Source organism: Streptomyces sp. NPDC006384, assembly GCF_042870695.1.
GTDB lineage: Bacteria > Actinomycetota > Actinomycetes > Streptomycetales > Streptomycetaceae > Streptomyces.
Genome location: NZ_JBIAHR010000002.1, coordinates 234,433 through 289,425, shown reverse-complemented (window position 1 = coordinate 289,425; position 54,993 = coordinate 234,433). Strand labels below are relative to the sequence as shown.

General features: G+C 73.1%; 55 protein-coding genes (1 of these 55 only partly in view). 32 read left to right on the top strand and 23 right to left on the bottom strand.

All coding sequences use genetic code 11. The features are described 5' to 3' along the window. The 7 genes from ACFYOJ_RS03375 to ACFYOJ_RS03345 form a co-directional block, all read left to right on the top strand. Positions 1-242 carry the final stretch of an ABC transporter ATP-binding protein gene (locus ACFYOJ_RS03375; protein ID WP_356550564.1) on the top strand. It extends 805 nt beyond the left edge of the window, so only the last 242 of its 1,047 coding nucleotides appear in the window; its start codon lies beyond the left edge, outside the window; its stop codon occupies positions 240-242. Next, positions 235-1,383, top strand: coding sequence for a dipeptide ABC transporter ATP-binding protein (locus ACFYOJ_RS03370; RefSeq protein ID WP_356550563.1), 1,149 nt, complete (start codon positions 235-237; stop codon positions 1,381-1,383). Before ACFYOJ_RS03375 ends, ACFYOJ_RS03370 begins: the two co-directional genes overlap by 8 nt. Positions 1,384-1,564: 181 nt before the next feature. Then, positions 1,565-3,190 carry an ABC transporter substrate-binding protein gene (locus tag ACFYOJ_RS03365; RefSeq protein WP_356550562.1) on the top strand — a complete coding sequence of 542 codons (1,626 nt, stop codon included), beginning with the start codon at positions 1,565-1,567 and terminating at the stop codon, positions 3,188-3,190. A gap of 9 nt (positions 3,191-3,199) precedes the next feature. Beyond that, positions 3,200-4,123, top strand: coding sequence for an ABC transporter permease (locus ACFYOJ_RS03360; RefSeq protein ID WP_356550560.1), 924 nt, complete (start codon positions 3,200-3,202; stop codon positions 4,121-4,123). Further along, the gene (locus ACFYOJ_RS03355) at positions 4,116-5,099 is read left to right on the top strand and encodes an ABC transporter permease (RefSeq protein ID WP_356550558.1); all 984 of its coding nucleotides are present in this window, start codon (positions 4,116-4,118) and stop codon (positions 5,097-5,099) included. The genes ACFYOJ_RS03360 and ACFYOJ_RS03355 overlap by 8 nt, the downstream gene beginning before the upstream one ends. 8 nt (positions 5,100-5,107) lie before the next feature. Then, entirely contained in the window at positions 5,108-6,091 is a 984-nt protein-coding gene (locus ACFYOJ_RS03350) for an ABC transporter ATP-binding protein (protein WP_356550557.1), read from the top strand. Then, positions 6,084-7,190, top strand: a complete 1,107-nt coding sequence (locus ACFYOJ_RS03345) for a dipeptide ABC transporter ATP-binding protein (RefSeq protein WP_356550555.1) — start codon at positions 6,084-6,086, stop codon at positions 7,188-7,190. The genes ACFYOJ_RS03350 and ACFYOJ_RS03345 overlap by 8 nt, the downstream gene beginning before the upstream one ends. Before the next feature lie 128 nt (positions 7,191-7,318). On the opposite strand, the gene ACFYOJ_RS03340 is transcribed toward ACFYOJ_RS03345, so the two are convergent. Then, positions 7,319-9,433: a prolyl oligopeptidase family serine peptidase gene (locus ACFYOJ_RS03340; RefSeq protein ID WP_356550553.1), complete on the bottom strand. Its 2,115-nt coding sequence runs from the start codon at positions 9,431-9,433 to the stop codon at positions 7,319-7,321. A gap of 207 nt (positions 9,434-9,640) precedes the next feature. Between ACFYOJ_RS03340 and ACFYOJ_RS03335 the strand changes: the two genes are divergently transcribed. Beyond that, on the top strand, positions 9,641-9,835 hold the full coding sequence (locus ACFYOJ_RS03335) for a hypothetical protein (protein ID WP_356550551.1): 195 nt from the start codon (positions 9,641-9,643) through the stop codon (positions 9,833-9,835). A gap of 48 nt (positions 9,836-9,883) precedes the next feature. On the opposite strand, the gene ACFYOJ_RS03330 is transcribed toward ACFYOJ_RS03335, so the two are convergent. From ACFYOJ_RS03330 to ACFYOJ_RS03320, 3 genes are all read right to left on the bottom strand, one after another. Next, positions 9,884-10,324, bottom strand: coding sequence for a TIGR03618 family F420-dependent PPOX class oxidoreductase (locus ACFYOJ_RS03330; RefSeq protein ID WP_356550549.1), 441 nt, complete (start codon positions 10,322-10,324; stop codon positions 9,884-9,886). 43 nt (positions 10,325-10,367) lie between these two features. Beyond that, the gene (locus ACFYOJ_RS03325) at positions 10,368-11,846 is read right to left on the bottom strand and encodes a DHA2 family efflux MFS transporter permease subunit (RefSeq protein WP_356550547.1); all 1,479 of its coding nucleotides are present in this window, start codon (positions 11,844-11,846) and stop codon (positions 10,368-10,370) included. Positions 11,847-11,918: 72 nt separating this feature from the next. Continuing rightward, complete coding sequence (locus ACFYOJ_RS03320; protein ID WP_356550546.1) at positions 11,919-12,404, bottom strand: MarR family winged helix-turn-helix transcriptional regulator; 486 nt, start codon at positions 12,402-12,404, stop codon at positions 11,919-11,921. 207 nt (positions 12,405-12,611) lie between these two features. Between ACFYOJ_RS03320 and mshB the strand changes: the two genes are divergently transcribed. From mshB to ACFYOJ_RS03305, 3 genes are all read left to right on the top strand, one after another. Continuing rightward, complete coding sequence (gene mshB / locus ACFYOJ_RS03315) at positions 12,612-13,478, top strand: N-acetyl-1-D-myo-inositol-2-amino-2-deoxy-alpha-D-glucopyranoside deacetylase (RefSeq protein ID WP_356550544.1); 867 nt, start codon at positions 12,612-12,614, stop codon at positions 13,476-13,478. Then, positions 13,475-13,912, top strand: coding sequence for a DUF6113 family protein (locus ACFYOJ_RS03310; RefSeq protein ID WP_356550542.1), 438 nt, complete (start codon positions 13,475-13,477; stop codon positions 13,910-13,912). Before mshB ends, ACFYOJ_RS03310 begins: the two co-directional genes overlap by 4 nt. 156 nt (positions 13,913-14,068) lie before the next feature. After that, a complete protein-coding gene (locus tag ACFYOJ_RS03305) occupies positions 14,069-16,369 on the top strand; it encodes a hypothetical protein (protein WP_356550541.1) in 2,301 nt (766 codons plus the stop codon). 189 nt (positions 16,370-16,558) lie between these two features. On the opposite strand, the gene ACFYOJ_RS03300 is transcribed toward ACFYOJ_RS03305, so the two are convergent. Both ACFYOJ_RS03300 and ACFYOJ_RS03295 read right to left on the bottom strand, forming a co-directional pair. Continuing rightward, the gene (locus ACFYOJ_RS03300) at positions 16,559-17,419 is read right to left on the bottom strand and encodes a transglutaminase-like domain-containing protein (protein WP_356550539.1); all 861 of its coding nucleotides are present in this window, start codon (positions 17,417-17,419) and stop codon (positions 16,559-16,561) included. Between the two features lie 183 nt (positions 17,420-17,602). Next, on the bottom strand, positions 17,603-18,622 hold the full coding sequence (locus ACFYOJ_RS03295) for a GNAT family N-acetyltransferase (RefSeq protein ID WP_356550537.1): 1,020 nt from the start codon (positions 18,620-18,622) through the stop codon (positions 17,603-17,605). Between the two features lie 140 nt (positions 18,623-18,762). Between ACFYOJ_RS03295 and fdxA the strand changes: the two genes are divergently transcribed. Beyond that, positions 18,763-19,083: a ferredoxin gene (fdxA, locus tag ACFYOJ_RS03290; RefSeq protein WP_003973842.1), complete on the top strand. Its 321-nt coding sequence runs from the start codon at positions 18,763-18,765 to the stop codon at positions 19,081-19,083. A 116-nt stretch (positions 19,084-19,199) separates the two neighbouring features. Then, positions 19,200-20,294, top strand: a complete 1,095-nt coding sequence (locus ACFYOJ_RS03285) for a bifunctional succinyldiaminopimelate transaminase/glutamate-prephenate aminotransferase (protein ID WP_356550535.1) — start codon at positions 19,200-19,202, stop codon at positions 20,292-20,294. A gap of 82 nt (positions 20,295-20,376) precedes the next feature. On the opposite strand, the gene ACFYOJ_RS03280 is transcribed toward ACFYOJ_RS03285, so the two are convergent. Both ACFYOJ_RS03280 and ACFYOJ_RS03275 read right to left on the bottom strand, forming a co-directional pair. Next, positions 20,377-20,808 carry an ATP-binding protein gene (locus ACFYOJ_RS03280; protein WP_356550533.1) on the bottom strand — a complete coding sequence of 144 codons (432 nt, stop codon included), beginning with the start codon at positions 20,806-20,808 and terminating at the stop codon, positions 20,377-20,379. 315 nt (positions 20,809-21,123) lie between these two features. Further along, positions 21,124-22,134, bottom strand: a complete 1,011-nt coding sequence (locus tag ACFYOJ_RS03275) for a heavy metal transporter (RefSeq protein WP_356550532.1) — start codon at positions 22,132-22,134, stop codon at positions 21,124-21,126. 93 nt (positions 22,135-22,227) lie between these two features. Here ACFYOJ_RS03275 and dapE point away from each other — a divergent pair, with 93 nt between their 5' ends. Next, on the top strand, positions 22,228-23,307 hold the full coding sequence (gene dapE, locus ACFYOJ_RS03270) for a succinyl-diaminopimelate desuccinylase (RefSeq protein ID WP_356550530.1): 1,080 nt from the start codon (positions 22,228-22,230) through the stop codon (positions 23,305-23,307). Positions 23,308-23,415: 108 nt separating this feature from the next. Beyond that, complete coding sequence (locus ACFYOJ_RS03265; RefSeq protein ID WP_356550528.1) at positions 23,416-24,174, top strand: TIGR00730 family Rossman fold protein; 759 nt, start codon at positions 23,416-23,418, stop codon at positions 24,172-24,174. A 168-nt stretch (positions 24,175-24,342) separates the two neighbouring features. Here the strand turns inward: ACFYOJ_RS03265 and folP are convergent, their stop codons facing one another. Next, positions 24,343-25,203 (bottom strand): dihydropteroate synthase, encoded by an 861-nt coding sequence (gene folP / locus ACFYOJ_RS03260; RefSeq protein ID WP_356550526.1) that lies wholly within the window; start codon positions 25,201-25,203, stop codon positions 24,343-24,345. A gap of 260 nt (positions 25,204-25,463) precedes the next feature. Between folP and ACFYOJ_RS03255 the strand changes: the two genes are divergently transcribed. Continuing rightward, a complete protein-coding gene (locus tag ACFYOJ_RS03255; protein ID WP_356550524.1) occupies positions 25,464-25,817 on the top strand; it encodes a DivIVA domain-containing protein in 354 nt (117 codons plus the stop codon). Then, a complete protein-coding gene (locus ACFYOJ_RS03250) occupies positions 25,814-26,398 on the top strand; it encodes a DNA-3-methyladenine glycosylase I (protein WP_356550522.1) in 585 nt (194 codons plus the stop codon). The genes ACFYOJ_RS03255 and ACFYOJ_RS03250 overlap by 4 nt, the downstream gene beginning before the upstream one ends. A 41-nt stretch (positions 26,399-26,439) precedes the next feature. Here ACFYOJ_RS03250 and ACFYOJ_RS03245 read toward each other — a convergent pair whose 3' ends face one another. After that, positions 26,440-27,243, bottom strand: coding sequence for an enoyl-CoA hydratase-related protein (locus ACFYOJ_RS03245; RefSeq protein ID WP_356550520.1), 804 nt, complete (start codon positions 27,241-27,243; stop codon positions 26,440-26,442). Between the two features lie 351 nt (positions 27,244-27,594). Here ACFYOJ_RS03245 and ACFYOJ_RS03240 point away from each other — a divergent pair, with 351 nt between their 5' ends. Beyond that, complete coding sequence (locus tag ACFYOJ_RS03240; RefSeq protein ID WP_003966491.1) at positions 27,595-27,762, top strand: DUF3117 domain-containing protein; 168 nt, start codon at positions 27,595-27,597, stop codon at positions 27,760-27,762. Between the two features lie 136 nt (positions 27,763-27,898). Here ACFYOJ_RS03240 and ACFYOJ_RS03235 read toward each other — a convergent pair whose 3' ends face one another. Beyond that, positions 27,899-28,597 carry an O-methyltransferase gene (locus ACFYOJ_RS03235; RefSeq protein ID WP_356550814.1) on the bottom strand — a complete coding sequence of 233 codons (699 nt, stop codon included), beginning with the start codon at positions 28,595-28,597 and terminating at the stop codon, positions 27,899-27,901. Positions 28,598-28,884: 287 nt separating this feature from the next. On the opposite strand from ACFYOJ_RS03235, the gene sigE reads away from it, so the two are divergent. The 5 genes from sigE to ACFYOJ_RS03210 all read left to right on the top strand — a co-directional run bounded on the left by sigE (position 28,885) and on the right by ACFYOJ_RS03210 (position 34,135). Continuing rightward, on the top strand, positions 28,885-29,556 hold the full coding sequence (gene sigE / locus ACFYOJ_RS03230; RefSeq protein ID WP_356550518.1) for an RNA polymerase sigma factor SigE: 672 nt from the start codon (positions 28,885-28,887) through the stop codon (positions 29,554-29,556). Then, positions 29,553-30,539 (top strand): zf-HC2 domain-containing protein, encoded by a 987-nt coding sequence (locus ACFYOJ_RS03225; RefSeq protein WP_356550516.1) that lies wholly within the window; start codon positions 29,553-29,555, stop codon positions 30,537-30,539. The genes sigE and ACFYOJ_RS03225 overlap by 4 nt, the downstream gene beginning before the upstream one ends. Positions 30,540-30,632: 93 nt before the next feature. Then, the gene (locus tag ACFYOJ_RS03220; protein ID WP_356550514.1) at positions 30,633-32,591 is read left to right on the top strand and encodes a trypsin-like peptidase domain-containing protein; all 1,959 of its coding nucleotides are present in this window, start codon (positions 30,633-30,635) and stop codon (positions 32,589-32,591) included. 160 nt (positions 32,592-32,751) lie between these two features. Continuing rightward, positions 32,752-33,219 (top strand): sec-independent translocase, encoded by a 468-nt coding sequence (locus ACFYOJ_RS03215; protein ID WP_356550512.1) that lies wholly within the window; start codon positions 32,752-32,754, stop codon positions 33,217-33,219. Between the two features lie 235 nt (positions 33,220-33,454). After that, on the top strand, positions 33,455-34,135 hold the full coding sequence (locus ACFYOJ_RS03210) for a hypothetical protein (RefSeq protein ID WP_356550510.1): 681 nt from the start codon (positions 33,455-33,457) through the stop codon (positions 34,133-34,135). Between the two features lie 102 nt (positions 34,136-34,237). Here the strand turns inward: ACFYOJ_RS03210 and ACFYOJ_RS03205 are convergent, their stop codons facing one another. From ACFYOJ_RS03205 to ACFYOJ_RS03195, 3 genes are read right to left on the bottom strand one after another with little or no spacing between them, the layout of a single operon-like run. Then, complete coding sequence (locus tag ACFYOJ_RS03205; RefSeq protein WP_356550508.1) at positions 34,238-35,371, bottom strand: Mrp/NBP35 family ATP-binding protein; 1,134 nt, start codon at positions 35,369-35,371, stop codon at positions 34,238-34,240. 44 nt (positions 35,372-35,415) lie between these two features. Beyond that, entirely contained in the window at positions 35,416-36,018 is a 603-nt protein-coding gene (locus ACFYOJ_RS03200; RefSeq protein WP_356550506.1) for a DUF1003 domain-containing protein, read from the bottom strand. Then, positions 36,008-37,333: a magnesium transporter MgtE N-terminal domain-containing protein gene (locus ACFYOJ_RS03195; protein WP_356550504.1), complete on the bottom strand. Its 1,326-nt coding sequence runs from the start codon at positions 37,331-37,333 to the stop codon at positions 36,008-36,010. Before ACFYOJ_RS03195 ends, ACFYOJ_RS03200 begins: the two co-directional genes overlap by 11 nt. Positions 37,334-37,546: 213 nt before the next feature. Between ACFYOJ_RS03195 and ACFYOJ_RS03190 the strand changes: the two genes are divergently transcribed. Beyond that, positions 37,547-38,284 (top strand): hypothetical protein, encoded by a 738-nt coding sequence (locus ACFYOJ_RS03190; RefSeq protein WP_356550502.1) that lies wholly within the window; start codon positions 37,547-37,549, stop codon positions 38,282-38,284. 10 nt (positions 38,285-38,294) lie between these two features. Here the strand turns inward: ACFYOJ_RS03190 and ACFYOJ_RS03185 are convergent, their stop codons facing one another. Both ACFYOJ_RS03185 and ACFYOJ_RS03180 read right to left on the bottom strand, forming a co-directional pair. Then, positions 38,295-38,807 (bottom strand): hypothetical protein, encoded by a 513-nt coding sequence (locus tag ACFYOJ_RS03185; RefSeq protein WP_356550500.1) that lies wholly within the window; start codon positions 38,805-38,807, stop codon positions 38,295-38,297. A gap of 33 nt (positions 38,808-38,840) precedes the next feature. Beyond that, complete coding sequence (locus ACFYOJ_RS03180) at positions 38,841-39,956, bottom strand: magnesium and cobalt transport protein CorA (protein ID WP_356550498.1); 1,116 nt, start codon at positions 39,954-39,956, stop codon at positions 38,841-38,843. 509 nt (positions 39,957-40,465) lie between these two features. Here ACFYOJ_RS03180 and ACFYOJ_RS03175 point away from each other — a divergent pair. From ACFYOJ_RS03175 to ACFYOJ_RS03160, 4 genes are all read left to right on the top strand, one after another. After that, positions 40,466-41,062 carry a suppressor of fused domain protein gene (locus tag ACFYOJ_RS03175; protein ID WP_356550496.1) on the top strand — a complete coding sequence of 199 codons (597 nt, stop codon included), beginning with the start codon at positions 40,466-40,468 and terminating at the stop codon, positions 41,060-41,062. A gap of 130 nt (positions 41,063-41,192) precedes the next feature. Then, positions 41,193-41,834 carry a DUF6758 family protein gene (locus ACFYOJ_RS03170; RefSeq protein WP_356550494.1) on the top strand — a complete coding sequence of 214 codons (642 nt, stop codon included), beginning with the start codon at positions 41,193-41,195 and terminating at the stop codon, positions 41,832-41,834. 114 nt (positions 41,835-41,948) lie between these two features. Next, positions 41,949-42,806, top strand: a complete 858-nt coding sequence (locus ACFYOJ_RS03165) for a PHP domain-containing protein (RefSeq protein ID WP_356550492.1) — start codon at positions 41,949-41,951, stop codon at positions 42,804-42,806. 71 nt (positions 42,807-42,877) lie between these two features. Then, entirely contained in the window at positions 42,878-43,483 is a 606-nt protein-coding gene (locus ACFYOJ_RS03160) for a MarC family protein (RefSeq protein WP_356550490.1), read from the top strand. Positions 43,484-43,563: 80 nt separating this feature from the next. Here the strand turns inward: ACFYOJ_RS03160 and ACFYOJ_RS03155 are convergent, their stop codons facing one another. Then, complete coding sequence (locus ACFYOJ_RS03155) at positions 43,564-43,716, bottom strand: hypothetical protein (RefSeq protein ID WP_356550488.1); 153 nt, start codon at positions 43,714-43,716, stop codon at positions 43,564-43,566. 247 nt (positions 43,717-43,963) lie between these two features. On the opposite strand from ACFYOJ_RS03155, the gene ACFYOJ_RS03150 reads away from it, so the two are divergent. Beyond that, positions 43,964-44,860 carry an NYN domain-containing protein gene (locus ACFYOJ_RS03150; RefSeq protein WP_356550486.1) on the top strand — a complete coding sequence of 299 codons (897 nt, stop codon included), beginning with the start codon at positions 43,964-43,966 and terminating at the stop codon, positions 44,858-44,860. A 35-nt stretch (positions 44,861-44,895) separates the two neighbouring features. Here the strand turns inward: ACFYOJ_RS03150 and ACFYOJ_RS03145 are convergent, their stop codons facing one another. Continuing rightward, positions 44,896-45,774: an alpha/beta hydrolase gene (locus ACFYOJ_RS03145; RefSeq protein WP_356550484.1), complete on the bottom strand. Its 879-nt coding sequence runs from the start codon at positions 45,772-45,774 to the stop codon at positions 44,896-44,898. 137 nt (positions 45,775-45,911) lie between these two features. After that, complete coding sequence (locus tag ACFYOJ_RS03140) at positions 45,912-48,446, bottom strand: DEAD/DEAH box helicase (protein ID WP_356550482.1); 2,535 nt, start codon at positions 48,444-48,446, stop codon at positions 45,912-45,914. Positions 48,447-48,936: 490 nt separating this feature from the next. Here ACFYOJ_RS03140 and ACFYOJ_RS03135 point away from each other — a divergent pair, with 490 nt between their 5' ends. Next, positions 48,937-49,683 (top strand): ferritin-like fold-containing protein, encoded by a 747-nt coding sequence (locus tag ACFYOJ_RS03135; protein WP_356550481.1) that lies wholly within the window; start codon positions 48,937-48,939, stop codon positions 49,681-49,683. Between the two features lie 87 nt (positions 49,684-49,770). Here ACFYOJ_RS03135 and ACFYOJ_RS03130 read toward each other — a convergent pair whose 3' ends face one another. The 4 genes from ACFYOJ_RS03130 to ACFYOJ_RS03115 all read right to left on the bottom strand — a co-directional run bounded on the left by ACFYOJ_RS03130 (position 49,771) and on the right by ACFYOJ_RS03115 (position 51,694). After that, the gene (locus ACFYOJ_RS03130) at positions 49,771-50,040 is read right to left on the bottom strand and encodes a hypothetical protein (RefSeq protein WP_356550479.1); all 270 of its coding nucleotides are present in this window, start codon (positions 50,038-50,040) and stop codon (positions 49,771-49,773) included. A gap of 169 nt (positions 50,041-50,209) precedes the next feature. Further along, complete coding sequence (locus tag ACFYOJ_RS03125) at positions 50,210-50,437, bottom strand: DUF3107 domain-containing protein (protein WP_356550477.1); 228 nt, start codon at positions 50,435-50,437, stop codon at positions 50,210-50,212. Positions 50,438-50,643: 206 nt separating this feature from the next. Continuing rightward, positions 50,644-51,285 (bottom strand): TetR/AcrR family transcriptional regulator, encoded by a 642-nt coding sequence (locus ACFYOJ_RS03120; RefSeq protein ID WP_356550475.1) that lies wholly within the window; start codon positions 51,283-51,285, stop codon positions 50,644-50,646. Positions 51,286-51,472: 187 nt separating this feature from the next. Then, positions 51,473-51,694, bottom strand: coding sequence for a hypothetical protein (locus ACFYOJ_RS03115; protein ID WP_356550474.1), 222 nt, complete (start codon positions 51,692-51,694; stop codon positions 51,473-51,475). Positions 51,695-51,893: 199 nt separating this feature from the next. On the opposite strand from ACFYOJ_RS03115, the gene ACFYOJ_RS03110 reads away from it, so the two are divergent. After that, a complete protein-coding gene (locus ACFYOJ_RS03110; protein ID WP_356550472.1) occupies positions 51,894-52,916 on the top strand; it encodes an alpha/beta hydrolase in 1,023 nt (340 codons plus the stop codon). A gap of 8 nt (positions 52,917-52,924) precedes the next feature. After that, positions 52,925-54,697 carry a DUF3152 domain-containing protein gene (locus ACFYOJ_RS03105; RefSeq protein ID WP_356550470.1) on the top strand — a complete coding sequence of 591 codons (1,773 nt, stop codon included), beginning with the start codon at positions 52,925-52,927 and terminating at the stop codon, positions 54,695-54,697. Positions 54,698-54,993 lie beyond the last annotated feature (296 nt).

Below are 54,993 nucleotides of genomic sequence, written 5' to 3'. Positions count from 1 at the left end.
GTCTGCTCGACTCGATCCCGCGTCTGGACCAGAAGGGCCAGGAGCTGTACGCGATCAAGGGACTGCCGCCCAACCTGACGCGCATCCCGTCCGGCTGCGCCTTCAACCCGCGGTGTCCGCAGGCGCAGGACATCTGCCGTACGGACGTCCCGCCGCTGTTCCCCGTCACCGAGCGGGACGGCGGCGAGCTGGCCGGCCGCGGCAGCGCGTGCCACTTCTGGAAGGAGACGATCCATGGCTGAGCTGAGGAAGACGGACGAGCCCATGGACGCCACCCCCAACGTCGCCGAGGTCGAGACGGTCGACGCCGCGACCGAGGAGGAGGCGGTGTCCGCGATCGAGGCGCCCGTCGACCGGGGCGAGCCGATCCTCCAGGTGCGCAACCTGGTGAAGCACTTCCCGCTGACCCAGGGCATCCTGTTCAAGCGCCAGGTCGGTGCGGTCAAGGCCGTGGACGGCATCTCCTTCGACCTCTACCAGGGCGAGACGCTCGGCATCGTGGGCGAGTCCGGCTGTGGCAAGTCCACGGTCGCCAAGCTCCTGATGATGCTGGAGAAGGCGACCGCGGGCGAGATCTTCTACAAGGGCCAGGACATCACCAAGCTGTCCGGGCGTGCGCTGAAGGCGGTCCGGCGGAACATCCAGATGGTGTTCCAGGACCCGTACACCTCGCTGAACCCCCGTATGACGGTGGGCGACATCATCGGGGAGACCTTCGAGATCCACCCGGAGGTGGCGCCGAAGGGCGACCGGCGCAAGCGGGTCCAGGACCTGCTGGACGTGGTCGGTCTCAACCCGGAGTACATCAACCGCTACCCGCACCAGTTCTCCGGCGGTCAGCGCCAGCGCATCGGCATCGCCCGCGGCCTGGCCCTCAACCCCGAGATCATCATCTGCGACGAGCCGGTCTCCGCGCTGGACGTGTCCGTCCAGGCACAGGTCATCAACCTGATGGAGAAGCTGCAGGACGAGTTCAACCTGTCCTACCTCTTCATCGCGCACGACCTGTCGATCGTCCGGCACATCTCGGACCGCGTGGGCGTGATGTACCTCGGCAAGATGGCCGAGATCGGCACGGACACGCAGATCTACGACCACCCGACGCACCCCTACACCCAGGCGCTGCTGTCGGCGGTCCCGGTCCCCGACCCGGAGACCCGCGAGGGCCGGGAGCGGATCATCCTCACCGGCGACGTGCCGTCCCCGGCCAACCCGCCCTCGGGCTGCCGCTTCCGCACCCGGTGCTGGAAGGCGCAGGACAAGTGCGCCGAGGAGGTCCCGCTGCTGGCGGTCCCGGAGCGCTTCAAGGCGTCGGACTCCCCGGCGGCCCACGAGTCGGCGTGCCACTTCGCCGAGGAGAAGGACGTCGTCCACGCGGCCTGATCCCGATCGCCCCGTCGACCGGTTCCCGTCACCTGCCCAGGTGACGGGAACCGGTCGTTTCCGTTCCGGGGGAGGGGGCGGATCTCCCCGGACGGCGGGAGCAGACGTGCGGGGCACCGGCCCTGTGCCGATATTGGCTGGAGCAGGCCGGAGAACGCGACGAGGCACCGGGAGGCACTCCATGCGCGGAGCCACACACGCCAGACGGGCCGCATGCGCGGTGGCGGCAGCCCTCGCGGCGACGGCCTGCGGGGGCGGCGGCAGCGGGAGCGGCGGCGACGCGGTCCTCAGCTCCTCCTGGGGCGACCCGCAGAACCCGCTGGAGCCGGCCAACACCAACGAGGTGCAGGGCGGCAAGGTCATGGACATGATCTTCCGAGGGCTGAAGAAGTACGACCCGAAGACCGGCGAGGCGAAGGACATGCTCGCCGAGAAGATCGAGACGTCGGACTCGCAGAACTACACCATCACCGTCAAGGACGGCTGGACCTTCAGCAACGGCGAGAAGGTGACCGCCCGGTCCTTCGTCGACGCCTGGAACTACGGCGCGAGCCTGAAGAACAACCAGCGCAACGCCTACTTCTTCGCCTACATCGACGGCTACGACAAGGTGCACCCCGAGGACGGGGGCAAGCAGAGCGCCGACACGCTCTCCGGGCTGAAGGTCACCGGCCCGCGCACCTTCACCGTCAGGCTCAGCCAGAAGTTCTCCGGCTTCCCCGACACCCTCGGCTACGCCGCCTTCGCCCCCCTGCCCAGGGCGTTCTTCGACGACCACGCCGGCTGGCTGAAGAAGCCGGTCGGCAACGGCCCGTACCAGGTCGACACCTACGCCCGCGGCTCCCAGATGTCCCTGCGCAAGTGGGAGCAGTACCCCGGTCCCGACAAGGCGCGGAACGGCGGCGTCGACCTGAAGGTCTACACCGACAACAACACCGCCTACACCGACCTGATGGCCGGCAACCTCGACCTCGTCGACGACGTCCCCGCCGCCCAGCTCAAGAACGTCAGGAGCGACCTCGGCGACCGGTACATCAACACCCCGGCCGGCATCCTCCAGACCCTCGCCTTCCCCTACTACGACAAGAACTGGAACAAGCCCGGCGCGGAGAAGGTCCGCAAGGGCCTGTCCATGGCGATCGACCGCAGGCAGATCACCGAGACGATCTTCCACAACACCCGCACCCCGGCCACCGACTGGACCTCGCCCGTGCTCGGCGAGGACGGCGGCTACAAGGCCGGCCTGTGCGGCGAGGCCTGCGAGTACAAGCCCGACGAGGCCAAGAAGCTGATCAGGGAGGGCGGCGGACTGCCCGGCGGCCAGGTCAGGATCACCTACAACGCCGACACCGGCTCCCACCAGCAGTGGGTCGACGCGGTCTGCAACTCCATCAACAACGCCCTGGACAACGACCGCGCCTGCGTCGGCAACCCCGTCGGCACCTTCGCGGACTTCCGCAACCAGATCACCGACCGGAAGATGAGCGGCCCCTTCCGCGCCGGCTGGCAGATGGACTACCCGCTCATCCAGAACTTCCTCCAGCCGCTCTACTACACGGGCGCCTCCTCCAACGACGGCAAGTGGTCCGACAAGAAGTTCGACGACCTCGTCGACAAGGCCAACGGCGAGACCGACACCGCCAAGGCCGTCCAGGCCTTCCAGCAGGCCGAGGAGGTCGTCCGGGACAACATGGCCGCCATTCCGCTCTGGTACCAGAACGGCAGCGCCGGCTACTCGCAGCGGCTGTCCGGCGTCGAGCTCAACCCCTTCAGCGTCCCCGTCTACAACGAGATCAAGGTCGGCTGAGGAGGCGCCATGGGACGGTACGTCGTCCGGCGGCTGCTCCAGATGATCCCGGTCTTCATCGGGGCCACGCTGCTGATCTTCCTGATGGTCAACGTGATGGGCGACCCCGTCGCCGGCCTGTGCGGCGACCGGGAGTGCGACCCGGCGACCGCGGCCCGGCTGCGGCACGAGTTCGGCCTCGACCAGCCCGTGTGGCGGCAGTACGCCACCTACATGGGCAACGTCTTCACCGGCGACTTCGGCACCGCCTTCAACGGCCGGCCGGTCACCGAGCTGATGGGCACGGCGTTCCCGGTCACCGTCCGGCTGACCGTCGTCGCGGTCGTCTTCGAGATCGTCATCGGCATCGCGCTCGGCGTCGTCACCGGCCTGCGCCGCGGACGCCCCGTCGACACCGGGGTGCTGCTGCTCACCCTCGTCGTCATCTCCGTCCCCACCTTCGTCACCGGCCTGCTGCTCCAGCTCCTGCTCGGCGTCAAGTGGGGCTGGATCGGCCCGGCCGTCTCCCCCGAGGCCCCCTTCGGCGAGCTGATCGTCCCGGGCCTGGTCCTCGCCTCCGTCTCCCTCGCCTACGTGACCCGGCTGACCCGCACCTCCATCGCCGAGAACCGGCGCTCCGACTACGTCCGCACGGCCGTCGCCAAGGGACTGCCCCGCCGCCGGGTCGTCGTACGGCACCTGCTGCGCAACTCCCTCATCCCCGTGGTCACCTTCATCGGCACCGACATCGGCGCCCTGATGGGCGGCGCCATCGTCACCGAGCGGATCTTCAACATCCACGGCGTCGGCTACCAGCTCTACCAGGGCATCCTGCGCCAGAACACGCAGACGGTGGTCGGCTTCGTCACCGTCCTGGTCCTGGTCTTCCTGGTCGCCAACCTCGTCGTCGACCTCCTGTACGCCGTACTCGACCCGAGGATCCGCTATGCCTGAACAGGAGCCCTACGAACCCGAACGCGCCATCGCCGGTACCGGCATGGGCGGCACGATGGACCTCGGCGCCAGCGAGGCCGTCAGCCTGGAGAAGCCTCCGGAGGGCCCCGACGGCACCGGCCCCCGGGACAGGCCCCGCAGCCTGTGGTCCGACGCCTGGCACGACCTGCGCCGCAACCCGGTCTTCATCGTCTCGGCCCTGGTCATCCTCTTCCTGATCGTCATCTCCCTCTGGCCGTCCCTGATCGCCTCCGGCAGCCCCCTCAAGTGCGACCTCGCCAAGGCCCAGGAGGGCTCCCAGGCCGGCCACCCCTTCGGCTTCAACGGCCAGGGCTGCGACGTCTACACCCGCACCGTCTACGGCGCCCGCACCTCGGTCGCCGTCGGCGTCCTCGCCACGCTCGGGGTCGCCGTCCTCGGCAGCGTCCTCGGCGGCCTGGCCGGCTTCTTCGGCGGGGCGGGCGACGCGGTCCTGTCCCGCATCACCGACGTCTTCTTCGCCATCCCCGTCGTGCTGGGCGGCCTCGTCCTGCTCTCCGTCATCACCAGCAACACCGTCTGGCCGGTCATCGGCTTCATCGTGCTGCTCGGCTGGCCGCAGATCTCCCGCATCGCCCGCGGCTCCGTCATCACCGCCAAGCAGAACGACTACGTCCAGGCCGCCCGCGCCCTCGGCGCCTCCAACTCCCGCCTCCTGCTGCGCCACATCGCGCCCAACGCCGTCGCCCCCGTCATCGTCGTGGCCACCATCGCGCTCGGCACCTACATCTCCCTGGAGGCGACGCTGTCCTTCCTCGGCGTCGGCCTCAAACCGCCCAGCGTCTCCTGGGGAATCGACATCTCCGCCGCCGCCCCCTACGTACGCAACGCCCCGCACGCCCTGCTGTGGCCCTCCGGGGCGCTGGCCGTCACCGTCCTCGCGTTCATCATGCTCGGCGACGCGGTGCGCGACGCCCTCGACCCGAAGCTGAGGTGAGCCGCCGCATGCTGCTCGAAGTACGCGACCTGCACGTGGAGTTCCGCACCCGCGACGGGATCGCCAAGGCCGTCAACGGCGTCAGCTACGGCGTGGACGCCGGCGAGACCCTGGCCGTCCTCGGCGAGTCCGGCTCCGGCAAGTCCGTCACCGCCCAGGCCGTCATGGGCATCCTCGACACGCCGCCCGGCCGGATCACCGGCGGGGAGGTCCTCTTCGAGGGCCGGGACCTGCTGAAGCTGAAGGAGGAGGAGCGCCGCAAGGTCCGGGGCGCCGAGATGGCGATGATCTTCCAGGACGCGCTGTCCTCGCTGAACCCGGTCCTCACCGTCGGCGACCAGCTCGGCGAGATGTTCACCGTGCACCGGGGCATGTCCCGCAAGGACGCCCGCGCCAAGGCCGTCGAACTCATGGACCGGGTCCGCATCCCGGCCGCGAAGGAGCGGGTGCGGCAGTACCCGCACCAGTTCTCCGGCGGCATGCGCCAGCGCATCATGATCGCGATGGCGATGGCCCTCGAACCCAAGCTGATCATCGCCGACGAGCCGACCACCGCCCTCGACGTCACCGTCCAGGCCCAGGTCATGGACCTCCTCGCGGAACTCCGGCGCGAACTGGGCATGGGCCTGATCCTCATCACCCACGACCTCGGCGTGGTCGCCGACGTCGCCGACCGGATCGCCGTCATGTACGCGGGCCGGATCGTGGAGACCGCCCCCGTCCACGACATCTACAAGGCCCCCGCCCACCCCTACACCCGCGGCCTGCTGGAGTCGATCCCGCGTCTGGACCAGAAGGGGCAGGAGCTCTACGCCATCAAGGGCCTGCCGCCCAACCTCACCCGCATCCCGCCCGGCTGCGCCTTCCACCCCCGCTGCCCGATGGCCCGGGACGTCTGCCGCACCGACGTGCCGCCCCTGTACGAGGTGACGGAGTCCGGCGCGGAGCGGGGCAGCGCCTGCCACTTCTGGAGGGAGTGCCTGCATGGCTGAGCCGATCCTTCAGGTCAGAGGGCTGGTCAAGCACTACCCGCTGACCTCCGGCATCCTCTTCAGGAAGCAGGTCGGCGCCGTCAAGGCGGTCGACGGCGTCGACTTCGACCTGGCCCGCGGCGAGACCCTCGGCATCGTCGGCGAGTCCGGCTGCGGCAAGTCCACGGTCGCCAGGATGCTGGTCAACCTGGAGCGGCCGACGGCCGGCGAGATCCGTTACAAGGGCGAGGACATCACCCGCCTGTCGGGCCGGGCCCTGAAAGCCGTACGCCGCAACATCCAGATGGTCTTCCAGGACCCCTACACCTCCCTCAACCCCCGCATGACGGTCGGCGACATCATCGGGGAGGCCTACGACATCCACCCCGAGGTGGCCCCCAAGGGGGACCGGCGCAGAAGGGTCCAGCACCTGCTGGACGTGGTCGGCCTCAACCCGGAGTACATCAACCGCTACCCCCACCAGTTCTCCGGCGGCCAGCGCCAGCGCATCGGCATCGCCCGCGGACTCGCCCTGCGCCCGGAGATCATCGTCGCCGACGAGCCGGTCTCCGCCCTCGACGTGTCCGTCCAGGCCCAGGTCATCAACCTGATGGGCCGCCTCCAGGACGAGTTCGACCTCTCCTACGTCTTCATCGCCCACGACCTGTCCATCGTCCGCCACATCTCGGACCGGATCGGGGTGATGTACCTCGGCCGCATCGTGGAGACGGGCCGCGACACCGAGATCTACGACCACCCCACGCACCCCTACACCCAGGCGCTGCTGTCCGCCGTCCCCGTGCCCGACCCGGAGGCCCGGGAACACCGCGAGCGGATCATCCTGACCGGTGACGTGCCCTCCCCGGCCGACATCCCCTCGGGCTGCCGCTTCCGCACCCGCTGCTGGAAGGCGCGGGAGCGGTGCGCGCTGGAGGTGCCGGCGCTGGCGGTGCCGGCCGGGTTCCGGGACACCTCCGGCCCCGCCGCGCACGACTCGGCGTGCCACTTCGCGGAGGAGAAACAGGTGGTGCCGCACGAGGAACCCGGCCCGCGGCACCCGCGCGGCGCGCACCGGGAGGACAGCGGGAGCGCGGGCGGACAGGGGGACGGGCCGGGGTGACATGGCGCACCCCGGCCCGCTCACGGCACCCGCACGGCCGTACGTCGTCCAGCATCGGGCGTTTGCGTGTCCGGGCCGCTTCCGCGGAGTTGCCCGCGTGTTAAGGCTGTTGACCCGTACGGCAGGCCTCAGGACAGCGACCGCTTCAGGAAGTCCACCTGGAGCCGCAGCAGGTTCTCGGCGACCGACTCCTGCGGCGTCATGTGCGTGACGCCGGACAGGGGCAGCACCTCGTGCGGGCGGCCGGCCGCCAGCAGGGCCGAGGACAGGCGCAGGGAGTGGGCGACCACCACGTTGTCGTCCGCCAGCCCATGGATGATCATCATCGGGCGGTGCGGCTCGGCCGCGTCCACCAGGCCCGCGTCGTCGATCAGCGAGTTGCGGCGGTAGACCTCCGGCTGCTCGTCGGGCCGGCCCAGGTACCGCTCCTGATAGTGCGTGTCGTAGAGCCGCAGGTCGGTGACCGGGGCGCCGACGACCGCCGCGTGGAAGACGTCCGGCCGGCGCAGCACCGCCAGCGCCGCCAGATAGCCGCCGAAGGACCAGCCCCGGACGGCCACCCGGCCCAGGTCGAGCGGGAAGTCCCCGGCGAGGGCCTGGAGGGCGTCGACCTGGTCCTGGAGCACGACGGCGGCCAGGTCGTCCTTGACGGCCTTCTCCCAGGCGGGCGAGTGCCCAGGGGTGCCGCGGCCGTCGGCGACGATCACGGCGAAACCCTGGTCGGCGAACCACTGGGAGGTGAGGTGCGCGTTGTGGGCGGCCACCACGCGCTGGCCGTGCGGACCGCCATAGGGGTCGAGCAGCACCGGGAGCGAGGTGTCACCGTGGTAGTCCGTCGGCATAAGCACGGCGCACGGGATACGGCGTGCGCCCCCTCGGGTGAGGGTCACGCGCGGGGACAGACCGGGACGTTCCGCATGCGACGCGACGGTCGCCACCAGCTTCCCGTCCCGCAGGACCCGCACCCGTGCCCCCGGCCGGTCGAGCGTCGCGGAGACCAGAACGGTCACGCCCCCGGCGCGCACCGCCGAGTGCACGCCGGGCTCCTGCGAGACGCGTTCCACACCGAGTTCGTTCACCCGGTAGACGTGGATCTCACCGGTCTCCGCGTCGGCCGCCTCCTCGCCCGCCGACGCGGAGACCAGCACGTCGTCGGCGGAGACGTCCAGCACCGCGCGCAGGTGCAGCTGCGCTCCGGTCAGCGCCCGGTCACCGACCGCCAGCACCCGTGCCCCGCCCTCGTCGGCGATCCGCACGAGCTGTCCGGAGGGACTCCAGCAGGGCACACCGGGGAAGAGTTCCAGCCAATCCGGATCCTCGTCCGCGTGCACCATCCGGGTCGCCCCCGACTCGGTGTCCACCGCCAGGAACAACTGGCTGCGCTGGTCGCGCGCCTGTACGAGGAGCAGCGGCGCACCCGCCCCTGACCAGTGCACCCGCGCCAGGTACGGATACCGCGCCCGGTCCCAGAGGACCTCCGTGCGCCCCCCGTCCAGGCCGACCGCGAACAGCCGTACGTCCGCGTTGGCGGTGCCCGCCGCCGGGTACGGAACGTGGCGTGGGTCACGTCCGGGGTGGGCGGGGTCGGCGATCCACCAGCGCTGCACCGGCGTGTCGTCCACCCGCGCCACCAGCAGCCGGTCGGACTCCGGACCCCACCAGAAACCCCGCGTCCGCCCCATCTCCTCGGCGGCGACGAACTCGGCCAGCCCGTACGTGACGCCCTCGGCGTCCGGCTCGGCCAGCGCCCTGTCCCCGTCGCCCTCGGCGCCCACGACCCGCAGGGCACCCCGGGCGACGTAGGCGATGTGCCGGCCGTCGGGGGAGGGGCGCGGGTCGATCACCGGCCCGGGGACGGGCAGTTCACGGGCTGTCCCGGCCCGCAGCTCGGCCGTGAACAGCCGCCCCGACAGGGCGAAGGCGGCCAGTTCGACGGCCGCGTCGGTGGCGTGGCCGACGATGCCGGCCCCGCCCTCGCGGCTGCGTTCGCGCCGTGCCCGCTCCTCGGGCGACAGGCGTTCCTCGGCGCCGCCCAGGAGGGCGCGCGGGTCGGCCGCGAGGCGCTCCTCGCCGTCCGCGACGTCGAGGACCCAGAGCGCGTTGGCCCGGTCCGTACCGGAGCCGGAGCGCAGGAAGGCGACCCGTGAACCGTCGGGCGCCACGGTGAACGAACGCGGCGCGCCGAGCGTGAAACGCTGGGTGCGGGCGTGCCGTTGGGGGAAGGAGTCGGGCTCGGTCGTCATGCCCTGACCATATTGGCCATGCGCCCCCTTGTGCGGCTGTGCGCCGATCGATGCGCGCGTGTGGATAGTTATGATCACTGGCGCATGGTGGGTAACAACTGGGTGCCCGCTGCGCGGATTTATCTGCTCCTGTGTTCCCGAAGCGTTCCGATAGTCCGACCGCGTCCGACCTTCCCGTGTCCCTGGGTTCTTTGGAGGTGAGCCGCCGTGGCACTCTCGATCTCGGCGGTGGTGCTGCTGGCGATCATCGTCTTCCTGCTGGTCAGGAAGTCAGGTCTGAAAGCGGGGCACGCGGTCGTCTGCGTGCTGCTCGGCTTCTACCTGGCCTCCTCGACCATCGCGCCCACGATCAGCGAGGTGACGACGAACATCGCGGGGATGATCGGAAGCATCAAGTTCTGACACCGCGTCCGTCGGAGGGCCGGCGGGCGGCGGTCGTTCTTCCTCGGCTCAGTCCTGGGCGGCGACGTCCAGGGCGGTCCCGTACAGCCGGGAGACCCTGAGGAGGATCACCACGCGGCGGTCGGGCAGCGGCTGCTCGCCGGGGGCCGCCCCGTCGGCCGGGTCCACGATCTCCGCCTCGCCCTCCGCCACGGCGAACGACCAGACGTCCGGACCGCTGACGTGCAGTGAGGCGTGCGGGTCACGGCGCAGCCGACGGACCTTGAGACGGTCGGCGGTGGAGGAGATGCGCAGGACGCGCTCCTCGGCGTCCCAGTCGTAGAGGACGGTCGACAGATGCGGGTGCCCGCTGCTCCTGACGCTCGCGAGTACGCCGAACCGCTGCCGGGCCAGCAGCTCGGAGAGTTCCCGGTCGGTGAGCGCCCGGGGGGCCGGGCCGTCGTTCCTGGTGGTGCCCGCGGGGGTTCCGGTGGAGGTGTTCTCGCTCATGGGGATCGGCCTTTCTGCGGTCGGTGCGGAACGGGAGGACGGGTCACACGGCAGCGGAGCGGCCGCGCAGCGTGGTGAAGGCGACGGCGAACGCGGTGATCAGAAGACCCGCGCCGACCGCGAAGGCGAGGTGGTAGCCGCCGGTCAGCGCCTCGGCGGCCGTCCGGCCGTCCGCCGTCAGCCTCTCGGTGCGGGAGGCGGCCAGAGTGGACAGGACCGCGACGCCCAGGGCCATGCCGATCTGCTGGGTGGTGTTGAACAGGCCGGACACGAGACCGGCGTCCTCCTCGCTCGCGCCGGACATGCCGAGCGCGGTCAGCGCCGGCAGCGCGAGGCCGAAACCCGCGGCGAGCAGCATGACCGGGAGGAGGTCGACGGCGTAATCGGCCCGGACGGGGAGCCGGGTGAGGAGGCCGAGGACGCCGACGAGGAGCACGATGCCCGCCAGCAGGACGTTGCGCTCACCGAAGCGGGCGTTGAGGCGGGCCGAGACTCCCAGGGAGACCGCGCCGATCACGACGGCTGCCGGGAGCATCGCGAGACCCGTCCCGGTGGCACCGTATCCGAGCACCTTCTGGAGGTAGAGGGCGACGAGGATCTGGAAGGAGAAGAGCGCGGCGACCATCAGGAACTGGACAAGGTTGGCGCCGGAGACGCTGCGTGAGCGGAAGACCCTCAGCGGCATGAGCGGGTTCCTCGCGGTGGCCTGACGCCCGAGGAACGCGGCGATCAGTACGGCGGCCAGGGCGCCGAGTCCGAGGGTGTGCCCCGATGCCCAGCCGTGTTCCTCGGCCTCGACGACGGTGTAGATGCCGAGCATCAGGCCGGCGGTGACCAGGAGCGCGCCGAGGACGTCCGCGCCCGCCCCGAGGCCGAGGCCGCGGTCGCGGGGCAGGACGCGGACGGCGACCACGAGGGCCGCGATGCCGATCGGCAGGTTGATGAGGAAGATCCAGTGCCAGGTGAGCACGTCGGTGAGGACCCCGCCGAGGACCTGTCCGAGGGACGCGCCCGCCGCGCCGGTGAAGCTGAACACGGCGATGGCCCTGGCGCGCTCCCGGGGTTCGGTGAACAGCGTCACGAGAATGCCCAGGCTGACGGCGGAGGCCAGCGCGCTGCCGACGCCCTGGAGAAAGCGGGCGGCGATCAGCGCGGCGGGTGAGGCGGCCGCGCCGGCCAGCAGCGAGGCGGCGGTGAAGACGGCGACGCCGGCCAGGAACACGCGCCTGCGGCCGATCAGATCGCCGAGCCGGCCGGCCAGCAGGAGCAGGCTGCCGAACGCGATGAGGTAGGCGTTGACGACCCAGCTGAGGCCGGCGGGGGTGAAGTCCAGGTCGTTCTGGATGGCCGGCATCGCCACGGTCACGATGGATCCGTCCAGGACGGTCATCAGCATCCCGGTGGCGATGACTCCGAGAGCGAGCCGGCGCCTGCGCGGGCCGACGGGGCCGGCGGGGCCGGTGGGGCCGGCGGGGTCGGTGGAAAGAGCGGGCGACGGCGCGGAGCCGGATACGGCAGACATGCGCTCTCCTGTCAGTCGGGCGACAGGAGAGACCGTAGCAGATTGTTCCGTTGCAGACTATCTTTGTCGGGCCTACTTCGGCTGGCGTGCCCGGCGGGCCGTGCGCGGGGCTTCGGCGGGGGTCGCCAGGCCGTCCTCGGCCAGGCGGCCGAGGATCCGCAGGAGGGCTTCCGCGTCCCCTTCGGGGAGCGTGGCCAGGGCTTCGCGGTGGACACGGTCGACGATCTCCTGGCTCCGGCCGGCGACGCGGGCGCCCTCCTCGGTGACGGCGATGATCCGGGCCCGCCGGTCGGTGCGGGAGGGGCGGCGCTCGGCCAGGCCCGCCTTCTCCAGGGCGTCCACCGTCACCACCATCGTGGTCTTGTCCATGTCGCCGATCTCGGCGAGCTGGATCTGGGTGCGCTCCTCCTCCAGGGCGTGCACGAGCACGCAGTGCATGCGGGTGGTCAGGCCGATCTCGGCGAGGGCGGCGGCCATCCTGCTCCGCAGGACATGGCTGGTGTGGTCGAGGAGGAACGACAGGTCCGGCGCGGTGCGCGAGGGGGTCATGGCTGTCATGTCCGCCAGCGTAGGGCAAGTCGATCCGTGACGGATTATCCCGTGGAGACCTTGATGGGGCTGCGGAGCGGCCCTGCGCGGGGCGGACGCCGTCCGGGAGAGGCCCACGCCCTCCGGCACCGGAACGGGCCGGGTCCCGGCCCCGGCGGCGACACGGAGGGTCTCCCGCGTGACAGGGGCGAGCGCGCGGCCTCATAGGGTGGACCCATGACGGAACTGCCCTCCCGGCGTCTGCTGCTGGTGCACGCGCACCCGGACGACGAGTCGATCAACAACGGCGCCACCATGGCCAGGTACGCGGCCGAGGGCGCCCATGTGACGCTGGTGACCTGCACCCTCGGCGAGCGGGGCGAGGTCATCCCGCCCGGACTCGCCCACCTGACCGGCCCCGCCCTGGGCGGGCACCGCAGGGGCGAGCTGGCGGAGGCGATGCGCGCACTCGGCGTGACGGACTTCCGGCTGCTCGGCGGCCCCGGCAGGTACGCCGACTCAGGGATGATGGGCCTCGCCGACAACGACGACCCCGGCTGCCTCTGGCAGGCCGACGTGGACCGGGCCGCCGCCCTCCTCGTCGAGGTGATCCGCGAGGTGCGCCCCCAGGTCCTCGTCACCTACGACCCCGACGGCGGCTACGGCCACCCCGACCACATCCAGGCCCACCGCATCGCCATGCGCGCCGTCGAGCTCGCGGACGAGGCGGGCTGCCCCGTCGCCAAGGTCTACTGGAACCGCGTGCCGCGCACCGTCGCCGAGGACGCCTTCGCCCGGCTCCGCGCCGAGCTGCCCGGCCTGGCGTTCGAGAAGGCGGCCGGCGTCGAGGACGTGCCGGGGATCGTGGACGACGAGCGGATCACCACCGAGATCCGCGCCGAGGGCACCCCGTACGCCGCCGCCAAGGCCGCCGCGATGCGCGCCCACGCCACCCAGATCGAGGTGGCCGAGCCGTACTTCGCGCTCTCCAACGAGCTGGCGCAGCCCCTGTTCACCACCGAGTACTACGAACTGGTGCGCGGCGAGCGGAGCGGCGACGGACGCGAGAGCGATCTCTTCGCCGGGATCGGGGAGGCGCCGTGACCGACCGCGCCGCGGGCACCGGCGGCACCGGTGGCACCTCCCTGCTCGCCCAGCCGCTGCGCCCGCCCTCCGCCGGGCGGGCCGCCCTCTACCTGGGGCTCTTCGTCCTCGGCGCGGTCGTCGGCGTCGCCGGGGCGCTCGTCCAGCCGGCCTGGTTCCCCGGCGGACTGCTCCTCGCGCTGGCCGCAGAGGCGGGGCTGTGCCTGGGCGCCGGACGGGCCGCGGGCCGCCGCGGCGGGGCCGTCGCTCCCGCCGTCGGCTGGGCGGTCGCCGTGCTGCTGCTCACCGCCAGCCGGCCGGAGGGGGACTTCGTCTTCGCGGCGGGCACCGGTTCCTATCTCTTCCTGCTCGGCGGCATCGGCGTGGCTGTGATCTGTGCCACCCTCGGGCCGGTGCGGCAACCGGACGGCGGCCCCGTCCGACTTGGGAAGTGACGTCCCACTTCGCCATAGCACGGACGTGCGGGTCCGGTGCGGGTTTCCCCTGCGGTCGTGGAATGCGCGCGAGAAGTGGCCAGTATGGTGGTGCGCGCCGCCGAGCCGCCCGTTTTCTGGTGTGCCGGGCGGCGGAGCCAACCGGGAGAACCTGCCTTGAGTCGTGAAACTGACAGTCCGTCCTCCGGGCCCCACGGGCGCGGTGGAGCCGCGTATCCGTCGGGCACCCCGCCCTACGGGACCCCCGTGGCTTCCGGCGCCGGTGCGGACGCGGACCGTTCGGCCGCGCGGCCGGAGGAGCGCAAGACCGAGACGACGCTGACGACCCGGATCCGGATCAACATCCCCGGATCGCGGCCCATCCCGCCGGTCGTCGTGCGCAAGACCGTCGCGGACGGCGAGAGCGACGCCGCCGCCCCGGAGGCGGCCGAGCACCCCGCCCCGGACGCGACCGCCTCCACGGACACCGCCGAGGCCCCCGCCGTGTCCGCCGGCCCGGCCGAGGAGAAGCCGACCAGCGACTGGTTCGCGCCCCGCAAGCCGGCGTCGGGCAAGGGCGGTCAGGGCAGTGGTTCCACCAACGGCGCGGGTCTGCCGACCGGTTCGGGAGCGGCGGCCGGCGGCTCGGGCACGCCCGGTGCCGGTCCGGCGGGTCCGGGCGCGGGTCCGGCCCGGGGAGCGGCACCGTCCGGTGCCGGTGCGGCCGGCGGGGCGCGGCCGGGCGGCGGAAGCGGCCGGCCCAGTGGCGTGGCCGGTGCCATGAACGCCCTGGGAGGTTCCCGGCCCGGCTCCGCCAAAGGCGCCGGCCTGCCCGGCGCGACCGGCGGCCCCGTGGCGCCCGGACACGGCGGCGGCACCGGTTCCTTCGACGTCACCGAGGCACTGGCGGCGGGCCCGCTGGGCGGCAGCGGCAAGCGCCCGGGCGCCGACGGCACCGCCGAGCAGGGCCGCGACGGCCTGCCGTACGCCCCGGACCACGGGCACGGCGCGACCGCGGACGAGCGCGACGGCCACGCCGGGCACCCCGACCTGAGCGGCCGGGCCGCCCACGGCGTTCCCCGGGCGCCCGCCGGACCGACGACCGGACCGGTCACCGGCGACGGCCCCCCGGTGCCGTCCTCCGGCGGACCGGCCACCGCCGGACGGCCCGGCGGCCCCGGCACGCCCGGCGGACAGCGCGGCCCCGTACCCGCCGCCCCGCGCGAATCCGGCGGCCCCGGCGGCCTCACCGGCCCGCACACCCCCGGCACCGACACCGCACGGCTCGGCCCCGGTGGCGGGATGAGCGACGACACCGCGATCCTCACCCCGCAGAAGCCGGCCCCACGGCCGCCCGGCGGCACCCCCCGCCGCGGCACCCCGGACAACGTCTCCGGGAACACCGTCACCAGCGGCATCCCCGTCGTGCCCGGCGACCGCGGCACGCCCCCCGGCGGACCGCGCCCCCACACGCCCCCGAAGGCGCCCGCCCCCGCCCCCGCGCCTCCGGCGGGCTCCGCCGGGCCGGCGAAGAAGAAGGGGCGCGGGAAGCTCCCCCTGGTCGTCGGCGGTCTGATCGTCGTCGCCGGCGGCGCCTACGGTGCCGGCCTGCTGATGAACCACTCCGACGTGCCCAAGGGCACCACCGTGCTCGGCGTCGACATCGGCGGCGGCACCCGCGACGACGCCGTCGAGAAGCTGGACGACGCCCTCGGCGCCCGCGCGGGCGAACCGCTCAAGCTCTCGGTGGACGGCGAGACCGTCTCCCTCAGGCCGGACCAGGCGGGACTGCAGCTCGACACGCAGGCCACGGCCAGCGCGGCGGCGACGAGCGACTACAACCCGGTCTCCGTGATCGGCTCCCTCTTCGGACAGCACCGCGTCGTCGACCCGGTGATGCCCGTCGACGAGGAGAAGCTGCACGCCGCCCTGCGGAGCGCGGCCAAAGGCGCCGGCTCGGTGACCGAGGGCACGATCAGGTTCGAGTCCGGCAAGGCCGTCCCGGTGTACGGCAAGCCGGGCAAGGGCATCGACGTCGCCAGGTCGACCGAGGCGGTGCGGAAGGCGTACCGCACCCAGGTGGAGACCGGAACCGCCGCTCCGGTGAACGTCCCGACCACCACCCGGCAGCCGACGGTGTCCGATGCCGAGGTCGACCGGATGATGAAGGAGTTCGCCGAACCGGCCATGTCGGGCAAGGTGACCGTGCAGACCGACCCGGCGCACTCGGTCCCGATGAGCCCGGAGAAGTCGCTGTGGAAGTTCCTGCGCGTGACGGCCGTGAACGGCAAGCTCGTCGACAAGCCCGACCTGAAGGCCCTGGAGGACCTGTACGGCCAGGCCTTCGACGGAGTCCTCATCACCCGTGCCAGCGGTGAGAAGACCGCCGTCACCCCCCAGGACGTCTACGGCGCTCTCCGCCAGGCGCTGATGAGCCGGACGGACCGGGTCGCGGTCATCGAGACCGACCCCAGCTGACCCGTACGCCCGAAGGGGCGCCCGGCACACCGGGCGCCCCTTCGCCGTGGGGAACCGGAAGGCCACGCTGAAGGCGTGAGCGGCGTCGGCATCGGGCAACGCCCGAAGAACCGCAGGCGGAAGACCGTCAAGTCGCCGTGGCCGGCATCCGGTCGGCCCGCCCGAGCGCCCCCGTCGCCGACCCGGCGTTCAGTTGAGCAGCGCCCGGGCCGCCCGCGCCTCCCCCCGCACCCGCTCCGCCGCCCCCTCGTCCACCGCACCGACCACCTCGGCGTACGCCTCCAGCTCCGCCGCCCCCGCCGTGAACTCCCCCCGCTGCACCAGCAGCTGCGCCCGCTCGTACCGCAGCCGTGCCGCGTGCGACGGCAGCAGCAGCGCCAGGTCGATCGCCCACAGGCCCACGTCCGTCCGCTCCGGGCGGGCCGCCGCCCACACCCGGATGTTGTTCAGGATCCGCGTCACCACGTCCAGCGGCGCCGCGGGCTCCAGCATCGACGGGTGCAGGGGCGCACCGGTCGCCCCGGCGACCAGCATCTCGGCGTCGTTCCCGCCGAGTACCCGGCCCCCGTCGAACGGATCGGCCAGCACTCGCTCCTCCTCCGGCCCGAAGCCGACCACGAAGTGCCCCGGCAGTCCGACCCCGTACACCGGGGCCCCCGCCCGCCGGGCCACCTCCAGCCAGACCACCGAGAGCAGGATCGGCAGCCCGCGCCGCCGCCGCAGCACCTCGTGCAGCAGGGACGACTCCAGGCGCTGGTAGTCCGCAGCGGCCCCCTCGAAGCCGTACCGCCCGCCGAGCAGGTCCCGCAGCGCGTCTGCCCAGGCCCGTGGCGTACCGGGCCGGAACGGCAGCTGTCCGGCCAGCCGGTCGAGCTCCATCTGCGCGGCGTCCAGGCCGGCCTCGTCCAGCGCCCCGTCCGCCTCGGCACCGACCAGGAGGCACAGCAGCGACAGGTCGGGCCGTTCGGACCGTGCCTCTTCGGCGAATCTCCGCCGGATCTCGGCGGAACGGTCGGGCGGCGGGGGATGGGGGAGGTGACGGTGACGCATGGCGGACAGGTGCCCTCTCACGGCGATCGGCGAACGAAGACCGGCGGACGAAAAACCGGCGGACGGAAAACCGGCGGACGGAAAACCGGCGGACGGAAAACCGGCGGACGGACCGGGCGGACGGAAACCCGGCGAGCGGAAACCCCGGCGGACGTGCGGACGCGGTGCCCCGCCGCCCGGCGGTCAGTCCCGTCCCGCCCCGCCGGCGTCCCCGGTCTGCGGCGCACGGTAGTGGTGGTACGCATGGTGCACCGCGAACCCCATCCCGGCGTACAGCGTCCGCGCCCCCGCGTTGTCCGTCTCGACCTGCAGGCACGCCGCCGACGCGCCCTCGTCGAGCGCCCGCCGGGCCAGCGCGGCCATGACGGCGGTTGCCAGCCCCCGCCGCCGCCGCGCCGGATCGACCTCGACGGCCGCGAAGGAGGCCCACCGCCCGTCCACGACACACCGCCCGATCGCGGCCGGCACCTCCCCGCCGGGCACCGACGCGAACCACACCGACGCCCCGCCGTGGAGCACCCGCAGCGCCACGTCGCTCACGCCCCTGCGCTGATACCGCGCCAGCCACGCCCCGTCGGCCTCCCGGGACAGCTCGACCCCGGCCCCCTCGGCCCGGTCGGCGACCGGCGCCAGTCCACCGGTCCACACCTCGGCCGTCACCTCCCGTTCCCAGCCCCGCCGCTCCAGCTCCGCGCACAGCTGCTCCTGCGTGCCCTCGGCCCCGGTGGCGGTCTGGACGTACGCGGGCAGCCCGCGCTCGCCGTACCAGCGGCGCACGGCGCTCAGCGTGTCGTCGAGCGGCATCCCCGGACCGCCCAGCGGCAGCACGGAGTTGGCCCGCCGTGTGAACCCGGCGGCGGCCCGCAGCTCCCATGCGCCGAGCCACTCGCTCTCCACCGGCGGCCAGGCCCGCGCGAGAACCCGCGCCAGCTCCTCGTACGACGCGGCGGGGCCACGCCGGCGCGCCGGGGCCGACGGTACGACCTTGCCCGCGACCAGCGCGGATTCCGCGATCCGCACCGACTCGCCGCTCCTGCGTGTGATCACCAGCACACCGTTGTCCCACGATGCGAGAACGCCGACCGCGTCGGTGAACCTCCCGCTCGTGGCGCCAGGTCCGAGCAAGTGGCGTACGGAGACTCGTTTGCCCACGTCAGCAGGGGTGATGCGGACCTCGAGACGGCCGGCGGCAGAGATTTCCACGGGTCGGTACACCCCTCCTGTTCGGATCATGCCCAAGAACGGAGATACTAGGGGCGGGCATCGACGACGCCGCGCTCCCGCGCGCCAGGCGGCGGAGCCTGAGGAGGCCCGCCAGCGCCCTATCGAGGAGGAACGACAGCGTGACCTACGTCATCGCGCAGCCTTGTGTCGACGTGAAGGACAAGGCGTGCATCGAGGAGTGCCCGGTCGACTGCATCTACGAGGGCCAGCGGTCCTTGTACATCCACCCGGACGAATGCGTCGACTGTGGTGCCTGTGAGCCGGTCTGCCCGGTCGAGGCGATCTTCTACGAGGACGACACTCCCGAGGAGTGGAAGGACTACTACAAGGCGAACGTCGAGTTCTTCGACGAGCTCGGTTCGCCCGGCGGCGCCAGCAAGCTGGGTCTGATCGAGCGCGACCACCCCTTCGTCGCCGCGCTGCCGCCGCAGAACCAGTAAGAGCGGCCCGCACGCGCGCCGCCTCGGTCCCGTACGGCCCGGTCACCCCGACCGGCGCCGTACGGGACCGAGGCGTTTGCCGTACCGGGCGCCCACGACGAAAGTGAGCCAGTAACGTGTCCGCAGTCTCCGACAGGCTTCCCACCTTCCCCTGGGACAAGCTGGAGCCGTACAAGAAGACGGCCGCCGCGCACCCCGACGGCATCGTCGACCTCTCCGTCGGCACCCCGGTCGACCCGGTCCCCGAACCGATCCAGAAGGCTCTGGTCGACGCGGCGGACTCCCCGGGCTATCCGACCGTCTGGGGCACCCCGGCACTGCGCGACGCGATCACCGGCTGGGTCGGGCGCCGCCTCGGCGCCCGCGACGTCACCCACCGCCACGTCCTGCCGATCGTCGGCTCCAAGGAACTCGTCGCCTGGCTCCCCACCCAGCTGGGCCTCGGCCCCGGCGACCGGGTGGCCTTCCCGCGCCTGGCCTACCCGACGTACGAGGTCGGCGCGCGCCTGGCCCGCGCGGAGTACGAGGCCTACGACGACCCCACGGACCTGGACCCGGCGGGCCTGAAGCTGCTGTGGCTCAACTCCCCGTCGAACCCGACCGGCAAGGTGCTGTCCCGGGCCGACCTGACCCGGATCGTCGCCTGGGCCCGCGAGCACGGTGTCCTGGTCGTCTCCGACGAGTGCTACCTGGAGCTGGGCTGGGAGGCCGACCCGGTCTCGGTCCTGCACCCGGACGTCAACGGCGGCTCCTACGACGGCCTGGTCGCCGTGCACTCCCTCTCCAAGCGGTCCAACCTCGCGGGCTACCGCGCGGCCTTCCTGGCCGGTGACCCGGCCGTGCTCGGCCCGCTCCTGGAGATCCGCAAGCACGGCGGCATGATGACCTCGGCCCCCACACAGGCGGCCGTGGTGGCGGCCCTCGGCGACGACGAGCACGTCCGCGTCCAGCGCGAGCGTTACGCGGCCCGCCGTACCGCCCTGCGGGAGGCGCTGCTCGGCCACGGCTTCCGCATCGAGCACAGCGAGGCCAGCCTCTACCTGTGGGCCACCCGCGACGAGTCCTGCTGGGACACGGTCGCCCACCTGGCCGAACGTGGCATCCTCGTCGCCCCCGGCGACTTCTACGGCCCCGCCGGCGAGCGCTTCGTCCGGGTCGCCTTCACGGCGACGGACGAACGCGTGGCGGCGGCGGTGGCCCGCCTGGCCTGACACCGCCGCCTCGCCGCTCCGCCGCATGACGGCGGGGCCCGGGAGAACCCGGGCCCCGCCGTCGTACGGCCGCTGCCGGCCGTCAGCCGAGCGGCAGGCCCTGGACCGGCAGCCCGCCCTTGCCCAGGGCGTCCGTCGGCAGACCGCCCTCCGTGGCGGTCGCCGCCGTGTCGCCGATGATGTCCCCGGCGGAGCCCGCCGCGTCACCGGCGGCCTTCTGCGCCACCGGCGTGGTCTTCTTGACGACCGAGCCACCGGTCCGGCCCGCGGCGGGCACGGCCTTCTCGACGGCCTTGCCGCCGGTCTCGCCCGCGGTCTCGGTGACGTTCCGGGCGGCGCTGTCGACGGTGTTGGCGACGTTCGCCCCGTCCAGCGCGGTCAGCCCGCCGAGGTCCGGGGCGGCGGGCAGCTGGGGAGCCGCACCGGCGGAGCCGGCCGCACCGACCCCGGCGGCCGCTCCCGCAGCGACGAGCAGCGCGGCACGGGCGATCCGGCGGGTCAGGGGGAGGGACATGATGCTCCTTCGACGGAAGTCAACGATGAGGATTTCCGTCCGTGTTCCGGCGGATGTAGGCCGGACACGGACGCAGTGACTACCGCTCGAAGGCCACGAAGGTTGCGGCGCCCCCAGGTAAAGAATTGGCAATGCGTCGCATTATCTGCTGCACGGAAAAGCGGGCGAACGGGCCCCGGCCGGAGAGCCTGCCGAATCCTTACAGCACCTTGTTCTCCAGGGCTTCCGCCGTTTCGGGGAGGGCGACGCGGCACCCCGCGACCTGCCGGTTCCGCGCCCGCGGAACTCCCTCCCGCGGGGGACGGTTCGTACGTACTACCGTGCGGACGTGATCCGGACCGTTCCCGTCGAGCGTTCCGCCCCGTGGGTGCCGCTGTCGCTCGCCGCGGTCCACGAGCTGTCGGTGTGTCCGGCGGTCCACTGCAGGCCGGCGTAGGTGACCCGCTCGATGTGCAGGGCCGACGCGTTGGCCACCGCCCAGTGCGCCAGCTGCCAGCCGCGCCGCTCCGGGGCGCCGCCCGTGCCCGGACCGCTTCCCCCGCCCACCGGCAGCGTCACGGTCCGCCCGCCGGAACCGCCGGAACCGTCCGGTCCCTCGGCGCCGTCCGCGGGGCTCGCGGACGGCGCGGGGCCGGACTTCGCCGACGTGCCCGCCTCCGCGCCGGCCGGCTGGAGCACATCGCGCCCGAAGTCCCGCACGAGCGCCGCGCGCACCGCGTCCGGCCCCTTGGTCCGCGCGGTGCCGGGGCGCCCGTCGCAGGTCAGCGTCGCCGCCGACCGTCCGGTCAGGGCCGCGGCCAGCAGCGCGGCGTCCGGCTCGTGCTTGGCGTAGGCGTCGGGGAAGGCGCTGCGCTGCACGCGCTGCGCGGCGTCGGTCAGGGGGAGGCGCGTGTAGCCGGGCACCTCGACCAGGTGGTCGTAGAACCTGCCCGCGGAGTACGACGGGTCCATGATCTCCTCGACCGTGCCCCAGCCCTGCGAGGGCCGCTGTTGGAAGAGGCCGACCGAGTCGCGGTCGCCGTAGTCGATGTTGCGCAGCGAGGACTCCTGCAACGCGGTGGCCAGCGCGATCGTCACCGCCCGGTCGGGCAGGCCGCGCGCGGTGCCCACGGCGGTGATCGTCGCCGCGTTCACCGCCTGCTCCGGCGTCAGCTCGTAGGTCTTGTCCTCGTCCTCGCTCGACACGACCCTGCACCCCGGCGCACCGGTGCCCCCGGTGACGTACTGGACGGCGAGGTAGCCGGCGACCGCGAGCAGGACCACGAGGGCCGCCCCGGCGCGCAGGAGGCGGCCGCGGCGTTTGCGGGTGGAAGACGGCTCAAGCACGCCTACAAGGTACTGGAGGGTAGGACTTCGGTGGCGCCGGGTGCGGGGGCCGAGGACGGCCCGCCCGCGGACCCGGCGGGTAGGGTCGACGGCATGGCCGATACCCCGCTTGACCTCACGCTGGACGCCGCGGAGCTCACCGCGCGGCTCGTCGACATCCCCTCCGAGAGCGGCACCGAGAAGCCGCTGGCGGACGCGATCGAGAGCGCCCTGCGCGCCCTGCCGCACCTGAGGGTCGACCGCTACGGCAACAACGTCGTGGCCCGCACGAGCCTGGGCCGGGCGGAACGCGTGATCCTGGCCGGCCACATCGACACCGTCCCGATCGCCGGCAACGTCCCCTCCCGGCTGGACGAGGACGGCGTGCTGTGGGGCTGCGGCACCTGCGACATGAAGGCGGGCGTCGCCGTGCAGCTGCGCATCGCCGCCACCGTCCCGGCCCCCAATCGCGACCTGACCTTCGTCTTCTACGACAACGAGGAGGTCGCCGCCGAGCTGAACGGGCTGAAGCACGTCGCCGAGGCACACCCCGAGTGGCTGGAGGGAGACTTCGCGGTGCTCCTCGAACCCTCCGACGGCCAGGTGGAGGGCGGCTGCCAGGGCACACTCCGGGTGCTGCTGAGGACGACGGGGGAGCGCGCGCACTCGGCCCGCTCCTGGATGGGCTCCAACGCCGTCCACGCCGCCGCCCCGGTCCTCGCCCGCCTCGCGGAGTACCAGCCCCGCCACCCGGTGATCGACGGCCTGGAGTACCGCGAGGGCCTGAACGCGGTCGGCATCACGGGCGGCGTCGCGGGCAACGTCATCCCCGACGAGTGCGTGGTCACCGTCAACTTCCGCTACGCCCCCGACCGCAGCCCCGAGGAGGCCCTCGCCCACGTCCGCGAGGTCTTCGCGGACTGCGGGGTGGCGGAGTTCGTGGTCGACGACCACAGCGGCGCGGCCCTGCCGGGCCTGTCCCACCCCGCCGCGGCGGCCTTCATCGAGGCGGTCGGCGGCATCCCGCAGCCCAAGTACGGCTGGACGGACGTCTCGCGCTTCTCCGCGCTCGGCGTCCCGGCGGTCAACTACGGCCCGGGCAACCCGCACTTGGCGCACAAGCGGGACGAGCGGGTGGAGACGGCGAAGATCCTCGCGGGGGAGGAGCGGCTGCGCTCCTGGCTGACGGCATGATCCGAACCGGGTTTACGCCGCTGTGTGCCGGACATGCTGAGGTCCCCCGCACGTAACCCGCACGGATCTACGCTGAGGTGGAATCACCCGCAGACGGAGGGAGCGCACATGGCCACTGGCAACCCCGAGGGCAGGAAGCGGCCACCGGAGGAGCAGCGCCTGGGCCCGGTCCTCCGGCGGCGGGGCCAGGTCCAGGAGAGCACCACCGACCAGCGCCTGCTGGACGAGCGTGCCCCGACCGACTGGGTCCACACCGACCCCTGGCGCGTCCTGCGCATCCAGTCGGAGTTCATCGAGGGCTTCGGCACGCTCGCCGAGCTGCCGCCCGCGATCAGCGTCTTCGGCTCCGCCCGCACCCCGGCCGACTCCCCGGAGTACGACGCCGGCGTCCGGCTGGGCCGCGGCCTGGTGGAGGCGGGCTTCGCGGTCATCACCGGCGGCGGGCCGGGGGCGATGGAGGCGGCCAACAAGGGTGCGCTGGAGGCCAAGGGCATCTCCGTCGGCCTCGGCATCGAGCTGCCCTTCGAGCAGGGGCTCAACCCGTACGTCGACATCGGCCTGAACTTCCGCTACTTCTTCGTCCGCAAGATGATGTTCGTGAAGTACGCCCAGGGCTTCGTGGTCCTGCCCGGCGGTCTCGGCACCCTCGACGAGCTCTTCGAGGCCCTCACCCTGGTGCAGACCCAGAAGGTCACGCGCTTCCCGATCGTCCTGTTCGGCTCCGAGTACTGGGGCGGACTCGTCGACTGGCTCCGGGGCACCCTGGTCGCCCAGGGCAAGGCCTCCGAGAAGGACCTGCTCCTGTTCCACGTCACGGACGACGTCGACGAGGCGGTCGCCCTGGTCTCCAAGGAAGCGGGCCGCTAGCCCGGACACCCCGACCCGGCAGGGGCGCGGGGGACGAGGTCCCCGCCGGGGGCCAGGGGCGGAGCTCCCCGGCGGGGCCGAAGGGGCGGAGCCCCTGGGGACGGGAACGGGCAGGGGCGGCGGGGGCGAAACACCCCACGCCCCCGCGCCCCACACCAACCCCGCCCCCTACGCCAACCCCCGCCGAGCCACCGCAGGCGCCCGGTGCCCGGCGATCGCCGCCACCATGTCCAGCACCTGCCGCGTCTCCGCCACCTCGTGCACCCGGTACACCCGCGCCCCCAGCCACGCCGACACCGCCGTCGTCGCCAGCGTCCCCAGCACCCGCTCCTTCACCGGCCGGTCCAGCGTCTCCCCGACGAAGTCCTTGTTGGACAGGGACACCAGCACCGGCCACCCCGTCTCCACCATCTCCCCGAGCCGCCGCGTCGCCTCCAGGCTGTGCCGCGTGTTCTTCCCGAAGTCGTGCCCGGGGTCGATCAGCACCGACTCCCGCGGCACCCCCAGCGCCACCGCCCGCTCGGCCAGCCCCACCGTCACGTCGAGGATGTCGGCCATGACGTCGTCGTACGCCACCCGGTGCGGCCGCGTCCGCGGCTCGGCGCCCCCGGCGTGCGTGCACACCAGCCCCACCCCGTACCGCCCCGCGACCTGAGCGAGCTTCGGGTCGACGCCGCCCCACGCGTCGTTCAGCAGATCCGCCCCCGCCTCGCACACGGCCTCGCCGACCTCGTGCCGCCAGGTGTCCACGCTGATCACGACGTCCGGGAACCGGCGCCGGACCTCCGCGACGAAACCCACGGTCCGCCGCGCCTCCTCCTCGGCCGACACCTCGTCACCGGGCCCCGCCTTCACCCCGCCGATGTCGATGATCGCGGCCCCCTCGGCCACGGCCTGCTCCACGCGCGCGAGCGCCGGCTCGTCGCGGAAGGTGGCGCCCCGGTCGTAGAAGGAGTCCGGGGTCCGGTTCACGATCGCCATGATCACCGGCTCGTGCGGTGCGAACTCGCGCCTGCCCAGCCTGAGCATCCCCTGTGACCTCTCCTCGCCCATACCGTCCCGTCCCTCATGTCCGCTCCGGGACCGACGTCCCGCTCTTCGGTGACCGCCGGTGTCCGCCGGTGCCCTTCGGCCGCCTGCGGCCCCGGCTGTCAGACTCGCATGGCACGATCGGACCCGACACAACCGACTCCGATCCAACCAGCCGACGCGATCCGCCGGACGACCCACCGGGCGAACCGGAGGGACCGGGAGATCGCGGCGCTCGTTCCGGCCATGGGGGCCCAGCGATGGTCATGTTCCTCTTCCTCGTCGTCGCGCTCGCCGTCGTGGTCGCCGCGGTGACGCTCGCCGTGGTGAGCGGCGGCGACAGCGGACCGCTGCCCGAGGCCGCTCCCGACCGGCTGCGGGACTCGCTGCCCCCGGACCGTCCGGTGGCCCGCGCGGACGTGGAGCGGCTCCGCTTCCCCCTCGTCCTGCGCGGCTACCGCATGGCGGACGTCGACGACGCCCTCGGCCGGCTCGGCGCCGAGCTCTCCGAACGCGACGCCCGCATCGCCGGCCTGGAGTCCGAGCTGGCGGCCGCCCGCGCGGCGGCCCGCCCCGTCTCCGTGGAGAAGCCCGCCGAGGAGGAGCAGCGGTGAGCGCCGGCGAGGCCGTCACCGGCCCGGACGGCGCCCCGCGCTGCCCCTGGGCCCTGTCCGCCACGGACTACGTGACCTACCACGACGAGGAGTGGGGCCGCCCGGTCCACGGCGACGACGCTCTGTTCGAGCGGCTCAGCCTGGAGGCCTTCCAGTCCGGGCTGTCCTGGATCACCGTCCTGCGCCGCCGCCCCGGCTTCCGCGCCGCTTTCGCCGGCTTCAGGATCGCCGAGGTGGCGGCCTTCACCGACGAGGACCGCGACCGCCTGCTCGCCGACACCGGCATCATCCGCAACCGCGCCAAGATCGACGCGACCCTGTCCAACGCCCGTGTCCTGGCCGGATGGAGCCCGGGCGAGCTGGACGAGCTGATCTGGTCCCACGCCCCCGACCCGGACGGCCGCCCGGTGCCGAAGACCCTCGCCGACGTCCCGGCCGTCACACCGGAGTCCACGGCACTGTCCAAGGCCCTGAAGAAACGCGGCCTGCGCTTCGTCGGCCCGACGACGGCGTACGCGCTGATGCAGGCCTGCGGACTCGTCGACGACCACCTGGCGGCGTGCGTGGCCCGGCGGACGTGAGCGGGCGGGCGGGGGACGGCCGTACCCCGCCCGCACCGGACTCAGCGCCCCAGGTACTTCGGCTTCTCCTTGGCGACGAAGGCCCGCACCGCGATCCCGTGGTCCTGCGACGCGCCCGCCCGTGCCTGCAGCTCGTCCTCCTTCTCCAGCGTCTCGGCGAGCGAGTGCGTCAGCCCGTACGCCATCGCCTCCTTCAGCGCCGCGTACGCCACCGTCGGCCCCTCGGCCAGCGCCCGCGCCGTCCGCTCGGCCTCCTCGCGCAGATCGGTGGCCGGCACGACCCGGCCGGCGATGCCGAGGTCGTACGCCTCCTGCGCGCCGATGCTGCGCGGGAACAGCAGCAGGTCGGCGGCGCGCCCGGGACCGACGACGCGCGGCAGCGTCCAGGAGACGCCCGAGTCGGCGGTCAGCGCGACGCCCGCGAACGACGTGTTGAAGGCCGCCGTCTCCGCGACGATCCGGTAGTCCGCGGCGAGTGCGAAACCGAGACCGGCCCCGGCCGCCACCCCGTTCACGGCGGCGACCACCGGCTTGGGCGCCTCGGCCAGCGCCCGCACGATCGGGTTGTAGTGCTCGCGGACCGTGCTCATGGTCCGGCCCTCGCCCGTCTCCCGGTCGGAGGCCAGCAGTCCGACGTGCTCCTTGAGGTCCTGGCCGACGCAGAACGCCCGCTCCCCGGCCGCCGTCAGCAGCACCGCCCGTACGGCGTCGTCCGCCGCGGCGGCCCGCACCACGTCCCGGAGCGCGACCTTCGTCTCGATGTCCAGCGCGTTCATCGCCTCGGGGCGGTTCAGCGTGATCGTCGCGAGTCCGTCGCTCACGTCGTAGAGCACGGTGTCGGCCATGGAAGTCCCCTCAGCGTCGCGGCTTGTGTCTGCAGGACAGCATGACGGAGATCACCGGGGACGGACTGTTCCGGGGATGTGACCTGCGTCAAAGAAAAACGGTCCGTATTCGTTCGGAAGGAGTGGGGCGGGGCGCGCAGTATCGCAGTCACATCGCCGAATTGAGTGGTTTTGCTCGCGTGCGTTGCCCAAGCGATGCCGACCGATGTTGGTCATCGGGTGCTGTGATGCGGGATAATGGCTGGGAAGCAATGTGTTCGATGCCGGTGTCGCGCGTCCTGCGCCGGACTGCGCGTGCCCTCACGGGCCGTCGGCGGTGACGGTGAGCTGGTATCAGGAAGGGGAACGAGCATGGCGGCCATGAAGCCGCGGACGGGCGATGGCCCGCTCGAGGTGACCAAGGAGGGGCGGGGCATCGTCATGCGCGTTCCGCTCGAAGGCGGCGGTCGACTCGTCGTCGAGCTGACCCCCGACGAGGCCGACGCGCTCGGCGACGCCCTCAAGAAGGTCGTCGGCTGACGCGCAAGCGACCATACCCGTTCGATCGCCCCGGTGCCGTACACGGTGCCGGGGCGATCGATTTTCCGCTCCACGGCGGATCCGGCCCGCCGGAACACGGCGTCGCACCGCCCGGCCGCCGCCCCGTGCCCGACGGCTACCGCTTCACCGCGCACAGCAGCCCGTCGCCGATCGGCAGCACCGACGGCACCAGCTCCGGGCTCTCCCGGACCGCGCGCAGCACCTCCCGCAGCCGCAGCACCTCGGTGGGCTGCGGCCCGGAGTCGACCGTCCGGCCGCCGCCGAAGACCCCCTCGAAGGCGACGAGCCCTCCCGGACGCAGCAGGCGCAACGATTCCGCGAGGTAGTCCACATACTCCAGCCGGTCGCCGTCACAGAAGACGAGGTCGTATCCGGCGTCCGCCAGGCGGGGCAGGACGTCCAGGGCCCGGCCCGGGATGAAGCGGGCCCGGTTGCTGGCGAAGCCCGCGGCCCGGAACGCCTGGCGCGCGAACTGCTGGTGCTCCGGCTCCGGGTCGACGGTGGTCAGGACCCCGTCCGGCCGCATGCCCTGCAGCAGATGGATCCCCGACACGCCGCAGCCGGTACCGATCTCCGCGACCGCCTTGGCGTCCACGGCGGCGGCGAGCAGCCCGAGCGCGGAGCCCGTGCCGGGCGTCACCGAGCGCAGGCCCGCCTCGCTGGCCCGGTCGCGTGCCCAGCGCAGCGCGTCGTCCTCGGCGACATAGGCGTCGGCGAACGCCCAGCTCGTCTGCCGGTTGCCGGTAATGACCCTCTCCTGTCCCCGTCGTTGCCTCGGCGTGACTGTATCCGTTGGCGTCGGGAACCCGCAGATGGGACCGGTCGTTCGAAGGGGTACGGGACAACACGGCCGGGCGGCCGGGAGCGCGACGGGGGCAGCGGATGGTCACAGGCACCGAGCAAGTGCTGACGCAGCCGTACGAGCGGTACCGGTCCAGATCAAATTCTCGTAAAACCGCTTATCCGGAGCTAACGGGCGAGGTGGCTATGGTAGGGGCTCCACTGGACACCACCAGAGCCGACAGGGGAGGTGCGGCCGAACCTGTGGATCGGGGAGGAGTGCTGCGGCGCTTTCTCGGATCGGCGGGCAGGCCGAAATCCGTGAACGACACCGCTGCTGACCACAGCCACGCCACCGGTCCTTCCGCAGGACGCACCCGGACCGCGACCTTCACCAGCGACGCGGACGGGCAGGCGTGGACTCCGCCCACCTGGGAGGAGATCGTCAGCACGCACAGCGGCCGGGTGTATCGCCTCGCCTACCGCCTCACCGGGAACCAGCACGACGCCGAGGACCTCACGCAGGAGGTCTTCGTCCGTGTCTTCCGGTCCCTGTCGACCTACACGCCGGGCACCTTCGAGGGCTGGCTGCACCGCATCACGACCAACCTCTTCCTGGACATGGTGCGCCGCAAGCAGCGCATCCGCTTCGACGCGCTCGGCGACGACGCGGCCGAGCGGCTGCCCAGCAAGGACCCCAGCCCGCAGCAGGTCTTCCACGACGCCCACTTCGACGCGGACGTCCAGCAGGCGCTGGACACCCTCGCCCCCGAGTTCCGCGCCGCCGTCGTCCTGTGCGACATCGAGGGACTGTCGTACGAGGAGATCGCCGCGACCCTCGGCGTCAAGCTCGGCACCGTCCGCTCCCGCATCCACCGTGGCCGCTCCCAGCTGCGCAAGGCCCTCTCGCACCGTTCCCCCCAGGCCCGCGCCGAGCGCCGCTCCTTCGTGGCCCGTGTTCCCGCACTGGGAGGAGGGGGCACGAGCGCGTGAGTGGGTCACGGCCGGAACCGGAGGGACACCTCGCGGAGCAGCACCTGGGAGACCGTCTCTCCGCCCTGGTGGACGGAGAGCTCGGTCACGACGCGCGTGAGCGCGTACTGGCGCACGTGGCGACCTGCCCGAAGTGCAAGGCGGAGGTCGACGCGCAGCGCCGTCTGAAGAACGTCTTCGCCGAGGCGCCACCGCCGGCGCCGTCCGAGAGCTTCCTCGCCCGTCTCCAGGGCCTGCCCGCAGGCGGTGGCACGGACGGCACGGACAGAAGCGGTTCGCCGTCGGCCGACGGTCACTTCTCCGACGGCATGCCCGGCATGCCCGGAAAGTTCGAGTTCGGTTACGTCCCCGCCCGGCCGCACTCCTCCCCGCTGCCGTCCTCGCCGGCGAACCGGGGCTTCCGGATCCACGACGTGAGCAGGCACGAGGCGGAGCGGTCCTCCTCCCGGGGCATGCGGTTCGCGTTCGCGGCCGCCGGGGCGGTCTCGCTGGCCGCGATCGCGCTGGGCGGCGTCACCCTCGGCGCCCCCGACACCACGGCGGAGGCCCGCGGCTCCGGCACCGGCAGCAATGTGACGCCGATGCGCACCCAGGGCACGGGAGCCACCGCCGGCCCCGAGGGCCAGCGCCGCCGTCCGGCCGGCCCGCTGCTCGGGCAGGCCCAGGGCAGACGGACGCTCGGCGACACCGCCGTGGCCCCGACCGAGGCGCCCGCGCCGCTGCTGCCCGGGCTGCCGGCCCCCGCGGCCGCCGACCCGAGCCGGCAGGCCGTACGGACGCTCACCGCGCCGGTCATGGCCGGAGCGGCCGCCGTGTCCCCGCTGATACGCCCGCTGGACGCCCCGCTGGACGCGATTCCGCCGCTCGCTCCGGCCACCTGGCCGGTGCTGTCCGAGGTCAGGCCGCCCGGCCTGCTCGCCGGGACCGTTTCCGACCCGTTCGCGTCCCCGCGGGCCTCGGCGTCCCACCGTCCGGCGCCCTGACGGGCGTCTGCACGGCGGACCGTGGACCTGATTGAATCCGGAATGGCTCCGGAGCCTTGGAGCAACGATCCGCGGTCAGGTGTTGGGGAGAACATGAACGAGGGGAAGCCCACGAAGGTGAAATGGTGGAGTCGCCCTCGCTCGTCCGAGGACGCCTTCGACGGCGACTTCGAACTGGCACGCCCCCGCACCGCGCAGGGCGCCGCCGGCGACGGGCCCGACGGGGGAGACGGGGACGACTTCGAGCCGCAGCGCCCCGCGCCGGCCGGCGAGCGGGAGCACGAAGGGGACTACGAGCTGCACGGCCCCGCCGTTTCGCCCGGCACGCCGACGGCACACGCCGGCGCGGCCCCGGGCGTCATCGGCACGGACCAGGGCGACGCCGACGCCGTCCCCCGGCCCCGCACGGACGCCGCGCCCCCCGCGGAGACCTCCACGGCCGGGAACCCCACCGACGTCCCGAGCGCCCGCGACGCCGCGGACACCCCCGACGCGGCGAGCGCCTCCGGCACCGACGACCAGGACGGCGCCCGTGCCTCCGACGCCCCTGGGGCCGACGACGTCACGGCCTCCGCGCCCGGCGCCCCACGCCCCACGCCCCTGCACGAACCCGATCCGTACAGCACCCCTCCGTACGGCGAGCCCGGGCCCTGGGCCCCCGCCCCGCCGGTCCAGCACCCGGCGGCGACCCCGGCCCACGGCACGGCGGTCCCGCCGGCGGTGACCCCGCCGCCCGCCGACGCGCCCGCCGCCATGATCACGCCCCCGCCGCACCCCGGCGCCCCGCGGCCGCACCCGGTGACGGCGCCCCCGCCGCCCGGCGCCCCCCGGCCCCAGGACGCCCCCGTTCCCGACCCCTGGCAGCGGTACGACCCCTGGGCCGCCGCCGGCCCCCTCCAGCAGACCGGCGCCGCCGCCCCGGCGCACGGCCGGCGCCGCGGGAGGACCAGGAGGACGCTCGTCACCGGCATCCTGCTGATCGCCCTGGTCTCCGGCGGCGTCGGCGGTGCCGTGGGCGTCTACCTGGAGCGCCACGGCGGCGTGGGGACCGTGGAGCTGCCGCAGGCCGGCAAGGAGTCCGCCGACCGGGACCCCGGCACCGTCGCCGGGATCGCCGCCCGCGCCCTGCCCGGCGTGGTGACGCTCCACGTTAGCGGCGGCGGCGCGGCGGGCACCGGCACCGGCTTCGTGCTCGACGGACGCGGCCACATCCTCACCAACAACCACGTCGTGGAGCCCGCCGGGGACGGCGGTGAGATCACCGTGACCTTCCACAGCGGCGACACCGCGAAGGCCACGGTCGTCGGCCGGGACAGCGGCTACGACCTCGCCGTGGTCGAGGTGAAGGACGTGCGCGGACTCACCCCCATGCCGCTCGGCAACTCCGACAACGTGCAGGTCGGCGACCCCGTCGTCGCCATCGGCGCCCCCTTCGACCTGGCCGGCACGGTCACGTCCGGCATCATCAGCGCCAAGGAACGGCCCATCACGGCCGGCGGCGGGGAGGGCGACGGCAGCGACGTGTCGTACGTCGACGCGCTGCAGACCGACGCGCCCATCAACCCGGGCAACTCGGGCGGCCCCCTGCTGGACTCCCGGGGGCGGGTCATCGGCATCAACTCCGCCATCCGGTCCGCCGGCAGCGAGAGCATCGAGCCGGAGGGCGGCCAGTCCGGTTCCATAGGTCTCGGTTTCGCCATCCCCATCAACCAGGGCAAGCGCGTCGCCGAGGAACTGATCAACACCGGCAGGGCGACGCACCCCGTGATCGGCATCACCCTCGACATGAGCTACACCGGCGACGGCGCCCGCGTCGGCACCGAGGGCAGTGACGGAGGCCCCCCGGTCACCGTCGGCGGCCCCGGCGCCCGGGCCGGACTCGAGGCGGGAGACGTGATCACCGAGGTCGACGGCCGGCGCATCCACTCCGGTGAGGAACTCATCGTCAAGACCCGCGCCCACCGCCCCGGCGACCGCCTCGAGCTGACCGTGGAACGCGACGGCAGGGAGACGAACGTCTCGTTGGTGCTCGGCTCCTCCGACGACGGCTGAGACGGCCGCACAGGGCCCCGGAGAGCCAGGAGCAGGGGACGGGAAGGCGAACAGTCCGGAAAGCGGCCGTATCCACGCGACCGGAGGTCACAGGACGGTACCGGACCGGCGGGAACGGCGGGTACCGTGGTGGCGGCCCGGACATCCCAAGGAGCTTCAGGTGTTCAATGACATAGGCGCACTCGAGCTGGTGACGCTCGTCGTCCTCGCCGTGCTCGTGTTCGGTCCGGACAAGCTCCCCAAGGTCATCCAGGACGTGACGCGGACCATCCGCAAGATCCGGGAGTTCTCGGACAGCGCCAAGCGGGACATCCGGGAGGAGCTCGGCCCCGAGTTCAAGGACTTCGAGTTCGAGGACCTCAACCCGAAGACGTTCCTCCGCAAGCAGCTGGACAACGACGAGCTGGGTCTCAAGGAGATCCGCAACAACTTCGACCTGAAGAAGGAGATGGCCGAGGTCGCCGACGCCGTCCACGGCCGCGATTCCGACACGTCGTCGTCCGCCTCCTCGGGATCCTCCGGCTCCTCCGGCGGGGCCATCGACATGTCCAAGAAGATCGACATGTCCAAGAAGGCCGAGACCCCCGCCCGTGACGACCGGCCGCCGTTCGACGCGGACGCCACCTGAGGCGGACACCGCCCGAGCCCGGCCCGCCCCCGGACCGCCGTGCGGTGCGCCGGGTACTCCACCCCGGTCACGTCCGGCCCGAACGCGGCACCGCCGCACCCCACTCGGCGGACGTTCTCCCCGGCTGCCCGCGGCGGGGTGGTTATGCTGCCGAGTTGTTGCGCGGAGCGGACGAGTGCGCCCGATGGGGGGCGGGCCGTGCCGCTCCGACGAGAGCGAGGAGGCGTCCGGGCACATGGAGACGACGAACGCGGCGGTCGCGCAGGCGCCGGCCGCGGAGGACGGACAGGATGTCCCCTCCGCCCGGCGTACGGTCGACGGCTACCTGCGGGCGCCCTTCCCGTGGTACGGCCTCGACGAGGCGTTCACGGGACGGCGCTGGCTGATGCAGGTCGGCACGGCGGCCGACGGCGCCGTGGAACACGGCTCCCTCGGGCACGGCGACGAGCCGTCCGTGCGCAACGAGCACATGTCCGGCGACGACCAGGACGCCAAGGAGAAGTTCGCGGTCGTCGTGACCGTGGCCGCCAGCCCCGACCGGCGCAGCGCCGACGGCACCGGCCTGCTGGAGGCCACCTCGGTGTCCTCGGCGGCGTGGCTCGCCGGGGTCGGGCTGCTCTCCTGCACCTGGCCCGGCCAGATGGACCACTCCCTGCGCGACGACTGGCTGGAGCAGCAGACCGAGACCGCGTGGGTGCTCGCCGACGACCTCGACGGGGAGGACTGGACGACACTGTCCCTGCCCGTGGACGGCGTGCAGACCTCCTTCCACTACCGGGAGACCGCGTTCGGCTGGGTGCTGGCCGGCACCACCGGCGAGAGCGTCCACCTGGGCGCGTACGGCCGCGGCATGAGCGCCTACGGGCTCGCCTTCTCCGCCGTCAAGGACATCACCGCCTACGACGATCGCGGCTAGCCGCGCCGGCCGCCTCACGACGAGCCCGGCCACGACAGACGAGCCCGGACACGCCAAGGGGCGCCGTCCCTCAGGACAGCGCCCCCGAAGCCGTACGGGCCGTCAGAACTTGTTCTTCGGCGTGATCCCCAGCGACAGCCCCGACAGGCCGCGCTGACGGCCGCCCAGCTTGCCCGCGATCGCGCGCAGCGCGGCACCCGCCGGGGAGTCCGGGGCGGACAGCACCACGGGCCTGCCGTCGTCGCCGCCCTCGCGCAGGCGCACGTCGATCGGGATGGAGCCGAGGACCGGGACCGAGGCGCCGGTCGTGCGGGTCAGGCCGTCGGCGACCGTCTGGCCGCCGCCCGTGCCGAACACGTCGACCATCTCGCCGCAGTGCGGGCAGGGCAGCCCCGCCATGTTCTCCACGACGCCGACGATCTTCTGATGGGTCTGCACGGCGATCGCGCCGGCCCGCTCCGCCACCTCGGCGGCGGCCTGCTGAGGGGTCGTCACGACCAGGATCTCGGCGTTCGGCACGAGCTGCGCCACCGAGATCGCGATGTCGCCGGTGCCGGGCGGCAGGTCGAGCAGCAGCACGTCCAGGTCGCCCCAGTACACGTCCGCCAGGAACTGCTGGAGCGCGCGGTGCAGCATCGGGCCGCGCCAGACGACCGGCGCGTTGCCCGGGGTGAACATGCCGATGGAGATGACCTTCACGCCGTTCGCGGACGGCGGCATGATCATGTTCTCGACCTGGGTGGGCCGCCCGTCGGCGCCCAGCATGCGCGGCACGGAGTGGCCGTAGATGTCGGCGTCGACCACGCCGACCTTCAGTCCGTCGGCCGCCATCGCCGCCGCCAGGTTCACCGTCACCGAGGACTTGCCGACGCCGCCCTTGCCGGAGGCCACCGCGTACACCCGGGTCAGGCTGCCCGGCTTGGCGAAGGGCACCTCACGCTCGGTCTGCCCGCCGCGCAGCGCGGAGGCCAGCTCACGGCGCTGCTCGTCGCTCATCACGTCCAGTTCGACGTCGACCCGCGTGACGCCCTCGACGCGCGAGACGGCGTCGGTCACGCGCTGCGTGATGGTGTCGCGCATGGGGCAGCCGGAGACCGTCAGGTACACGGCGACCGCGACCGCTCCGTCCGCGCCGATCTCCACCGACTTGACCATCCCGAGCTCGGTGATGGGCCGGTTGATCTCGGGGTCGTTCACCGTCGCCAGTGCTTCGCGCACCGCGTCTTCCGTAGCCATAGAGATGATGGTACGGCGCCGCCCACGGAGCGCGGAAAGCCCCGTCAACGGTCGTGTACGTCACGCCCGGTGGCCCGGTCCGCCGGGAATACGCCGTGACCGTGGTGGTGGCCGTCCCGCCGCTCCTCCATCTCCTTGATCAGGTCCTGGAGCTCGGAGCGGATCCAGTCCCGCGTCGCGACCTCGCCGAGCCCGATGCGCAGGGCGGCGATCTCCCGGGTCAGGTACTCCGTGTCGGCGATGGACCGTTCGTTCTGCTTGCGGTCCTGCTCCAGATTGACCCGGTCCCGGTCGTCCTGCCGGTTCTGCGCGAGCAGGATCAGCGGGGCCGCGTAGGAGGCCTGCAGCGACAGGGCCAGCGTCAGGAAGATGAACGGGTACTCGTCGAAGCGCAGCGGGCCCGGCACGGACACGTTCCACAGCACCCAGACGATGATGACGATCGTCATCCAGACGATGAACCGCCCGGTGCCCAGGAACCGCGCGATGCGCTCCGACAGCCGCCCGAAGGCCTCCGGGTCCCACTCGGGCAGCAGCCGGCGCCGCGGCGGCCGGGGCTGGTCCAGGCGGGCACCGCGGGGACGCGAGGCCGCCGTGGCCCCCGACACCGCGCGCTCCCGGACCGTCGTCTCCCGCTCAGGCGCCATCGGCGCTCACCTCCCTCGCCCTGTCCGTCCCGCCCGTCCCGGCCGCTTCGTTCGCCTCGTCGAGGTGGTACTCGGTCTCCCGCCAGTCCTCGGGCAGCATGTGGTCCAGCACGTCGTCCACGGTGATCGCGCCGAGCAGCGACCCGGACTCGTCGACCACGGGCGCCGCCACCATGTCGTACGTGGCGAAGAAGCCGGCGACCACGGGCAGCGCGGCGTCCGGGTCCAGGGGCTGCAGATCGTCGTCGATCATCGCCCCGACCAGCGTGTACGGGGGGTCGCGCAACAGCCGCTGGAAATGGACGGTGCCCAGGTACTTGCCGGTCGGGGTCTCCTCGGGCGGCCGGCACACGTACACCTGCGCGGCGTGCGCCGGCGACAGATCCGGGTTGCGGATGCGGGCCAGGGCGTCGGCGACGGTCGCGTCGGGCCGCAGCACGATCGGCTCGGTCGTCATCAGACCGCCGGCCGTGTGCTCCTCGTACGCCATCAGGCGCCGCATGTCGGCCGCGTCGTCGGGCTGCATCAGGGACAGCAGCCGTTCCTTGTCCTCCTCCGGCAGCTCGCCGAGCAGGTCGGCCGCGTCGTCGGGGTCCATCGCCTCCAGCACGTCCGCCGCGCGCTCCTCCTTCAGCTTGCCGAGGATCTCGATCTGGTCGTCCTCCGGCAGCTCCTCCAGCACGTCGGCCAGCCGGTCATCGTCGAGGGCGGCGGCGACCTCGGCCCGGCGCTTGGCCGAGAGGTGGTGCAGGACGTTGGCGAGGTCGGCGGGGCGCAGCTGCTCGAAGGTGGCGAGGAGGTTCTCTGCGCCCTGCCCCTGCTCCTCCACGGAGAAGCCGGTCACACCGGACCACTCCACGGTCAGCGTCTCCCCCTTGCTGCGCCGGAACGCCCCGCCCTTCCTCCCCTTGCGGACGAAGACCTTGTCGATCTCCCAGTCCCGGCGGGCCGGCAGCTGCTGCACGGCCAGGTCGAGGACGGTGACCTCCTCGCCGGTCTCGGTGAGCGTGACCCGCCGGTCGAGCAGCTCGCCGAAGACGAGACGCTCGGCGGGCCGCTGCTCGAAGCGGCGGACGTTGAGCACACCGGTGGTGATGACCTGCCCGGAGTCGATCCCGGTGACCCGGGTCATCGGCAGGAAGATGCGGCGGCGCGTGGACAGTTCGACGACCAGACCCAGCACCCGCGGGGGCTTGCGGCCGACGCGGAGCATGACGACCAGATCGCGCACCCGCCCCACCTGGTCGCCGGCCGGGTCGAAGACGGCGATGCCGGAGAGGTGCGAGACGAAGATCCGGGGGGCGCCCGCTGCCATGGCCGCGGCTCCTTTTCGTCAGTCGGTCCGTGAGAGGAGTTTCGTACCGGTTCCCTTTTCCGAATTGCCCGCTCGGACGGCCTTCAGGCTAGCCCGTCCCGAAGAGGACCGCCCTGGCGGCCCGTCCGGACGGACTGGCTCCGGGCACCGCGTACGGCCCCGGTACGCTGCCGTACGCCGCTTGGACCCGACGTCAGAAAGGCAGCCCCACCTGTGACCGTGACTCCCCGGCGCCGATTCCCCAGGGCCGCTTGGCTGGGCGCGGTGTGCGCCCTGACCGTGACGGGGGCGGGGCTGACGGGATGCAGCAGCGAGGATCCGGACGCGGGCACCAACGGGGTCGGCAAGCTCCCGGCCGCGCAGATCCAGGCCAGGGCCCGCGCGGCCGCCGAGTCCGCCGGAGCGGTCCGGCTGCACGGCACGGTGGCCGCCGGCACCGGCAGGTACACCCTCGACATGCGTCTGAAGGCCGACGGCGGCACCGGGTCGGTCGCCGCCGAGGGGACGACGTTCAAGCTGCTGCGGGTCGGCGACCAGCTCTTCCTGAAGGCCGACGCCGGTTTCTGGAGCGACGACGGCGGTGACGCGGCGGCGGCCGGCAAGCTCGCCGGCAAGTACGTGAAGGTGCCGAAGGGCGACCCCGCGTACCAGAAGTTCAGCGGCTTCACGGACAAGGACGTCCTTCTCGACGGGCTGTTCACCCTGCACGGCACCGTGGAGACGGACGGACGGCACGAGCAGGCCGGAGTGCGTACCGTCCGCATCTCCGGCGGCCAGGGCTCCGGCGGTTCCCTGGACGTCTCCCTGGAGGGCACGCCGTACCCGCTGCGCCTGGTGCGCGCGGGCAGCGCGGGCACGCTCAGCTTCTCGGAGTGGAACAAGGACTTCCCGCTCCAGGAGCCGGCCGAGGACGACACCCTCGACTACGGCAGGCAGCTGCCGACGTCGTAGCCGAGGGGGCTCAGCGCCGCCCGCGGCGCCCGGCCAGCAGCCGCGGCAGCCCCGCCGGCACCGGCCCGCGCGTCGTCGCCGGGGTCGGCAGCGGCGCCTTCGCCAGCGGTCCGTCGGGCAGCGGCACCGTCTCCCCGGCCGGCTCCAGGCGCAGCACCCGGCACTCACGGGCCCAGCGGCCGGTCATCGCCTCGCCGTCCGGGGCGTTGAGCCGCTTGCCCTTGAGGCCGGCGACCGCCGCCTGCCACGCCTCGGACCCGGACGCCAGCTCCACGACGCGGGCCGGCCAGGTGACCAGCCGGCCGCCCTTGTCCTTGCTGCGCACCGTCACCTCGGCCACGGCCCCGTCGGCCAGGCCCGGCAGCGGCTGCTCGCCGGGCCCGTCGCCGACGACGCAGGCCGCGCCCTCGTGCCAGACGTGCCACAGCGGGCGGGCGGGCCTGCCGGGGACCTCGACCCAGATGAGACCGGACTTCTTCGTGGCCTCCTCGACGAGGGCCTGGCCGAGCAGCTCGCTTGTCATGCGGTCAGCCTATCCAGGCGCCCGCGGTCCGGTTCAGAGCCAGCCGTTGCGCTTGAGCGTGCGGTGGATGCCCAGACAGAGCGCGACCGTGACGGTCAGGACCAGCGGGTAGCCGTACTTCCAGCGCAGCTCCGGCATGTGCTCGAAGTTCATGCCGTACACCCCGCACACCATCGTCGGCACGGCGATGATCGCGGCCCAGGAGGTGATCTTGCGCATGTCCTCGTTCTGCGCGACGGACGCCTGGGCGAGGTTGGCCTGGAGGATGGAGTTCAGCAGCTCGTCGAAGCCGATGACCTGCTCCTGCACCCGCGCCACGTGGTCGGCGACGTCCCGGAAGTACTTCTGGATCTCCGGGTCGATCAGCCGCATCGGCCGTTCGCTGAGCAGCTGCATCGGCCGCAGCAGCGGCGCCACCGCCCGCTTGAACTCCAGCACCTCGCGCTTGAGTTGGTAGATCCGGCCGGCGTCCGTGCCGCGCGGGGTGCCCTTGCGGCCCGGCGAGAACACCTCCGTCTCGACCTCGTCGATGTCGTCCTGCACGGCGTCGGCGACCGCGATGTACCCGTCGACGACGTGGTCGGCGATGGCGTGCAGCACCGCGGAGGGGCCCTTGAGCAGCAGCTCGGGGTCGTCCTCCAGCCGGTGGCGCAGTGCGCGCAGGGAGCCCTGCCCGCCGTGCCGGACGGTGATGAAGAAGTCCCGCCCGGTGAAGCACATGACCTCGCCGGTCTCGACGACCTCGCTGTTGGCGGTGAGCTCGTCGTGGTCGACGTAGTGGATGGTCTTGAAGACGGTGAACAGGGAGTCGTCGTAGCGCTCCAGCTTGGGCCGCTGGTGGGCCTGGACGGCGTCCTCCACGGCCAGCGGGTGCAGCCCGAACTCCCGGGCGATACCGGCGAACTCGCTCTCGGTGGGCTCGTGCAGACCGATCCACACGAAGCCGCCGTCGCGGCGCACCTGACGCATCGCCTGCTGCGGGCTCAGCGGCGCGTCGGACTCGACGCGCCTGCCGTCGCGGTAGACGGCGCAGTCGACGACGGCGGAGGTGGTCCCCGGGTCGCGGGTGGTGTCGTAGGCGCCGGTTTCCTTGCGCAGGGAGACGCGGGACGGGCGGACCGCGGCACGCAGGTCACGGATCATCGACATGGCAGGCTCCTTCGCGACGGGCAGCGAGCGTGCCGGCGACGGATGGAACCACCCGGAATGAGGACGTCCAGATCACGCGTGTTCGGCGCGTCCACAAAGCGGGGGGCACCGCACCGTCGCGGTGGCCGGCTTCACTGCCGAATCAGCTGCTGTTGCGGGCAGGCAGGCAGATCAGGCAAAACGAGACGAAGTGCTCTTCCGTGGAAAGGCGCGCGAGCGGGAGACGGCGACGGTGAGAAGCCGAAACGGGCTGCGTCAGCGGCGGGAAGAGCGAGTGGTACTGCACGGTCGACTTCGGTCCATGCCGCCCACCTCCTCCGGCCGGTCCCTCGTGAGGGACGATCCATACCCCTTGTTCGGAGGGGTTCCCCGTAGGGGAGTGTTCATGGCGTCGGGTGCGTGATCACACGCTTCTGCGTGCTGCCCCGAAACCGCTGGCCCAGAGTACCAGTCGCCCGCAGTGTCAAGGCCCCCCTTTGCCGTGTACTGACGAGTTCTATGCTCGCCGCATGGCTGATGTTCTTCCTCTGGTCGAGGCCCGGTTGCGTACGGCACTGGGCGAACCGGACGCGCGCGCGGCGGTCACCTTCCTCGGCACCGACCGCATCGAGGTGCTGCGCTTTTCCGGCGGCGGCCCGGAGGGCGGCATCGTCCGCTACGCCACCCTCGGCATGTCCGCGCAGCCCATGGCCGACCCCACGGCGGTGCTCGCCGACCCGGTCAGGGGGCCCCGCGCCGAGCTGGTCCTCTCCGTCCGCGCGGGCCTCGCCGACACCGACAAGGTGCTGCGCCCGCTGGCCGTGCTCGCCGCGTCCCCTCAGGTCGAGGGTGTTGTCGTGGCGCCCGGCGCCTCGCTGGACGTCGGTGAGCCGCTGTGGCCCGGCGCTCCGTTCACCTCGGTGCTGGTCGCCGAGCCGGGCGGGCTGGTGGAGGACCTGGAGCTGGACGCGCCGCTGGAGCCCGTACGGTTCCTGCCGCTGCTGCCGATGACGCCGAACGAGGCCGCCTGGAAGCGGGTGCACGGCGCCCAGGCCCTTCAGGAGCGCTGGCTGGCGCGAGGGACGGATCTGCGGGACCCGTCCCGGGGGACGGTCCCGCTGGAGTGACACCGGCGGGACGGCCCGCGGCGCGGTGTGACCGGGCGCGGTGTGACGGGACGCGGTGACGGGTAGGCATGTGCCCCGGACGGGTGATCGTCCTTGACGGGACGCGGCCCAGGGAGGACCGTGGGGCTGTATGAGGGGCGAACCCAGTTGCCCGAAGTGTGGTGGCCGGGTCAGGGCTCCCGGCCTTTTCGCCGATTCCTGGCAGTGCGACGCACACGGCACGGTGCATCCGCTGCAGCCCGTGCTGCCGCCCAGCGTCGAGGCGCTCGGCGTCGTGGTGCACCGCACCCAGGTGCCGGTGTGGATGCCGTGGCCCCTGCCGGTCGGCTGGCTGTTCACGGGCGTGGCCTGCGCGGGCGACGACCGCAGCGGCGGACGCGCCACCGCGGTGGCCTGCTCGGGGCCGGGCCCGCTCGGCGGCGCCGGTGAGCTGATCCTGGTGGCCGAGGAGATGGGCGTCGGACTCGGCGCGCGGTACGCGGGCATCGACGCCCCGGACCCCGGCCCGTACATGGACGTCGAGAAGCCGGCCCAGACCAAGGTCGTCGCCGCCGGCCGCCCGACCCCCCTCTGGCACGTCTCCGGCACCCCCGGCGACCGGGCCGTGTTCGCCGGGGAGGCCCTCGGGATGTGGCTGTGGGCCGTGCTGTGGCCCGAGCAGTCGGGGCTGCTCATGTACGACGAGCTGGTCCTGACCGACCTGCGGGACGCCGGCGCGGAGATCGACCTCGTGCCGTGCGGCGCCCTGTCGCCGAGGCTCCTCCAGCCGTAGCGGCGGCCGCGGCCCGCGCGTAGGGGGCGCAGGGCCGCTGCGGGTGTGACATCGGGGTGTCCGGTTCCGGTTATCCTTGAGCGTCCCTTCCGTCCGTCATCGTCTGGAGTCGTCGTGCGCATCGACCTGCACACCCACTCCACGGCGTCCGACGGCACGGACACCCCGGCCCAGCTGGTGCGCAAGGCCGCCGCGGCCGGGCTGGACGTCGTCGCGCTGACCGACCACGACACCACCCGCGGACACGCCGAGGCCGTCGCCGCGCTCCCCGAGGGCCTGACGCTGGTCACCGGCGCCGAACTCTCCTGCCGCCTCGACGGCGTCGGCATCCACATGCTGGCCTACCTCTTCGACCCCGAGGAGCCCGCCCTGCTCGCCGAGCGGGAGCTGGTCCGGGACGACAGGGTGCCGCGCGCCCGCGCCATGGTCGCCAAGCTCCAGGCGCTGGGCGTGCCGGTCACCTGGGAGCAGGTCGCGCGGATCGCCGACGGCGGTTCGGTCGGGCGTCCGCACGTGGCCTCCGCGCTCGTGGAGCTCGGCGTCGTGCCGACCGTGAGCGACGCCTTCACCGAGGACTGGCTGGCCGACGGCGGCCGGGCCTACGTGGAGAAGCACGAGACCGATCCCTTCGAGGCCCTCCGGCTGATCAAGGGGGCCGGCGGCGTCGCGGTGTTCGCCCACCCGGCCGCCGCCAAGCGCGGCCGGACCGTCCCGGAGACCGTGATCGCGGATCTGGCCGCCGCCGGGCTCGACGGCATCGAGGTCGACCACATGGACCACGACGCGGACACGCGGGCGCGGCTGCGCGGCCTCGCCGCGGAGCTGGGACTCCTGGTGACCGGGTCCAGCGACTACCACGGCAGCCGGAAGACCTGCGCGCTCGGCGAGTACACGACGGACCCCGAGGTGTACGGGGAGATCACGCGGCGGGCGTTCGGAGCGTTCCCCGTGCCGGGGGCCGGCGGAGCCTGAGGGCCGCACGCGCCCCTTCCGCACCACACCCCCGTTCTCTGTCCCTGTCATCGCAAGGCTCTGTCACGCTCATGTTCGACCTCGCCGTCTTCGGCTCCCTCTTCCTGACCCTCTTCGTCATCATGGATCCCCCCGGGATCACCCCGATCTTCCTCGCGCTGACCTCCGGCCGGCCCGCCAAGGTGCAGAAGCGGATGGCCTTCCAGGCCGTCTGCGTGGCCGGCGGGGTGATCACGGTGTTCGGCGTGCTCGGCCACCAGATCCTGGACTACCTGCACGTCTCCGTCCCGGCGCTCATGATCGCGGGCGGGCTGCTGCTCCTGCTGATCGCGCTCGACCTGCTCACCGGCAAGACGGACGAGCCCAAGCAGACCAAGGACGTCAACGTCGCACTGGTGCCGCTGGGCATGCCGCTGCTGGCCGGGCCCGGCGCCATCGTGTCGGTCATCCTCGCCGTGCAGAAGGCCGACAGCGTGACCTCGCAGGTCTCGGTGTGGACGGCGATCCTCGCCATCCACGTGGTGCTGTGGCTGGTGATGCGGTACTCGCTGCTGATCATCCGCGTCATCAAGGACGGCGGTGTCGTCCTGGTGACCCGGCTCGCGGGCATGATGCTCTCCGCGATCGCCGTGCAGCAGATCATCAACGGCGTCACCCAGGTGATCCAGAACGCCTGAGCCCGGCCACGGCAGAGCCCCCGCACGCACCGGTGACGGTGCCGTACGGGGGCTCGCGGCGTGTGGTGCGGCGGTCCGCGCTACGAGGCCGAGGTGCCGGCCGGGCGGATCCACAGCCGCTGCCCGATGGCGGCGGCCTGCCGGACCATCCGGTTCACGGAGGCGGCGTCCACGACGGTGCTGTCCACGGGCGTTCCGTCGACGTCGTCGAGTCGCATGACTTCAAAGCGCATGGGCCTCTCCCTTGATCTGGTCATCCTCCTGAGGAGAACTACTGGTGGGGGCCGCGGGTCGTCGGTGCCCGGGCTTCCACATGAGACAACAGGCCGCACGTCACGAACATTCCCTACGCTAAGGAAATTTTTCGAACAACTAATTACTGACACGTAAGGAGACCGGCCGGTGCCGGGGCGGGGTGCGGGAGAGGACCGACCGGGGCCGGTTGTGTTCGCAGCGTGACCGCCGGGACAATGGAGGGCGATGAACGAGGACCTCGCGGACCTGAGCGCCCGCATCGACCGCACCAACGAGCTGCTGCAGCGCATGCTCGCCGAGGTGGCGAAGACGCCCTCGACCCACGCGATCTTCGTCGACGCCGGGTACCTCTACGCGGCCGCGGGGCGTCTGGTCGCCGGGACCGAGGACCGCAGGGCGTTCGACCTGGACGCCGAGGGGCTGATCGAGGCGCTCATCGACAAGGCCCGCACGATCTTCGCGGACAGCCGTCTGCTGCGGGTCTACTGGTACGACGGCGCCCGGCGCCGTATCCACACCGCCGAGCAGCAGTCCATCGCCGAGCTGCCGGACGTCAAGGTCCGCCTGGGCAATCTCAACGCCAGCAACCAGCAGAAGGGCGTCGACTCCCTCATCCGCTCCGACCTGGAGTCCCTCGCCCGGCATCGCGCCATCAGCGACGCCGCGCTGCTCGGCGGCGACGAGGACCTGGTGTCGGCGGTCGAGGCCGCCCAGGGCTACGGCGCCCGCGTCCACCTGTGGGGCGTCGAGGCCCCCGAGGGCCGCAACCAGGCCGACCCCCTCCTGTGGGAGGTCGACAGCCAGCGCACCTTCGACCTCGACTTCTTCAAGCCGTACGTCTCCCGGCGCACGGCGCACGCCTTCGAGGGGGCGGGCACGGTCCGGCCGGCCCGTGAGGACGTCCGCTTCGTGGGTGCCCAGATCGCGGCGAAGTGGCTGGCGGCGCGGGGCCGCGACACGCTGCTGGAGCTGCTCGCCGGCCACCCCTACCTGCCCGGATCGGTGGACCAGGACCTGCTGGTGGAGGCCGAAGGGCTGCTGCAGTACTCGCTGCGCGGCCAGGCCGACCTGCGGCGGGCGCTGCGCGACGGCTTCTGGGAGCACCTGCGGGCGCAGTACTAGCGGGAGCCCGGGCACGGTCCGCGGTGTCCGGGCGGTCAGGGGGAGGGCACGTCGTCCCAGAAGTCGGCGAGGGCACGGGCGGTCGGCAGCGGCCGGTCCGTGTTGGGCGAGTGCTCGGCCCCCTCGACGACGGTCCGGCGTGCGTCCAGTCGCACGGCCATCTCGTCCAGGAGGGGCACGGGCCAGGTGTCGTCGTAGGCGCCCGACAGCACGTGGAACGGCAGCGGCACGGCGGCGAGCTCGGCGACACGGTCCGGCTCGGTGCACAACTGGTGCCCCGTGGCGAGCAGTTGGGCCGGACGGGTGCCCAGCCAGCGCTCGCGCAGCCGCTTCGGGGCGTCCGGGCCGTGGGCGGGGACCGGAGCACCGGCCTCCTCGGGCGGCCCCATCGCCTGCATCACCTCCCAGACCTGGGCCATCGTCATGATGCCGAGCGCGTCCCGCAGGATTTTCACCCGCTGCTGCTGGGATACGGAGATCTGCGCCGGGCCCGAGGACATCAGCGTGAGGGAGACGAAGGGGGAGTGGTCGAGAAGAACGGCGGCACGGGCGATCTGGCCGCCGAGGGAGTGTCCGACGAGGTGTACGGGCGTCCCGAGCGCGGCGACCTGCGCGAGGACGTCCCGGGCCAGCTCGGGCTGCGCGTAGCCGGACTCGTCGTGCTCGGCGCCGTCGGACTCGTACTGTCCCCGTCCGTCCACGGCGACCGTGCGGTACCCGCGTGCGGCGAGCGGCTCGTGCAGGAGCGTGAAGTCCTCCTTGCTGCCCGTGAACCCGGGCAGCATCAGCACGACCCCCTTCGGCACACCGCCGCCGGCCGCGGGTGAATCGACGACGGCGAACTCGCCGCGCGCGGTGCGCAGCCGGTACGTGCGGGCGTCGGACGGCGGGGTGAAGCGGGCGTTCATGCTCACGGGCAGAGACTAACGGGCGGCCGCCCACGCGTGCCGCCCCGGCACCGTCCGAGCCGCGGCAGCGGACCGCGGACACGCCGTCGGCCCGGCCCCGCACGAGTGGCGGGACCGGGCCGACGGCCTGCTGAGCGCTGGGATCAGCTCTCGGCCGACTCCGTGGGCTGCTCGGCGGACGTGGCCGCCTTGCGGGTACGGCGGGCCTTCGGCTTCGCCTCGGTCGCGTCGGCGGCCTCGACGGGAGCCTTGGCGGCAGCGGTCTTGCGGGTCCGGCGCGGCTTGGCCTCGGCGGCCTCCGGCTCCTGCGTGGCCTGGGCCGGGATCTCGGCGGTGGCCTCGGTCCCGGCCGGTTCGGCGGCCTTGCGGGTGCGGCGGCGGGGCTTGGCCTCGGTGGCCTCGGCCGTGTCGACGGCGGTCTCCGCCTTGGCGGCAGCGGTCTTGCGGGCGCGGCGCGGCTTGGCCTCGGCGGCTTCGACGGCCTCCGGAACCTCGACGGCCTCGGCAGCGGTCTTGCGGGTGCGGCGGGGCTTGGTCTCCGTGGCCTCGGCCGTGTCGACGGCGGCTTCCGCCTTGGCGGCAGCGGTCTTGCGGGTGCGGCGGGGCTTGGTCTCCGTGGCCTCGGCCGTGTCGACGGCGGCTTCCGCCTTGGCGGCAGCGGTCTTGCGGGTCCGGCGCGGCTTGGCCTCGGCGGCCTCCGGCTCCTGCGTGGCCTGGGCCGGGATCTCGGCGGTGGCCTCGGTCCCGGCCGGTTCGGCGGCCTTGCGGGTGCGGCGGCGGGGCTTGGCCTCGGTGGCCTCGGCCGTGTCGACGGCGGTCTCCGCCTTGGCGGCAGCGGTCTTGCGGGTCCGGCGCGGCTTGGCCACCTCCGGTTCGGCCGCCGGTTCGGCGACTCCCCCGGCCGTGTCGAGCACCGTCTCGGCGGCGGTCGAGGCCGTGGCCTCACGGGTGCGCCGACGCGGCTTCTCGACGGGCGTCTCGGCCACGGTGACCTCGGGAACCTCGGCCACCGGCGCTTCGGCCACCGGGGTGGCCTCGGTCACCGTCGGGGCGGCTGCCGGCGTCCCGGCGGTCCTGCGGGTGCGGCGGCGCCGCGGCTTCGCGGATGCGTCGTCGCTCTCCGGGGTCTGCGGAAGCGTGCTCTCCGCCGTCGCGACGGCGTTCTCCGCCGCAGCGGCCTCGGCACCGACGGCCGGGGCGGCCGTCACCGGCTGCTGGGCCGGCTCGCCGCCGCGCGTACGGCGACGGCGACGCAGGGTGCGGGGGCCCTGGGCGGCGGCCTCCGTGTCCGCGGCGCCGTCCGCGCCGCCGGTGACGGCCCCGGGGGCGGTGCCCCCGCCGGCCGGTGTCTCCACCGGCTCGCCGCCGCGCATACGGCGACGGCGACGCGGCGTCGTACGGGAGGAGCGCTCGCGCTCGGCGGAACGGGACTCGTCCCGGCCGCCGCGGCCGCCCCGGTCACCGCGTGCGCGGCCACCGCGGCCGCCCGGCTCGCCGAGGTCCTCCAGCTCCTCCGCCTCCAGCCCGGCGCGCGTACGCTCCGAGCGGGGCAGGACGCCCTTGGTGCCCTCGGGGATGCCGAGGTCGGTGTACAGGTGCGGGGAGGTGGAGTACGTCTCCGGCGGGTCGCTGAAGCCCAGGTCCAGCGCCTTGTCGATCAGCTGCCAGCGCGGGATGTCGTCCCAGTCGACCAGTGTGATCGCCGTACCCTTGGCGCCCGCGCGGCCGGTGCGGCCGATGCGGTGCAGGTACGTCTTCTCCTCTTCCGGCGACTGGTAGTTGATGACGTGCGTCACGCCCTCGACGTCGATGCCGCGGGCGGCGACGTCGGTGCAGACGAGCACGTCCACCTTGCCGTTGCGGAAGGCGCGCAGGGCCTGCTCGCGGGCGCCCTGGCCGAGGTCGCCGTGGACCGCGCCGGAGGCGAAACCGCGCTGCTTGAGCTGGTCGGCCAGGTCGGCGGCGGTGCGCTTGGTGCGGCAGAAGACCATGGCCAGTCCCCGGCCGTCGGCCTGCAGGATGCGCGCGACCATCTCGGGCTTGTCCATGTTGTGCGCGCGGTAGACGAACTGCTTCGTGTTCGCGACCGTCGCGCCCGCGTCGTCCGGCGAGGTGGCGGAGATGTGCGTGGGCTGCGACATGTAGCGGCGGGCCAGGCCGATGACCGCGCCCGGCATGGTCGCCGAGAACAGCATGGTCTGGCGCCGGGCCGGCAGCAGATTGATGATCTTCTCGACGTCGGGCAGGAAGCCCAGGTCGAGCATCTCGTCGGCCTCGTCGAGGACGAGGGACCTGATGTGACCGAGGTCGAGCTTCTTCTGGCCCGCGAGGTCCAGCAGGCGGCCCGGGGTGCCGACGACCACGTCGACGCCCTTCTTCAGGGCCTCCACCTGCGGCTCGTAGGCACGGCCGCCGTAGATCGCGAGGACGCGCACGTTGCGGACCTTGCCGGCGGTCAGCAGGTCGTTGGTGACCTGCTGGCACAGCTCACGCGTCGGGACGACGACGAGGGCCTGCGGGGCGTCGGTCAGGGACTCGGGAGCCGCGCGGCCCGCCTCGACGTCGGCGGGGACGGTGACGCGCTCGAGGAGCGGGAGGCCGAAGCCCAGCGTCTTGCCGGTGCCGGTCTTGGCCTGGCCGATGACGTCCTTGCCCGACAGGGCCACGGGGAGCGTCATCTCCTGGATGGGGAAGGGGTTGATGATGCCGACGGCCTCGAGGGCTTCGGCGGTCTCGGGGAGGATCCCGAGGGATCGGAACGTCGTAGTCAGGGTGCTGCCTCTTCTGTGTGTGCGGTGCGAGGCGAGCGCGGGGGTCGTGCCGGACCGTGCCGGGGACGTCGGCCTGCCTCAGGGGCCGGCCGTGGGACACGGGACCTCTGCCGACGCTCTAGCGCTCGTACCGCTGAGGGTCCCCTCCGGGTCCGTACGCAATACGGCGTACGCAGGGAGGGCTGTCGGGTCGGAGCCGATCGGGCCACCGACCGGGCATCCTCATACATGCGGCCCGACGAAGAAGTCACGTACCCGTACGTCACATACTCGGCAGGCGCATTACCACCATACCCCGGATTCGCGCACACGCGATGGCCGATTCGGTCACGTACTCGTCGTCACAGTCACTGACCAGGCGCTTACGGACCGCGGCGGGCGGGCTATTGTGCGCTGCATGACGAGCTCTGACAAGCCTGGCAACGACACGGACGCCCCCGCCGAACCCACCGGGATCGCCGCCCTCGACTGGGCGACGGCCTCGGCCGAACCCCAGTACCGGGCCGCGGTCGTGGACCTGCTCGGCGCCCTCGCGTACGGCGAGCTGGCGGCGTTCGAGCGGCTCGCCGAGGACGCCAAGCTGGCGCCGACGCTGGCCGACAAGGCGGAGCTGGCGAAGATGGCCTCGGCGGAGTTCCACCACTTCGAGCGGCTGCGCGACCGGCTCACCGAGGTCGGCGAGGAGCCGACGGCGGCCATGGAGCCGTTCGTGGCCGCCTACGACGCTTTCCACAAGCAGACGGATCCCTCGGACTGGCTGGAGGGACTCGTCAAGGCGTACGTCGGCGACTCCATCGCCAGCGACTTCTACCGCGAGGTCGCCGCCCGGCTCGACTCCGACACCCGCGCCCTGGTGCTGGCGGTGCTGGACGACACCGGGCACGCGAGCTTCGCCGTGGAGAAGGTGCGCGCGGCGATCGAGGCGGACCCGCGCGTGGGCGGGCGGCTGGCGCTGTGGGCGCGGAGGCTGATGGGCGAGGCGCTGTCGCAGTCCCAGCGGGTGGTCGCCGACCGGGACGCGCTGTCGACGATGCTCGTGGGCGGTGTCGCGGACGGCTTCGACCTCGCCGAGGTCGGCCGCATGTTCTCCCGGATCACCGAGGCGCACACGAAGCGGATGGCGGCACTGGGCCTCGCGGCCTGAGCACCGCTCCGGCCCGGTCCCGCCGCCGGGTCCCGCCCGGTGGCGGCCGGCGGCGGGACCGGGCCGGAGGAGAGGCCGGGCGGCCGGTCAGACGGTCAGCGAGTGGCGCCGCAGGCTTGCCGGCGGGCGCAGCAGCAGCGAGAGCGAGGCCGCCGACACGGCCACCGCGCCCAGCAGGTCCGGCAGGAGACCGCCGGCGCCCAGCGCGCTGTGCGTGACGAACGCCCCGAACAGGGCCCCGGCGGCGCCCGTCGGCAGGACCAGGACGCGGGCGGGGAGACGGTGCGCCAGACGGTGGGCGGCGGCCCAGGCCAGGGCGAGGCCGAGAATCGCGGCACTGAGCGCTTCCAGGAACATGACGGGGTCCCTCCCACACGGCCGGCCTGCCCGGAACGGTCCTAGCCGTACTACCCCTGACCTGCGGAATCCAATCCTCCCCGACGGGTGAGCCGTACTCCGGACGAGCCACGGGAAAGGCCCGGCGGTTCGTGGCCGCCGGGCCCTCCAGGTGTGCTTTCTCCGTCGGCTACAGCGCGCCGAAGCCCACCCTGCGCGGGCTCGGCTCGCCGATCTCGACGTACGCGAGGCGCTCGGCGGGGACCAGGACCTTGCGGCCGTGCTCGTCCACGAGGCTCAGCAGCTGCGCCTTGCCGGCCAGTGCCTCGGCCACCACGCGCTCCACCTCCTCGGCACTCTGACCGCTCTCCAGAACGATCTCGCGGGGCGCGTGCTGCACGCCGATCTTGACCTCCACGGCTATGTCCCTCCGACGGTCAGTGAAGTGCGCGATCTTCCGCGCCGTACCCCGCACACATTAGCCCGGTGAGGGGACGTACACGCTCCGCCCGGCAACGCCAGGAGCGAACAGACCGCGGGAACAAACGCCGTCGTACGCCGAACGCGCGACGGTCGGCGTGGCGCCGGATCCGGTCGGTGCCGCCCGGCCCGGTGCCGTTCGGCTCAGTGCTGCTCGACGCCGTGCAGCGGGAACCCGGCGATGCCCCGCCAGGCCAGGGAGGTCAGCAGCTGGACCGCCTGGTCGCGCGGCACGCTGCGGTCGCTGTGCAGCCACGAACGGGCCACCACCTGGGCGAGGCCGCCCAGGCCGGAGGCGAGCAGCATCGACTCGGCCCGCGAGAGCCCGGTGTCCTCGGCGATGACGTCGCAGATGGCCTCGGCGCACTCGTTGGTGACCTTGTCGACGCGCTCGCGCACGGCCGGCTCGTTGGTCAGGTCCGACTCGAAGACCAGGCGGAAGGCGCCGCCGTCGTCCTCGACGTACGCGAAGTAGGCGTCCATCGTCGCCCGCACGCGCTGCTTGTTGTCGTTCGTCGAGGCCAGCGCGGTGCGCACCGACTGGATCAACGACTCGCAGTGCTGGTCCAGCAGTGCCAGGTAGAGGTCGAGCTTGCCGGGGAAGTGCTGGTAGAGCACCGGCTTGCTGACACCGGCGCGTTCGGCGATGTCGTCCATGGCCGCGGCGTGGTAGCCCTGCGCCACGAACACTTCCTGCGCGGCGCCCAGCAGCTGGTTGCGTCGGGCACGGCGGGGAAGGCGTGTGCCCCGCGGGCGTACCGCCTCTGTCTGCTCGATGGCTGTCACGCCGCCTCCCAAGATCGTCCACGTGCGGTGTGCGCCGCCTTGCCATCGTACTTTTCGGTAACCGTGGTGTGCGCGGTGCGGACGCAGAATTTCACGGACCGGACGGTGACGAAAGCCGCGCAACAGGTTTCAAAAGAGCTCGGGACGGGCAAAATGGGCCCCCTTCTCGCCTGGCGCGGCCACCGCCTCAGCGGTAGTCGTCCTCGTCGTGCGTGACCACCCGGGCCTGTTCGGCCAGGTCGGCCTCGTCGGCGCGGTCCGGTTCCACGCCGTCCAGCGGGTCGTCGCGGTCGGGCCTGATGTCCGCCTGCTGCTCCGCCGCGTCGGCGTCCGGGGCCTCGACGGCGAGCTCCCCGGGTTCCTGCGCCTCGTCGTCGAAGGTCTCCGGGTCGGTGGGGTCGACGGTCATGCTGGGCTCCCTTTCTACGGACGTCCCTGGAAATGCAGGGGCCACATACGGGTGCCCTCTCCACGAGCCTAGGAGACACCCGATCGGGCCGCCATGCGTCACCGTGCGCCCACACCAGTACCCATCCCGTCCCGGGGCCCACCGCCCTTGTGACGGCGAACACATGAACCACTGCGTGATCGTCTCGTAACATTGCCGCATGCCTTCGACCGAGCCGCCGTCCGTCCCGCCCGCAAACGTGCTGCCGAAGGTGGCGGCAGTCAAGGTCGCGGACGGTGAGCGGCTCAGGTCGGTCCACCTGCCCGGGATCACCCTGACGGTGCGCTCCCGCAGGCCCGCGCGCGAGGGGCTCCCGCCCGCGCTGTACGTCCACGGCCTCGGCGGTTCCTCGCAGAACTGGTCGGCGCTCATGCCCCTGCTGGACGACGTGGTCGACAGCGAGGCCGTCGACCTGCCCGGCTTCGGCGACTCCCCGCCCCCGGACGACGGCGACTACTCGGTCAGCGGCCACGCGCGCGCGGTCGTCCGCCACCTCGACGCGGCCGGGCGCGGCCCCGTCCACCTCTTCGGCAACTCGCTCGGCGGCGCCGTCGCCACGCGCGTCGCCGCGGTCCGCCCCGACCTGGTGCGCACCCTCACCCTCGTGTCGCCCGCGCTGCCGGAGATCCGCGTCCAGCGCAGCGCCGTGCCGACGGGGCTGCTGGCCCTGCCCGGGGTGGTGTCCCTGTTCACCCGGCTCACCAGGGAGTGGACCGCCGAGCAGCGGGTCCGCGGGGTGACGGCGCTCTGCTACGGCGATCCCGCGCGGGTGTCGCCCGAAGGCTTCCGCAACGCCGTGGAGGAGATGGAGCGGCGGCTGCAACTGCCGTATTTCTGGGACGCGATGGCGCGTTCGGCGCGCGGGATCGTCAACGCGTACACCGTCGGCGGCCAGCACGGGCTGTGGCGGCAGGCCCAGCGGGTTCTCGCGCCGACGCTGCTGGTCTACGGTGGACGGGACCAACTCGTCGGCTACCGCATGGCCCGGCGTGCGGCCCGCGCCTTCCGTGACTCCCGGCTGCTGACCCTGCCGGACGCGGGACACGTGGCGATGATGGAGTACCCGGAGACCGTGGCCACCGCGTTCCGTGAACTCCTCGCGGACACCGGGCAGTCGCCGGCCGGCGAGCGGACCGGCAGGGCCGTCGCCGACGAGCCCGCCGACCAGACCACAGGAGGCTGAGGCGCGACGTGGGACGCCACAGCCGCCGCGGACCCGTCCCCGAGGGCGACAGCGCGGACACCACCGCGGCACACGAGGCCCGGCCCGGGCGGCCGGGCCGCCGACGCATGCCCGCGCCGCAGGCGCCCGGAACGTACGGTCCCGCGTCCTACGGCGTGCCGCCGGGCGGCGTCCAGGGCTACGAGGCCCCACGCCCACCGGAGGGCACGCCCGCGCAGGGCGTCCCCGGGTTCCCCGGCGGCACCCCCGCGCGGGGTTTCCCCCGGGCCACCGGCGGGTCCTGCGCGCAGCGCGCTCCGGGAGGCCCCGAGGGCACTCCGGCCCAGGGCGTTCCGCGGTTTCCCGACGGCACCCCCGCACACGGTTCGCCGCGTGCCGGGGGCGGTGTGCCCGGCCGGAGCGGCGGCGAGTCCACCGGCGCGGCTGCGGCGCAGAGGGCTCCGTGGGCCGCCGACGGCACCCCGTCGCGGGGTGTCCCGACGTCTCCCGACGACACCCCGGCGTACGGATCGCCGCGTGCCGGAGGGCGCACGCGGGGCGGACCCGGGGCCGCCGACGGCACCCCGGCGTTCGGCGTGCCGCAGGTTCGCGGCGGGCACCCCGAGCAGCGTGAACCCGGCGGCGGCTGGGGCGAGTCGAACGGACGGGCCGGTGCCGGTACGGGCATGCCGGCCGGCCCGCGCCCCGGTGCTCCCGCGTCCGCCGGCTGGCCCACGGGGCCCGGCGTACCCCTGCCGCGGCAGCGGCGGGCGCCCGGGGGAGGGCCGCGACAGGACTACCTGGAGGCCTTCGGCCCCGGTGAGGACGACGACGTCTTCTCCGTCCGTGCTCCGCGCCGTGCCCCCGTGCCCCCGCAGGCACCCGGCTCCGGCCCGCACGCCTTTGTCGCCGGCGGGAACTCCGCCGACGGCCCCGGCGCCCCCGTGCCCGGCCGCGACGACGCGGCGCCCACCGGCGGACCCGCGTCGGCCGGGGGCGGCAAGGGGCGGATCCTCACCGGTGCTGCCGCCGCCGCGCTGACCACCGTCCTGGCGGTCGTCGTGGCCGCGCAGGTGGCCGACGGGCAGGGGGGCGGGGAAGCGCGCGCGCAGTCCGCGACCGGCCAGGTCCGCGACGCCCGCGACCCCGCGTCCAGGGACGACGACCGGCCGACGCCCGCGGCGTCCGGCTCCGCGGCGCCGCTGACGTACGAGCAGAAGATGGCGAAGACCTACCCGCTCGCCCCCACGTTCAAGGGGACGGGCAGGTTCGACGCCGTCCCCGGCATCGACAAGGCGCCGGGGAGGGGGCACAAGTACACCTACCGGGTGGACGTGGAACAGGGGCTCGGCCTCGACGGGGAGCTTTTCGCGCAGGCCGTCCAGAAGACCCTCAACGACAACCGGAGCTGGGCGCACAACGGTGCCTACACCTTCGAGCGCGTCCACTCCGGGCAGACCGACTTCGTGATCACCCTCGCCAGCCCCGGGACCACCGCCGAGTGGTGTGCCAAGTCCGGCCTGGACACCACCGTGGACAACGTCTCCTGCGACTCGGCCGCCACCAAGCGCGTGATGATCAACGCCTACCGGTGGGCACAGGGCGCCGAGCCGTACGGCGACGACATCCACGGGTACCGGCAGATGCTGATCAACCACGAGGTCGGCCACCGCATCGGCCACAACCACGTCACCTGCGACAAGGACGGCGAGCTCGCCCCGGTGATGCAGCAGCAGACCAAGTTCGTGGACCACGACGGGATCGACTGCCGCCCCAACCCCTGGGCCTACCCGAACGGCTGACCGCGTCGGCCGGACGCTCCGGCTGACCGCTCCGGCCGGCCACGACGGTCGGCCGTGTCGTGCATGGCCGGAGCGTGACGAGTGGTGACCGCGTGATCTCTTAGCGCGATCGAACGCGTTCCGTGCGGGAAAGTTACGGCCGTTCACCCCTTCTGGTGGGGGGGGGGGGGGGGGGGGGGGGGGGGGGGGGGGGGGGGCGGGGGCCGGGGGCGGGGGGGGGGGGGGCGCGGGGGCGCGGGGGGCGCGGGGGGCGGGGCGGGGGGCGGCGGGGGGGGGGGCGGGGGGGGCGCGGGAGG

What these genes read in the sequence shown, in the direction of transcription:
- ACFYOJ_RS03370 (WP_356550563.1), top strand. Translation starts at nt 235, where the DNA reads ATGGCTGAGCTGAGGAAGACGGACGAGCCCATGGACGCCACCCCCAAC.
- ACFYOJ_RS03365 (WP_356550562.1), top strand. Translation starts at nt 1,565, where the DNA reads ATGCGCGGAGCCACACACGCCAGACGGGCCGCATGCGCGGTGGCGGCA.
- ACFYOJ_RS03360 (WP_356550560.1), top strand. Translation starts at nt 3,200, where the DNA reads ATGGGACGGTACGTCGTCCGGCGGCTGCTCCAGATGATCCCGGTCTTC.
- ACFYOJ_RS03355 (WP_356550558.1), top strand. Translation starts at nt 4,116, where the DNA reads ATGCCTGAACAGGAGCCCTACGAACCCGAACGCGCCATCGCCGGTACC.
- ACFYOJ_RS03350 (WP_356550557.1), top strand. Translation starts at nt 5,108, where the DNA reads ATGCTGCTCGAAGTACGCGACCTGCACGTGGAGTTCCGCACCCGCGAC.
- ACFYOJ_RS03345 (WP_356550555.1), top strand. Translation starts at nt 6,084, where the DNA reads ATGGCTGAGCCGATCCTTCAGGTCAGAGGGCTGGTCAAGCACTACCCG.
- ACFYOJ_RS03340 (WP_356550553.1), bottom strand. Translation starts at nt 9,433, where the DNA reads ATGACGACCGAGCCCGACTCCTTCCCCCAACGGCACGCCCGCACCCAG.
- ACFYOJ_RS03330 (WP_356550549.1), bottom strand. Translation starts at nt 10,324, where the DNA reads ATGAGCGAGAACACCTCCACCGGAACCCCCGCGGGCACCACCAGGAAC.
- ACFYOJ_RS03325 (WP_356550547.1), bottom strand. Translation starts at nt 11,846, where the DNA reads ATGTCTGCCGTATCCGGCTCCGCGCCGTCGCCCGCTCTTTCCACCGAC.
- ACFYOJ_RS03320 (WP_356550546.1), bottom strand. Translation starts at nt 12,404, where the DNA reads ATGACAGCCATGACCCCCTCGCGCACCGCGCCGGACCTGTCGTTCCTC.
- mshB (WP_356550544.1), top strand. Translation starts at nt 12,612, where the DNA reads ATGACGGAACTGCCCTCCCGGCGTCTGCTGCTGGTGCACGCGCACCCG.
- ACFYOJ_RS03300 (WP_356550539.1), bottom strand. Translation starts at nt 17,419, where the DNA reads ATGCGTCACCGTCACCTCCCCCATCCCCCGCCGCCCGACCGTTCCGCC.
- ACFYOJ_RS03280 (WP_356550533.1), bottom strand. Translation starts at nt 20,808, where the DNA reads ATGTCCCTCCCCCTGACCCGCCGGATCGCCCGTGCCGCGCTGCTCGTC.
- dapE (WP_356550530.1), top strand. Translation starts at nt 22,228, where the DNA reads ATGGCCGATACCCCGCTTGACCTCACGCTGGACGCCGCGGAGCTCACC.
- ACFYOJ_RS03265 (WP_356550528.1), top strand. Translation starts at nt 23,416, where the DNA reads ATGGCCACTGGCAACCCCGAGGGCAGGAAGCGGCCACCGGAGGAGCAG.
- folP (WP_356550526.1), bottom strand. Translation starts at nt 25,203, where the DNA reads ATGCTCAGGCTGGGCAGGCGCGAGTTCGCACCGCACGAGCCGGTGATC.
- ACFYOJ_RS03255 (WP_356550524.1), top strand. Translation starts at nt 25,464, where the DNA reads ATGGTCATGTTCCTCTTCCTCGTCGTCGCGCTCGCCGTCGTGGTCGCC.
- ACFYOJ_RS03245 (WP_356550520.1), bottom strand. Translation starts at nt 27,243, where the DNA reads ATGGCCGACACCGTGCTCTACGACGTGAGCGACGGACTCGCGACGATC.
- ACFYOJ_RS03240 (WP_003966491.1), top strand. Translation starts at nt 27,595, where the DNA reads ATGGCGGCCATGAAGCCGCGGACGGGCGATGGCCCGCTCGAGGTGACC.
- ACFYOJ_RS03220 (WP_356550514.1), top strand. Translation starts at nt 30,633, where the DNA reads ATGAACGAGGGGAAGCCCACGAAGGTGAAATGGTGGAGTCGCCCTCGC.
- ACFYOJ_RS03210 (WP_356550510.1), top strand. Translation starts at nt 33,455, where the DNA reads ATGGAGACGACGAACGCGGCGGTCGCGCAGGCGCCGGCCGCGGAGGAC.
- ACFYOJ_RS03205 (WP_356550508.1), bottom strand. Translation starts at nt 35,371, where the DNA reads ATGGCTACGGAAGACGCGGTGCGCGAAGCACTGGCGACGGTGAACGAC.
- ACFYOJ_RS03200 (WP_356550506.1), bottom strand. Translation starts at nt 36,018, where the DNA reads ATGGCGCCTGAGCGGGAGACGACGGTCCGGGAGCGCGCGGTGTCGGGG.
- ACFYOJ_RS03195 (WP_356550504.1), bottom strand. Translation starts at nt 37,333, where the DNA reads ATGGCAGCGGGCGCCCCCCGGATCTTCGTCTCGCACCTCTCCGGCATC.
- ACFYOJ_RS03185 (WP_356550500.1), bottom strand. Translation starts at nt 38,807, where the DNA reads ATGACAAGCGAGCTGCTCGGCCAGGCCCTCGTCGAGGAGGCCACGAAG.
- ACFYOJ_RS03180 (WP_356550498.1), bottom strand. Translation starts at nt 39,956, where the DNA reads ATGTCGATGATCCGTGACCTGCGTGCCGCGGTCCGCCCGTCCCGCGTC.
- ACFYOJ_RS03175 (WP_356550496.1), top strand. Translation starts at nt 40,466, where the DNA reads ATGGCTGATGTTCTTCCTCTGGTCGAGGCCCGGTTGCGTACGGCACTG.
- ACFYOJ_RS03170 (WP_356550494.1), top strand. Translation starts at nt 41,193, where the DNA reads ATGAGGGGCGAACCCAGTTGCCCGAAGTGTGGTGGCCGGGTCAGGGCT.
- ACFYOJ_RS03160 (WP_356550490.1), top strand. Translation starts at nt 42,878, where the DNA reads ATGTTCGACCTCGCCGTCTTCGGCTCCCTCTTCCTGACCCTCTTCGTC.
- ACFYOJ_RS03155 (WP_356550488.1), bottom strand. Translation starts at nt 43,716, where the DNA reads ATGCGCTTTGAAGTCATGCGACTCGACGACGTCGACGGAACGCCCGTG.
- ACFYOJ_RS03150 (WP_356550486.1), top strand. Translation starts at nt 43,964, where the DNA reads ATGAACGAGGACCTCGCGGACCTGAGCGCCCGCATCGACCGCACCAAC.
- ACFYOJ_RS03140 (WP_356550482.1), bottom strand. Translation starts at nt 48,446, where the DNA reads ATGACGCTCCCCGTGGCCCTGTCGGGCAAGGACGTCATCGGCCAGGCC.
- ACFYOJ_RS03135 (WP_356550481.1), top strand. Translation starts at nt 48,937, where the DNA reads ATGACGAGCTCTGACAAGCCTGGCAACGACACGGACGCCCCCGCCGAA.
- ACFYOJ_RS03130 (WP_356550479.1), bottom strand. Translation starts at nt 50,040, where the DNA reads ATGTTCCTGGAAGCGCTCAGTGCCGCGATTCTCGGCCTCGCCCTGGCC.
- ACFYOJ_RS03115 (WP_356550474.1), bottom strand. Translation starts at nt 51,694, where the DNA reads ATGACCGTCGACCCCACCGACCCGGAGACCTTCGACGACGAGGCGCAG.
- ACFYOJ_RS03110 (WP_356550472.1), top strand. Translation starts at nt 51,894, where the DNA reads ATGCCTTCGACCGAGCCGCCGTCCGTCCCGCCCGCAAACGTGCTGCCG.